This window comes from Nostoc sp. DSM 114161 (assembly GCF_052692665.1).
In genome coordinates, this window is record NZ_CP195141.1 from 2484875 (window position 1) to 2542545 (window position 57671).

The following is a 57671-nucleotide window of genomic DNA, read 5'->3' on the forward strand; positions in this document are numbered from 1 at the left end:
CATAATTTAATGTATTCAACAAAATTAATGCTCTACCATAAAGATATTGGTAAATACCTAGAAAAATTTTGTAACTTTCCGGAATTAGTGAGAGTCGAGTGGTAGTCTCTATCAGATAAGTAATTTATACTGAAACTCTATAACTAAACCTCCGGGGTATATAACCCCATATTAAAAGCTCGGTCTTCATGACCGGGCTTTTAATGTAGCGAAAAGCGACCATAAGGAATATTTTCCGCCATACCGTGAAATAAAAATACATCCAGACTCACCCAACCAATACAACGCCACACTTATTAAAGCTATGCACGCCCAGCTTATGGATTTAGGCTACGCCAAATCCTGTATACTGTCGCACGTAAGGGGCTTGAAACCCTAATACTATATCTTGTTTAGGAATTCCCATTGCAGCTAGTTCTTGGGCAATTTGAAGTTCGGTTGTGTTGTGTTGTATCCAAATTTTGCCATCTTTGATATCCAAATGCAGAACGCAGCCATGTACGCGCCGATCGCCATCCCAGCCTACATTCATAATCTGATAGCGATCTTGAGGCACATCAAAAACCGTCTGCGATTCGATATCACCGTTGGCGATCGGTATCGCAGTATAATTTCTGAGCAGTGTTTGAATGCACTGACGGTAATAGTTTATATCCATTGCACAATTACCTCTTGGACGGGTACTTAAAGCTTTTCAGGATGAATAAGGGCAATTGAGAGCATAGCACAAGTGGGTCAGTCCTCTCGGCTGACCCACTTATACTTAATAGTACAGACTTCTTAAGCCTCAATAATAAAGTTAGTTGCTGCCAACAGAGGATTGTTCGTCAACGTGGCAAATTCAGCCCCTGTTCCGAAACCAGCGGAAGATCCATTCTGGTTATAGAATAGATTTCCTGTTCCCTGGCTGTAGACAACGAAAGCTTTACTGGTAGCAGCAGCAGCGTCATTAGCAACAACAGCAAACTCACTCGACTTACTAAAGCCAATACCTGCATTACTAGTTAGGGCAGTGAAAGTTTTCTTACTTAAGACTATTTTGTCATTTCCTGCTTGAAAGTCAGTGATTGTATCCAGACCAACTGTGGCATTGCTAAAGGCAGCACCTGTGGCATACTTAAAACTATCGTTGCCTCCTCCTCCTGTCAGTACGTCATTTCCCGATCCCCCAATTAGGGTATCATTGCCGGACAAACCACTGAGTGTATCGTTGCCACCGCTACCATTGAGGACATTATTGGCATTATTGCCTGTAATTTTATTACTTCCAGCATTCCCCGTGCCGTTGATTGCATTACTTCCTGTGAGGATTAGGTTATCTAAGCGATCGCCCAGCGTATAGCTAACAGAAGACCTAACTGTATCGTTGCCTCCATTGGCCAATTCTATAATCGTATCAGTAGTACTATCGATAATGTAAGTATCATTTCCGGAGCCACCAATTAGCGTGTCTTTGCCTGCACCACCATTGAGAGTATCATTGCCATCTCCACCAGACAGACCGTTGTTACCACTATTACCGATAATATTATTGTTAAGACTGTTACCTGTACCGCTAATTGATGCTGTGCCTGTTAAGGTAAGATTTTCTAGGAAACTACCTAGTGTCCAGCTTACAGAAGATTGAACTGTATCTGTGCCATCTTCAGCACTGTACTCAGTGATGCTGTCACCAATACTATCAACTACATAAAGGTCATTACCAAAGTTACCAATCAAAAAGTCATTTCCTGTGCCACCGATAAGGGTGTCATCCCCGCCGCCACCATCCATATAATCAGTTCCGGCACCACCGAGTAGTGAGTCATTGTCAGCCCCTCCTTGCATATAATCATTTCCTGCACCGCCATTAATGGTGTCATTGCCACTTCCCCCTTCCAGGTCGTCGTCACCATCAAACCCATTTATTACATCGTTCTCTGGAAAGAAATTTATATCGCCAAACAAAACATCGTTGCCAGAAGTGCCATTGATAGTTGCCATAAGAGTTATTTCCGGTGAATAGGTAAAGAAATAAAGGATAAAGTTAAGCTCAGTCAATCTCGCTGTTGAGCTTATGTACGATGGGTTTTATTTTTTATGCACCCCAAGCAGAAAATTTTTTTAAAAGAGCAGGGGAGGCAGGGGGAGCAGGGGGAGAAGAAAGAGGAGTTATAAAACAATACAGTTGAGATAATACCAAAACACTTGTAGAGACAGCGATTTATCGCGTCTGGTAAAACCCACAATTTTGTAGAATTAGCCTTTAACCCAAGCGTATTGGATTATTGTTAAAAAAAATTAAAAATCGGGGTAACTCTGGAATTTTTCAGAGTTACGCCGATTTTTTAAAGTTAGAAGTCAGGAATTATGTTAACTCCTAACTTCTATTTGATAGTTCTAGTTTTTGCTTAATTAAGCAAACGCAGCAGTTTTGACATCGTTATTTGCGAGAATTTCTTGCAATTCTTCGGCGTCTACTGTTTCTTTATCAACCAGCATTTGCGCTAATTGATCTAGAATGTGGCGGTTGCCGACTAATACTTCTTTAGCGCGGGTATAAGCGACATCCACAAGTTTGCGGACTTCTTCATCAATGGCAGCGGCGGTTTCTTCAGAGAAATCACGTTCTGACATGATATCTCGTCCCAGGAACATGTTACCTTGCTGACGACCGAGGGCGACTGGGCCGAGTTTATCGCTCATGCCAAATCGGGTAATCATCTGACGGGCAACGCGGGCTACTTGTTGCAAGTCGTTGGAAGCGCCGGTGGTAACTTCTTCTTCACCAAAGATTAATTCTTCAGCGATGCGTCCGCCCAATGCCACAGCCATCTGATTTTCCAGATAAGCGCGGCTGTATAAACCAGTGTCCATACGGTCTTCGCTGGGAGTAAACCAAGTTAAACCACCTGCACGACCGCGAGGAATGATGCTAATCTTTTGTACTGGGTCATAGTCAGGCATCAAAGCACCAACTAAAGCGTGACCAGCTTCGTGATATGCTACCAAGGTCTTGCGCTTTTCGCTCATTACCCGGTCTTTCTTCTCTGGCCCGGCTAGTACGCGGTCGATCGCATCGTTGATTTCATCCATCGAAATCTCAGTTAAATTCCGCCGTGCTGCTAAAATTGCGGCTTCATTTAACAAGTTGGATAAATCTGCGCCGGTAAATCCAGGGGTACGACGAGCGATTTTATCCAAGTCCACGTCTTTGGCTAAGGTTTTGCCACGAGCGTGTACCTTGAGGATTTCGCTGCGTCCAGAATAGTCGGGACGGTCTACTACTACTTGACGGTCAAAACGACCGGGACGCAACAAGGCTGCATCGAGAACGTCGGGACGGTTAGTAGCAGCAATAATGATGATGCCGGTGTTACCTTCAAAGCCGTCCATTTCTGTGAGCAGCTGGTTGAGGGTTTGTTCGCGTTCGTCGTTACCACCACCTAAACCCGCACCCCGCTGACGACCTACGGCGTCAATTTCATCGATGAAGACGATACAGGGAGCGTTAGATTTGGCTTGTTCAAATAAGTCGCGGACGCGGGACGCACCGACACCCACGAACATTTCCACGAATTCCGAACCAGAAATTGAGAAGAAAGGCACGCCCGCTTCACCAGCTACGGCACGAGCCAGGAGGGTTTTACCTGTACCAGGAGGGCCAACTAACAGCACGCCTTTAGGAATTTTTGCACCAACGGCGGTAAAGCGATCGGCGTTTTTCAAAAAGTCTACGACTTCGTTTAATTCCAACTTGGCTTGGTCGATACCAGCTACATCACCAAATGTCACCTGTGTTTGGGGTTCCATTTGTACTCTGGCTTTGGATTTGCCAAAGTTCATGGCTTGGCTGCCCGGGCCACTTTGAGCGCGACGTAGCAAGAAGAATAAGCCAACCAAAAGCAATACAGGGAAAAATAAGCTGCTCAGTGCCTTAAACCAAAATCCTTCATCGGTTTGGGGCAATACTGAAATATCAACGCCTTTTGATGTCAAAGTATTGATTAAATCTGGGTCGTTGACCAAGGTTACTAAGCGTTTATTTCCATCGTATTTGGGTGTAACCAATGCTGTAGAACGGTCTGCACTCAGGCTGACTTTTTCTACTCTGCCTTGTTCAACTTCTTGAATAAAGCGGCTATATCGCCATGTCTCTCTGCTTTGGGGTTGTTTGTCAAAAAATGCTGTTCCCAGGGCAATGACAACAATAAATAGCAGCGCATACAGCCCTGCGTTTCTCCATCTTTTATTCACTAAGGTCTATCCTCCTGTATTTTTCGCGCCATCGCGTAGCGAGTGCTGTCTGTGAGCGGAGAGGTCATTATTAAGAATTATGTTAACTTATCTTAAGATATAACAGAATGGCGTGGCTGTCATGCTAAAAAAAGCCCCCTTATTTGCTGAAAACTGGGATGGTGTGGATTATATTGTAACGATCCTGTTGACTGATGAACGGTATGAACGGGGATAATCTCGACCACACTATTAGTGTAGGCGATCGCTTCAAATTTCTTGACTAGCTCTACACTCCAAGGTTCTTGCTGTATGGGCTGCTGCTGGTTTTGCAAGTAGTTTATCAGTTGCGATCGCATGATTCCCGGCAAAATTCCGGCTTTGATTGGCGGCGTCCACCAACTACCGTCAAACCATCCCCAAAGGTTACCCGTACTAGTTTCTAGCCAATTTCCTTGGGCATCTACTAATATTGCTTCTTGAGCATCTGAGCTAGTTTTTGCTAACCAAGCACTCAGGTAATTTCCAGTTTTATGAGAAGGCAGAGAACGAGAAAATTCTGAACTAGCGACGCAACACGCAACACCATTTTTTTGTTTTTCTGTCAAATCTGGTGGGAGGAATCTGCCAATTATCCACTCTCGTCCATCGGGGAACAGGGTAATTCTGAGAACGGGGAAGTGTGGGAGAAGAAGTTGGGCACCTTGGCGGATACGCTTCCAGTCGGGTTGTTGCCAGCCAAAAGATTGTAGTGAGAAAAGCAGGCGATCGCAATGTGCTTGCCAATTAGTTAAGTTACTATCCAGGGAGTTCTGATAAACTCGCAAAGTTGTAAAAATCGTCGCTCCATAAAGTAAACCCGGATCGTTAATGTTTAATTCTAGAGTTTGGGAGTGAATTAATTTACCGTCATACCAAAAAATGTCATTTTGTTGGCTCATCTTGCTTATGGCTACAACTCTATTGAAAAGTGATGAGCTGTAATGCTCATACGCTGCGTGAGATAAAATCTATGAGCAGCAAACCGCTGAACGCCAGAATCAAGGCTGAGTTGTTTACAGTCGTTATTTGTTGCATATTCAATTAGCCACTGAAATAACTGTTGACCGTAGTTCTGCGATCGCTTCCATTCATCAACAACTAAATCATCAATATATAAAATTTTCCCCGATGATAAAGACGTATAAATGCGAAATCCAGCAACTGCCACAGTTTGCTTCTCTATTTCCAAGAATGCAATTTGATATCCTTCTTTCATCTGATATCGAACTTGTTCTATAAATTTAGCCTCGTCGAGGTGAGGACGCAACTGAGACATCACAGGAAAACATCCTAATATTTGAATATTAGATTCTGCCAATTTTATTGACACGCTCTTGCTCCTAAAGATATTGCTTATTTTCTTTAGTCATCAGTCAACACTCATCGACTAATTCAATCTTTTGGCGGAAATATAATTTTAGAATTTCCTTCAGGAGTTTTAATTACTTTTCCTCCCAAAGATTCGATTTCGCTAATTGCGCGTTTTTGACTTTTCTCGTCAACTTGATTATTTAAAACCATTGCCCAAGTAGCAATTTGAGCATATTTACTGTTAGGATTTCGCTTAAGAAATTCAGAAGTTTTTTGAGAACTAACAGCTACAAACTGACTTTCTTCATCTGAAAAGTTTCTCGCCCAATTAGCGGCTGTCCCAAAAGATTGTTCCGCAGCTTGAGGATTGCCTAAAAATAATAACTCATCGGTTCCTTTATAACGCCACACGTAATAAGACTTTTCCGGAACTGATGGAGATAGGTATTTTAAGCCTTTCTCTGATAATGCGATCGCTCGTTCTGGCATGGCAGCATACAATGAAGTACTAACGGAAAGACTGCGATAGGCTGCTAAAAATCGCGGGTCGCGTTCTAGAATTACTTCAAAATATTCTGGACTTAAACTATAACCTGTTTTGTCTCGAACTTCATTATCCCCAAAATATTGTAAAAAATTTAGATATACGCAATCGCCAATCAAATTATCATAACCAAAACTAGGCAGTTTTTTGATAAAAGAAAGCCTAGTTTTTTCTGATTTAATATCTTTTTCTAGAGTTTCTAACGAGGCAGATTTTTTACTATTTAGCAGTTTTTCTAGTCGAGGGAATTGAATCAAGCCAACTCCCAAAATACACGCACAGATTATAAAAGGTGTGACAATGCCTTTACGCAATAGCAACATGTTAGACAATCTATATCAAATTGACAGTATTATATTATACTTTTAATCGATTGACATCTTAGGAGCAGGCGCACAGACGGCACACTAGACCTCTTGCAAAAGTAACTTTTGCAAGAGGTGGGAAAAGGGGAAAGGTTAAAGGGGAAAGGTTTTTTATTCCTTTTCCCTTTCCCCCTTACCCTTTTCCCTAGTTCTGCAAGAAGTCTACTACCTACTATGGATGAGAGAAACACTTTCTTTCCCCAGGTACTCCTATGTTTATTGAAAGATAACTTGCACTTAGGTTTTTATGCCATTTAATGCAGCATTTTCTTTTTAAGAATAAAATTAACTCTTGAAGATATTAGCGTTACTTTTGTACATTAATACTTTTTGAAAGTATTAAGTTTTTTTTGATTTGACTTATTTTAGTTAATTAAAGTTGTAGAATATTTAACGTTGCCTAAAAATAGGTTTAATTTTAGTTGAAACCTTTTAATTCTACGAGATTATAGAAAATATTATATGTCTAATGATATTCAAATTAAAGACCGAAATGGGATTCAGGCTAGAAGCCGCGATCGCGCTGAACCCCAAGATATTCAAAACCTAGCTAGAGGAGTGTTAAATAATTTTGTCTCCTCTGTACAGACATTAGTTTCTGACATCACGGCTTTAGAAGTGAATACTATAGTTGTGGATAGAATTAATGGGTCAAAATTTAATGCTTGGGAAGCATATCAAGAAATCTATTCAATACATGACCCAAACTATTTTGACGCAAAAGGAATTCCGAAAGAAGGTTCTCAAGCTCAAGAACTGCGTCAGCGTTATAAAAGTCTATTTGACCAACTTGAAAGAGAATATTTTTATCTTTTGCTGGAACAGGGTTCTGGTTTTTATAATCCTGAGGATGAGAGGATAAAACGATATCGTCAGAATCTTGAAGACGCCAAAAAACGTCAAGAAAATCTAGTTGAAGCTGATGAACATAATATCAAACTAGCCAAACCTATACTACCTGCTCCAACTCCGATTATTGATGGAAAAGATGGGAACGATGGAGAAGATTGGATTGAAAATTATAAAGAAATTCAAAAACTTTTAGGAAATGGGAGATTTGTTCGGACTTTGCGAAAAATAGCTGAACTAAAAGCAGCCCTTGATGGTGGTAACGTTACAAGTACTCAAACTGATATTATTTATGCTCAAACGGTGATGCAGTTAGATGGGGATATTATCACTCGTTACAATAAAGAATTGTTTAATTTACCTGAAGAAGCTAAAAATTCCATCATTAGTACGCATAATGAAGGGCTGGTTGCTGGCGAAAAGCAGTGGCGTGGAACATTTAGCTTTTTAATTAATTTGGTACAAAATATTGCAAAATTATCTTGAGAATGAATGCTAGTTTAGAAAAAACCAATCATAAAATATTACTACAGATTCCTGAAGGCGATCGCTTTGAACTTAAGATTGAAGAAGGAGTGTGTAGTTTTTATTTAAATGAAACAATTATAGAACAGATTCAGCAAGCAAAAGAAAATAGCGTTTCTCTTGAAATTCCCCCAAAGCTGATAATTGAACTGTGGTACTATAGCTGTTTTAGTCGCGAGCTAGTATTTGAAAATCAAAATTCAATAAGTAAAAGTTTATATTTAAGTATTTTACAGATTTTTTTCAGTAAAACTGCACAACAAGAAACAAGCTTACAGTCTGGAATCAATTTTAATTCTTATTACAAACAGTCTCAATCATCTTCAGATGCTTATGAAGATGAAGATATCATTTTGCAAACTACTGTAATTTTTAATGGTGATATATTTCACAAAATTAAACGTAATTCTCTCCAAGATTCTAACTTTGCAAAAATTGTCTCTGCCCACTATTGGCTGACTGAACAATTAATAAGTAGTTTGCAAATTCAACCCAATTTATTAATTTGGGAAGTAGCTTCATCTTTGACTGCTGGGTTTGTAGTCTACAATTTGAATCCAGCAAATGCAATGCTATCAATATTTGCTTGGCTAGGCTTAACTATATTATTTGCGACTACCCGCTATGTGCTTGCTAATCAGTTTCAAAGACTTACTTCTATCAACTCTAAATTTATAAATTGGTTAGCGTGGGCACTAGTTTGTCTAATTCCCAGCATTGCTATTGGCGGTATTAATGGCTTTAGCAATATTAATGTTTTATTATTGCCATTATTGTCAGCTATTGCACCCAAATTGGTGGAGTACATTTTAAGTTTTATCCAGCCACGAGTTGGTAAACTGATTCTGCGTCAGTTATTATCTTAAATCAGCAAAGAGTTAGCGCGAAGAATACTTAGATAGCGGTTCCCAACCATATGTGTTTCGCAAACGCACAAGCCCCACGCCTGACTCGAAAACAGACGTGGGCTGGAACACAAACTGCTTTAGAATACGAGAGCTTGGGCTGTACCAAACAAAGGAGTAACCCTGTATATCTGTCTCTGTCCTTGATTAAATGCCGGAATCGTTGAAAAACGGTTCTCAGTTGTAATACCTTTAGTTTCAATTGGGGCTTCGTTGCTGTTTCCCAAGTTGACAGCAGGTATAAGCAAACTAAAAGTAGTAGAGCCAGTATCTACAGTTTTGGAAAGAGTCACAGTTACTAGCGTTCCAATTTCTGTGTCTGTAGTTCGGATTTCGTCTCCAGTAAATTGCAATATCTGTCGTCCCTTTTGATACTGTAGACGTGGCTCACCAGTAAAGCTAGTTGTTGAATAAGTAACCTTGAGTTGCTGCTGCTTATTTTGCAGCTCGTAAGAGGTTGGGACTTTAAATGTTTCTTCGGCGTGAGATGGCATTACGGGTATAGCCGAAGCCGATAATGTTACGCCTAGTGTAAGTATTGAAGCTAGATATTTTGTTTGCATGTTTCAAAAAGTTGTTTTGGGTTGATAAAAATATGAACTTGGTACTTTAACAGGACTCTAGGTGCAGCACAATTCAGTAGTAAATAGCCAAACAAGTTAATATTTGACTCTGATACCGAAGCTTTGCGCGGCACTCAGCAGGTAACTGTTATATTTAGCATTTGGTGGGATAAATATGCTTTTTTTAGGTGAGTATATACCTGTAGCTCTCAGACACATGATTCATCATGTCTTCAAGCTATTAAGATGAGGTTAAAAATTAACTACAGCTATCTTAAATGATTTCTGCGTAAATACACAGGTATCAACAATAAAAGTAACATTTTGAACAGCTATTGCACCATGTAATATGAATGCAATAGCATCATAACCCATCAAAATATACAAGACAAGTAAAAAATATCCCATTGATGGGATAGGCAGGGAACCATACTTCGACTGCGCTCAGTAACCGGGGAGCAGGGAGCAGGGGAGACAAGGAAGTGTGGGGAGTGTGGGGAGAGAGGGGGGCAGGGGAGACAAGGAAGTGTGGGGAGTGTGGGGAGAGAGGGGGGAAAGATTTCTTCACCATCCTCCCACACCTCCCACACCTCCCACACCTCCCCCCTCCTACCCCCTGCCCCCTGCCTCCTACTTAGTTATCCCAACCACTGAGGATTCTTAGCTGTACCGTCAAATTGGTTACTAGTTTTAAATAATTCATACTGGCCTTTTGCAGCAGCCTGACGAGTTCGATTCAGCAAGGCGCTGACTTGTTCTTGACTCATTGGCTTAAATGTGCGTGCCGCCTCAAACGCTTGATTGAGAATTTGCATACTCTCAATGCCTGTAATTACTGTTGAGGTTGGCAGATTCATTGCGTAATGTAGGCATTCGATGGGTTTGACTGTGTTGCTCTTGAGAATGTTTTGGTCGCCCATTGATTTCATACCTAATACGCCAATTTGATTTTTTACCAAAAGAGGTAGAACTTGCTTCTCAAAACTTCTAAAATGGGCATCCATTACATTTAACGGCATTTGCACCGCATCGAAACGGAAGTTGTTTTGAGCAGCAACTTCCAACATTCGCAAGTGAACTAAAGGATCTTTGTGTCCGGTAAATCCGATGTAGCGAATCTTGCCTGCTTTCTGTGCTGCTACGACAGCTTCCATTGCGCCGCCAGGAGCGAAGATGCGGTCTGGGTCTTCCATACGGATTATTTCATGATGCTGTAACAAATCAATGCGATCGCTCTGCAAACGTCTTAAAGATTCGTCAATTTGCTTAGCAGCGGCCTCTTTTGTGCGACCATCGATTTTGGTCATCAGAAAAACTTTTTCTCGATAACCGTCTTGGAGAGCTTTACCCATGCGAATTTCGCTACCGCCATTATGGTAGTCCCAGCAATTATCCATGAAATTGATGCCGCGATCGATGGCAGTACGAATTAGACGAATACCCTCTTGCTCGTCTTTTGGTCGTCCGATGTGATGACCTCCCAAACCAATTACGGATACTTTTTCTCCTGTACGTCCTAGCGTCCTATAGATCATTTCGCCGCTTTTGATCTGAGTTGAAGTAGGTTGATTTTGGGCTAAACCTTGTCTGGCAATTCCTTGTGAAGCTGCCAACCCCGTTACAACCAAACCTGACGTAGAAGCAAACTTTAACAAATCGCGTCTGCTGATATCCACGAAATATGTCCCTTAGAAAAACTATCAGAATTCATTCTCATAGCTTTGCAATATTGCACAATCAAAGGCATCTAGCTGTTGAAGGAAAGCATACATCTGTGGAGTAATAGATGATTCGATGGCAGCAATAATGGTAAAATCGGCTAACAATTAGGGTATCTGCTTCAAGTCAACAATATGTTGGATAACAGGATTTATACTGCCAGAATAGCCTTAGTTAGCAAAATATTATTAAGTGAGTAAAAAGTCAAAACTCAAAAGATAATCCACCTAAATACAATTTAGAGGTTTGTTTGATTTTCCTTTTTCTTTCTTTTGTCTTTTAACTTTTTACTTTTGCCTTGTTAGCTCAATAATTTTGTCATATGACCTTTACGGCTGTTGTCTGAATTCTTGTTGAGATTGCTGTTGAAGTTGTAATCTCTCCATTTGCTGCCTTTGTTGTTGTCTTAGTCGATCCATTGTAGTAGGTTGCCCGAACGGTTGTTGTCTGAGTTGATTTTGCAAGCGAATTTGTTCAATCCGCTGTTGTTGTTGTAATCTGACTCGATCTTGTTGCTGTCGAAATTGTTGCCATAGTTGTTGAGAAGATTGTTGTTTTAGCTGCTTTTGGTTTTGAGATGTCGTATCTGTAATACTTGCTTGTACAGGAGAATAGTTGACAAATCCTATTGTCAGGATAAAGAGTAATAGCCCTGGTTTAACTATCAATGAATGATTCATACAGTTTTATAAGGTGTGTAGAAGGGTAGTCTTAATCGAAGTAAAATATGAATTGCACTTTTGTACGTAAATAACAGCTTTCAATCTTGATTTGACTTATATCTCTGCTTCTTCCAGTATAACAGTGAGTAATTGTGTGGTTTTGGTATCGACTATCACAATATGCCTCATTGTTTATTAAAACACAATCTTCATCTGAGTGGTACTTCCTAAAGTTCAGTGACCTTTAGACAGACCTATCAAATAACATCGAGTACAGGTACAATGAGCCTGCCATAAAGAACACAAATTTTTATTGCTCCAAGCGCCACTGATGGAGTCTGTTGTAACAAGTAAAGGCGAGAAACAGAAAAAACTGTTTACCTATTCTTACCTTCACCCATTATGTTTGGGTTGACACACTACTAGTTTGTCAATGTTTCTGCTATAGGTATTAATTTTTAAGCCTATTTTTCCAATAAATGTTATTTAAATTACTCTAAATTGAATCAAGCAAGCTGTCATTTATATCGATGAAACTATTTTTGAGTATTTATTCATAAATGTTGACATTGGATATTTTATTGACTATCATCTTCCATGTCATGATTTTATTTTTCTTACCTGAAAATTCTTGTAAGTAAATATAAGACTAAATTTAACAACAATACATGAAACTACGCTGGTTTTCTCTTAGCCTCATCAGTCTTTTTCTGCTTTCGTCGCCAGTAAAAGCCAATCCTAACAGTAATAAAGTTTACTCGTCTAATGACTTGAATGGAAATCAAGCTAATTTACAATTACCGCCACTTAAATTTGTTCCTCCAGTTCCTAGTAATGTTGTTACCCCAACAAATACTCCTCAATTCACTGGTGTAGTTCCTTTAGGACGCGAGATATCAGAACTAAAAACTCCGATTAATAAATTAGTTTCTCGTTATAAATTCTTGACTCCGGGAATCTTTTTCATGGACTTGGAAACAGGAGACTATATTAGTGTCAATGGTACCAAAGCTTTTCCGGCGGCTAGTACAATCAAGTACCCGATTTTGATTGCTTTATTTCAAGAAGTAGACGCCGGAAGAATCAAGCTAGACGAGACTTTAGTAATGCAGCGTAAATATGTCGTTGGTGGTTCGGGTAGTATGCAGTATAAGCGGGTGGGAAGCAAGTATAGTGTCTTAAAAACTGCAACTATGATGATGACCATCAGTGATAATACCGCCACAAATATGATTATTGCTCGCTTAGGCGGAATTCCTAAATTAAATCAGCGGTTTCGCAGTTGGGGATTGCAAAGTACTGCTCTGCGCCGGATGTTAGGGGACTTTAATGGAACTAATAAAACTAGCGCCAAAGACTTAGTAAAACTTTCTGCTTTGATGGTAAATAATCAGCTACTTTCTGATAAAAGTAAGTCTCAAGTTCTAGGTATTATGTATGGTTGTCACAATAGAAAACTGCTTCCATCTGGTTTAGGTTCTGGTGCAAAGATAGCTCACAAAACAGGAACTTTGCGTTTTGTATTGGGTGATGCGGGTATTATTCAAACGCCTTCAGGTAAGCGTTACTTAGCAGGAATTTTTGTGAAAAGACCAAATAACGATCTGAGAGCAAGAGATTTTATTCGTCAAGTCTCTCAAGTGGTGTATGGCTATTTTGAACAAGCAAAAGTTAGCAATTTACCGTAGAGTGGGGAATAGGAAGATGGGGTTTTTTGTTGAGTTTTACTTTTTTAATACAGCAGATTTGAAGTTAATAAAGTACGCCAAGGTTTTAGAGGATGTTTAAAAAATCATGATTGAACAGGGTGTAGGGGGTGGGGTTGCAGGTTTGGGGACTGCTAGGACAAGGGATTCTAACCCCTTCCAATGCAAGCGCCTTAAAAAGGCTGGGCTTTTGACCCGCTGGTTGTTGGGGCTGTATTTTCCCCAAACCTGCAACCCCACACCCCAAACCCCGCCCCAACGGGGCTTGGTAAAATACGCACGGCGACAGACAAAGCTAATACAGTCAGTCGCTGGATACCTGTAATTGACTCTAACTGGGTAGCTTCGAGATGTAGGACATAAACTAATCGAAAAACCCTGACATTAAGAGATTTTCCAGCCTGTTGCCTATTGCCCGTTCCCTACCATATCGAAAATTCCTCAATATTATGTTCAGATATTCTAAATAGTTTGAAAAACACTAAATATTGACCATACCTGCTCTAGCGTATTCTCATATCTAAAACAAATAGAAGATTTTATATCTATCTTGAGAAACAAAAATGCAATTTTCAATTATGTCTCAAGATTTATGAAATCCTGACAAACAATGCCTATAGTTGGGTCTTAGGTGGTGAAACACCTGATTTTGTAAGTGAGGCCAATAATCATGTCATATCAAATAATTGCATCAGAGTTGCTACTCGATTTATCTGATGAGCAACAACAGCTTTTAGCTGGCGGCGACTCAGAGAATAGTCGCAGCATCTACGGTCAAAACCAGGGATTTATACAAGGAACAACTAGTTCCGGCCCCCAAGGCAGCAGTTCTAATTCGCTAGCAAGTAAGAGTAAGTTAACTACTGGAGCACAAGATACTCTAACCTTGGGAGGAGAAGGTTTCCCTCGTCTTTTGAGACGCTTTGCTAAGTAACTTGCAAAAACCATCTATTAAACTAGAGCGCTTCAGATAAAGCTGCTAATTGCGAGTAGTAGATGTCAAAAAGTTAAAAGTATAGAACAAATCAATGTTTTCATCAAACTCATTGTTTGTTTCTCCTTTTCTCTACTACAAAAATCTGCAATTTTAAACGAAATAGTTGATATTGCAGACATTGGTAATAGTGGTAAGCAATATAGGCGCTTAAGTTTTTGAATTCTTAAGCACTGGAATCAGTAACTGATTCCAGAGCTTTCCTGAAATTTTCGCATTTGCATAACCAAACCATCTGGCTAAATTCTTTTGTTAAAACTGCACTAATAGCCTCTAAAATCTTTTATATTGAGAGGTAAGTGGAACAAGTATTTACCACCCATTACGCAAAACTGATACTTTTCCTGTCCACAAAAATAACGTCACTAACACTTCAGAAAATTCTTTAAGCCTGGTTAAATTATTATTACCAGATCGCAACTTTGACTTCTGTATCACTTTTAAACGGTAGAATAAGAATTTCAATCTTTCTAACTCGCTAATTCAGCACTATCAAAAATTCAGGTTAAGTCAGCGCCATTATCAAAACTCGCTGTTACACCAAGATACTTCACATATCTAAAAATTATTTAGGGATAAACTGATGAGTGAAACTTTTCAAACTCTCAAAAGTTAAGGATGAATTTTTGCATCTTTCCCTAACTGAAAATCTTCAATTTCATAGCTGTAACGCTCAAAAATTCCAAAGCTTTTGTGTAATTTTCATTTTTACACTGCTAAAACTTTGGCTGAGTGCTTCTGGTAAAACTGACTCTGCAAATAAGTAAATTTAGGAAATTTTGTTTTGCAGATAAAAGGGGGACAGAAGATTTTGATGACTCGCTCAATGTAAGTGAGGACTTTGAGAGAGTTTGAGCGTTCTTCTTGATTTCATCAACCTGTTGTCGGCGTCAAAAATATGAAAAAGGCGATTCTAGCGCATCGCAGTTGCCTTTTTCTTCCCCCTTTATTGATTATAAACAATTATGGAAAATGATGTTGGCTACTATGAACAATATCTGTAATATTTGGAATCTTTTGTAAAAGTTTTTAGTCACCACTTGAGTGCTTGAAATTGAGGGATAAATCTCTCAATCAGAGCCTTACAAAATTAATCAAACAGACTCTAGTGGTTCGCCAAGGGAATTTGGCCAGGTAATGAGTTGACATTGAAAGTATTCATTAATACAAAAGGTGTAGTGTTGTGAGCTTGTCACGCCTTGAAGAAAACTACTTTGGGAATAGGTTTAATGAACCATTACCAGAGCAACTCCATCTAGTTGAAGCTAACGAGTTTCTCCCCCGTATCAGCAAGTGGACAAGCATCGGTACGGGAGTTTTGCTGGCTACTTTTGTAGTAGGGGTGACTTTAACATCTGTTTTGAATTACAACGTTACGGTCAAAGTTCCTGCAAGTATTCGACCGGTGGGAGAACTCCGGGTTGTTCAGTCTGCTATGAGTGGAAGCATTCAAAACATTAATGTTCAGGAAAATCAAGTGGTGACTCAGGGGCAAGCGATTACGACTATTGATAATTCCCGCCTCCAGACTCAAAAGAGTCAACTAGAAAGTAGTATTAGGCAAACTCAATTGCAACTAATTCAAATTGATGCTCAACTGCGTGAAAATGAGATTCAGATTGCGGCGCAGATAAGTTTAAATAATCGCTCGATTATAGCTGCACAAGCCCAATTAGATGGTACGCAACGCAACTATGAAGATCGGCAAGTTATAGCTACAGCTGAAATGGCACAAGCACAAGCAATCCTAACTTTCGCCAAGGCGCAACAAGAGCGATCGCAACAACAAAAACTCTTCACCGCAGCTTTAGAAGAAGCCTCAGCCGCTTTAACTTTAGCTAAAGTTCAACGCGATCGCTTGCAGCGAGAAAAAGTTTTAACGGCCACCGTACAAGAAGCGGAAGCGGCTTTAACTTTAGCCAAGGTGCAACGCGATCGCTTGCAGCCAATAGTAGCATCAGGGGCTATTTCTCAAAATCTATTTGAGGAAAAAGAACAAGCACTTATATCTGCCGAGGCGAAACTAGAACAAGCTAAAGCTAATGCTAAAAATCTCCAAGAGGAAAAAGAACAAGCGGTTAAAACGGCTCAAGCCAAGCTAGAACAAGTTAAAGACAGCGCCAAAAATATCCTAGAGGAAAAAGAACAAGCCTTGAAGGTCGCCGAAACAAACCTAAAAAAGGCTAAAACCGCCATTAATCCTACTAATGCTGGTGTAACCGTTGCATCCGAACAGATTAAGCAGGAACAAGCCAGAGGTGAGGCTACCTTAGCTGCTTTGAAAAAAGAACGAGAAACTTTACTCCAACAGCACCTCGAACTTCAAAAGGAAATCGATCGCACCACTCAAGAACTGCAAGAAATTAAAACCGACCTCGATCGAAGTATAGTGCGATCGCCAATCACCGGAACGCTGCTGCAATTGAATCTTCGCAACCCAGGACAGGTAGTGCAACCAAGCGAAGCCATTGCTCAAATTGCTCCTCTCAATGCACCTTTATTAATTAAAGCTCGCGTACCTGCTCAAGACATTGACAAGGTAAAACCAGGACAACGAGTTAAAATGCAGGTTTCTGCTTGTCCCTATCCAGACTACGGTACCCTTAACGGCAGCGTCAAAACAATTGCCCCAGACGCCTTACCACTTATCAAAAATAATGCAAATCCAAGTTTAGCCCAAGTAGTTGCTTACGAAGTAACTATTGAACCACAAACTCTATATCTTGGTAGCGAGCGTAAATGTTATCTCAAATCTGGCATGGAAGGTAGATCTGATATTATTTCCCGCCAAGAGACTGTACTTCAATTCATTCTCAGAAAAGCCAGATTTATTACGGAATTTTGAATTTAGGGGTCAGGATTCAGGAGTCAGGAGTCAGAATTCAGAAGGAATAATATTTTTAGACTCAGTGTTAATAAATTGAATAAAAATATTTACTCCTGCCTCCTGCCTTCTTTTGTAATTACGAATCATTAAAGGTTAACATGTTTAATCTATTCAAACTCGGTAAAAATTACGAGTATGTTTTACAGTTGAGTGAAGAGGACTGTGGGGCAGCTTGTCTAGCTGCAATTTGCAAACATTATGGACGTTTTTTAAGCATTAATCGCAGTCGAGATGCAGTTGGAACTGGACAGTTAGGAACAACTTTGTTGGGTTTAAAACGTGGGTCTGAGGCTTTAGGTTTTAATGCTAGAGCAGTTAAAGCTGCACCTGCGATCGTAGATAGAATTAAAGAAATACAACTACCAGCAATTATCCATTGGCAGGGTCACCACTGGGTTATTTTATACGACCAGCAAGGGAAGAATTATGCGATCGCAGATCCAGCAGTAGGTATCCGTTATGTCAGCCGAGAAGAGTTGACAACAGCTTGGAATGGGGTAATGTTATTAGTTGAACCAGATCCAGAGCGATTTTTTCAGCAGCCCCAAGAACAAGCAAAAGGTGGTTTAGTACGCTTTTTTCATCGGATATTACCTTATCGTGGTTTGCTGACTCAGGTTTTAGCGCTCAATATTGTTCTGGGTCTATTAGCATTAGGTACTCCGGTTTTAATCCAACTACTCACAGATGATGTCCTTGTACGCGGCGATACCCAGTTACTTACTGTTGTCGTCTGTGCCGTTGTAGTCATGAGCTTATTCAGCAGTTGTCTGCAACTATTACAAAGTACGATGATTGCTCATTTTGGTCAACGACTGCAATTAGGTTTAGTTTTAGAGTTTGCCCGAAAAATTCTTCAGTTACCCTTAAATTATTACGAAGCCCGCCGCAGTGGTGAAATCACTAGCCGACTGAGAGATATCAATGAAATCAACCAATTGGTATCGCAGATTGTGATTCTTTTACCCAGCCAATTTTTTATTGCAGTTATATCTTTCTGCTTGATGCTGTTTTATAGCTGGAAACTGACACTAGCGGTTATTTTGTTTGCAGCCTTAATGACTTTATCTACCCTACCTTTTTTACCTATACTTCAACAAAAAACGCGCAATTTGTTAGTTTTGGGAGCGGAAAATCAAGGGGTTTTAGTAGAAACTTTTAAGGGAGCGCAGGTAATCAAAACTACAAACGCTGCACCACAATTTTGGGATGAATTCCAAAGCCGTTTTGGTCGCCTTGCAAATTTGACTTTCAGTACCATCCAAATCGGAATTATTAACGGTACAATTGCTAAACTTTTGGCTACTCTCGGCGGTGTGATTTTACTTGGGCTAGGAAGTATTTTAGTAATTCAAGGAGAGTTGAGCATCGGTCAAATGCTGGCTTTTAACGCATTGCAGGTGAATGTTCTCAATTTAATTGACTCTTTAATTCACTTTGTGGATGAATACTTTCGCTCTCAAACAGCAGTCTCTCGGTTGTTGGAAGTTATCGATGCTACCCCGGAAGTAGTTGGAGGCAGTCAAAAGCCAGTTGTTCAAATCGCTGGGGATGCAGATATTCGCTGTTCTCATTTGCAATTTCACCACCCTGGAAGAGTTGATTTATTAGAGGATTTTTCTCTCAAGCTTCCTGGGGGAAAAGTAACTGCTTTAATTGGTAAATCAGGCTGTGGTAAAAGTACTCTAGCGAAAGTGATTGCAGGTTTATATCAGGCAAATGGCAATATTCGCATTGGCTTCTATAACATTCAAGACCTTTCCTTGGATTGTTTGCGACAACAAGTAGTTTATGTACCGCAAGAGCCTCATTTCTGGAGTCGGTCGATTTTGGAAAACTTCCGCTTAGGAACGCCTTACATTTCCTTTGAGGAAATTGTCAAAGCTTGCCAAATTGCAGATGCAGACGAGTTTATCAGTCAACTTCCAAATCAGTATCAAACTGTTTTGGGGGAATTTGGGGCGAATCTCTCTGGCGGACAAAGACAAAGATTAGCGATCGCTAGAGGCATTCTTACTAATCCACCCGTACTCATTTTAGACGAAGCAACCGCCGGACTCGATCCACTCAGCGAATCTCACGTACTAGACCGACTCTTGGAATACCGACAAGGCAAAACCACAATTTTAATCACCCATCGTCCCAGCGTAGTTAATCGAGCTGACTGGATTGTACTGTTAGATAAAGGTCAGGTACAAATACAAGGTACACTTGAAACTTTCCTCTCTCAGCAAGGAGAGCATTTAAAGTTTTTATCACTGTAAAAAATAGCCTCTGAGCAAATAAAACTATGTCTGAAAATATCAAATCCGGCAATTCTCAGTGCTTCAGAGATTTGTCACCAAAAGAACAGGAAACCTTAATTGCTGGGCAGATTACAAATATGCCAAGTGAAGGTAATTTTTTACTCCAGCAAAGTAAAATCGAAACTACAGCAAACAACACATTAATAACTGCAAATGGTGATATTTCTTCACAAAATACTAAATATCTTTCATCACAACTTACTTTAGCGTCTTCTATAAACCTAAACCTGGCAATACCAAATTTTAGCTCGTTGCACAATCTAATCAATAACTCTATTGTAAATATTCTCAACAAAATATTCGCAAACAAGTAAATTATTTATTGAAAAACATTTTTGATTTTATAATTTTATGTGAAATCAAAAATGTTTTCCTTTTTAAACATAGAAATAAAATTGATTTACTTTTGTAGCAATTTTATCGATTATTTTATAATTACAATTTCATTAACCAATGGTGGTAAATTTGTAGCTAAAATTTCTAACTTTAGATTAGTTTTATATCCATATATATAATTAATAATAAAAACATAGACCATTGAGGTCTAAATAAGTAAGTGAGGTAAATAATTTATGTCAACTCAAATAATCTCTGATTTGCTTGTGGATCTATCCACAGAGCAACAACAGCTTCTTGCTGGGGGACAAGATGAACAAGAAGGATTAGATGGCGACCAATCAGAGAATAATGAATCAGATAGTAAAAATTCTTCTTCTGGTTGTCAAGGCTTTTTATCATTTCCTTCTCCTCGGAACCAATACCTTTTCAGAGGTACTGCTAGCCTCAGAAAAATTTGATTTTAATTAGTGGAAGAAGTAGAAGCTCAGAGGATATTTTAAAAGTAGGGGCTGAAATACCCAAAACTTCATATATGCCATTATTCTCCTTAAAAATAAAGACTTTAAGAAGGCTACTTTTCCCTGGGGAAACAGAGCTAGAGGCGATATTGATACAAGGGTAGATTTTAGAAATATCCTCTTACATAACTCGCTCACAATAAATAAAATGAGAGAGTTTGAGCCATGTACTATATTCTCTAAATGCATGAAATAAAAGGACTAGAGTTAATCAAGATAGATGTAAAATCGCATCTATCTTTTTCTTTGCAATTCAATAAATTAAATTAAAAATTAGGTTTCAATGACAACAATGAACCCAAAAAATCTTAATGCGCTTATATTTTGCTTTTCAATATAATTTAGATATTATTAATCTATAACTTTAGGATAATTAATTTTTTAAAAAAGCAATCTATAAAGAAAAGTATGGTGATTGACACTTATGTTTAAAGCACATAGGTGTACGCGCCTACATTTGTAAGGGAGGTCATTAATCATGTTGAATCAAGTTATCCAATCTGATTTACTTGTGGATTTATCCACAGAAGAACAACAGCTTCTAGCTGGGGGACAAAGAAATAGAGACCTAGACATAGACTTGAAAAAAGGTTATTTCTACTTGTTCCCTAGAGGTGAGGACTTCTACTACGAAGGTAGAGCCAGAAGGAGAAGACTAGAAAATAATGACTAACCTGGCTTATAGTCAGTGTCAGTCTATCAAATCTAACTACTAACTAGTCTTGTAGTTTAAATTTTGCAATTAGTAGAGAAGAAGCAAACTCACGCTGAAGATAAATCAGGGTTTGAGAGAGGTTTAGGCGGTCTACTATGCCCTCTAAAGGCATTAAATCAATAGACAAGAGATAACAAAGGTAGAAATTAAGGATAGCACTTACTTTTTTGTTTCTCTTTCTTCATCTATGTGCAAATACTTTTCACTACTTGACTAGCAAGTTTTTGATTGTCTAACTCAATTATGCAGCTTTAACTTAGCACCCATTAAGGTATTTTGCCAGTATGGGTGCTTACTTATTCATAAATTAAAGTGGTTCATTTAAGCAAAAAAATAGGTGCGATCGCTAACACCTATCTTTCTACTCTTTGTGATTAATTTCAGCAGAATAAATATTCTGAAAATTTTGGGAATTGCTGGGCATAAATTATGCTTCTAATTTTGCCGAGTCTATTAACTGCGATCGCTCCCGAATCCAATCTTGTAAAATCGGGTTAACTAACTCTGGTGCTTCATCTTGGGGACAATGCCCCACTCCTTCTAAAGGAATAAATTTTTGTACTTGCTCAAAGTTAGCTAATTCTCTACCTAATTCAATCGGTTCCCAAGGATCGGCTGCTCCCCACAAAATAATTGCCGGACAAGGTAACACCGGTAAAAGGTCTTCTGGTAAAGGCCCTGTGGAATAAGAAGTAAATGCCAGAAACACAGCCACAGCACCAGGATCGCTGGCTGGGGAAGTTAGAATATCTACTAATTCATCTGTAACTACTTCTGCGTTGGCATAGGCTTTGAGTAGAATTTTCCGTACTGTTTTTGGTTTGGCGACTTGATTGAAAAAGAACTCACCAACTGGTTTAATAGATAACACCCGTTGCAGTAAAGGCGCTCCTGCACGACGAATCCAGGGTAAAGTTGCCCGTTTGCGATCGTGCAACAACCGTAGAGAACAGTTGAGCAAAGCAACTCCCAAAGCAATATCTGGCTGACTCACCGCTGCTTGCATGGCTACAATACAGCCAATGGAATTTCCCACTAAAAAAGCTGGTTCGCCCACTACTTCGCGGCAAAAATCTGCTACTTGCTGTCCCCAGGTTTCTAAGGTGTAGGCAATTTTTTCACCGGGTTCGGGTTTGGCTGAACCACCAAAACCAATCAAATCAATAGCATAAACACGGCAATTCTCTGCTAATACAGGAATATTTTTTCGCCAGTGCCACCAAGAAGCCCCAAATCCATGCACCAGAACAACAGCTGGCCCAGTGGTTCCTTGGGTTTGATAGCAGATAGTAAAACCTTGCCAAATCCAGGTTTTTGAACTTGAGGTTGTCATAGGGAATTTGATGAACGCAACGGTATAAGATTTTCAGCTGTAAACTCAAGCAAAATTATTTTGATTTTGAGTAAAATTTATCAGATTTTCAAACTAAATCTTTTGGTTTGGTGATAACTTAGACATATAACACAAAAGCTTCTAGGCATTTAATACTAGCGTTATGCTAATAGTTTTATCTAGCATAGGCAGTGTTCGTATTGTTGATGCTAATTTACTCACAAATTAGATTATGTCAGTATTAGGAGCCAGAGTTTCTGTCATCTGAATTAAATTCTCGCCATGTTGGCACACATTTATACTCTGATGCTATCCTTGAGCTTTGAAAACCATGCTACTTACGATACTTCAAATTCAGTAATATTATTTACTAGCTTAGTTAATATATAACCAAGGTACTAATGATAGATGTGATGAAATTAGCATCAGTGCTAGATTCAGTAGTTTCACAATTTACGATCGCCAACCTGGTTTATAAAATTGTTGGACATGAGGCATCGGCTAAGGGGTGGTTTGCAACTGGAAACTGACGCTGAATTTAACAATATTTTTCTTGTTCCTAGTCCTGCGAGCCAGAAAAGATGAATATACTAGAAACAATTGATACTCCCATCGGAAGCTACGCACCAGATTTTGAACTCCCAGGAATTGATGGTCAAGTTCACCATCTTAGCCGTTATCTTGAGAAGTTCCGTGCAGTCGGTGTTGTTTTTATATGTAACGACTGTCCTTATGTAGAGTTGTATGTAGACAGACTCAAAAACATTCAAGCCGAATTTGGTCTTTCAAGCTTTACCTTGATTGGCATGAATGGTAGCGACTCCGGATCGACCTTTGAAAATATGAAAGTTTTTGCCCAGCGTCACGAGTTGAACTTCCCTTACTTGTGGGACCCAACCCAAGATGTAACCCGCAGTTTTGGCGCTACAAAAACACCAATGGCATTTTTGATAGATAGTACAGGCATAGTACGCTACAAAGGCCAAATTGACGATCGCCCACAAGATCCATCATCTGTGGGACAGAATTATTTGAAAACTGCGATCGCCTGTTTGTTTGCGGGTCAAGAAATAGCCATACCACAAACAGAACCCATAGGTACTACATTGATTTGGCGTAATTAGACATAGATAGTCCCTGTAACTGCTATCTTAAATTGGAGGCAATTGCAACTTTTTTGATAAAGCGTAATTTCATGGGAACGAATTACCGACGGGTTTTACTCAAACTGAGCGGTGAAGCTTTAATGGGCAACATGGGCTACGGGATCGATCCAGAAGTGGTGAAAGAAATAGCCCAGGAAATAGCAGAGGTAGTAGCCACTGGGTCTCAAATCGCCATCGTTGTTGGCGGCGGCAATATTTTTCGTGGCGTCAAAGCGGCATCGGCGGGGATGGATAGGGCAACCGCTGACTATGTAGGAATGATTGCCACGGTAATGAACGCCATGACCCTACAAGATTCGCTGGAGCGAATAGGAGTGCAGACGCGGGTGCAAACTGCGATCGCGATGCAAGAATTAGCGGAACCGTATATTCGTCGTCGTGCCATCCGTCATCTTGAAAAAGGGCGGGTGGTAATTTTTGGCGCTGGTTCTGGAAATCCCTTTTTTACCACAGATACCACTGCGGCATTAAGAGCCGCAGAAATTGAAGCTGAAGTGATTTTTAAAGCCACCAAGGTAGACGGAATATACGATGCCGATCCTCATATTCATCCTAATGCCAAGCGTTATAAGACCCTCACCTACGCCCACGTTTTGGCTCATGATTTGCGAGTAATGGATAGTACTGCGATTGCCTTGTGTAAAGAAAACAATATCCCGATTTTGGTATTTGACTTGACGGTGCGAGGTAACATTCACCGAGCAGTCATGGGAGAAACCATCGGCACCCTTGTGGGAGGTTCTTGTGAAATTAGCTGAAGCTGAGAGTACAATGCAAAAAACCGTTGAGGCGACTCAACGAGCTTTTAACACAATTCGCACTGGTCGCGCCAATGCGAGTTTACTAGATAAAGTCTTGGTGGACTACTACGGTTCGCCTACGCCCCTAAAGTCAGTGGCAAATATTAGCACGCCAGATTCTTCAACAATTCAAATTCAACCTTACGAGCGCAACACTTTAAACATCATTGAGAAAGCAATTTCTCTTTCGGATGTAGGTTTAACACCCAGTAACGATGGTACTGTTATTCGGCTGAATATTCCGCCTTTGACAAGCGATCGGCGGAAAGAATTTGTCAAAATGGCTGCTAAGTATGCTGAAGAGGGTCGCGTTGCCATTCGCAACATCCGTCGCGATGCCTTAGACTCAATTCGCAAACAGGAGAAGGCGTCTGAAATCTCCAAAGATGAATCAAAAGACAACCAAGACAAGTTGCAAAAACTGACCAATGAGTATATTGCCAAAATAGATGCATCCTTGGCAGAAAAAGAAAAAGATATCACGACTGTTTAAAGTCTGAGTTCCATAGCATAAAGGCTGAAGAATTTAACCCATTCTTCAGCCTTTGTTTTACAGCTACGAATTACTACTAATCTCCTTGCACCACTTCTAAGGTCAAAATCCCTTTTGGTTTATTCACAACCAACTGCATAATATCCAACCACAGTGAACCGAGCAAAATATCAGGTAGTTGTTCTCCTACATGAACGGGAATGATAAATTCTTTGCCAGCAAAAACGACTTTTCCTTCATATAAATCAAAATACTCTAATCCTCTGGCAGTTTGCATCTCAATCTGAGGTATAACTATCGGCCATTCAATACCTTCCAAGTCTTGAGAATTAATCGCCAGCCACCCGGATGTAAAACCTGTATCAAGTATTGCTTCAACTTCAAATTGCTCGCCATTAGCTACAATTAATTGTATTTCAAAGAACAATTCTCCATTGTTACCAAACCTGCCCGCAATCATATCGTGCCGCAGGCTCCAATTTCGTTAAGGCGAAAGATAGTAAGTTTCGCATCTGCATTAATATATCGCGTGCGAATTTGCTCTAGCAAACCTTCTAGTTTCGCATCAATTAGATAGTTTTCGCTTTCTGCATCAATAGCGATAAACCAGTTGTAATGGTTGTCGATGAGTTGGGGACGAAGGCACTCAAAAATAGTACGACACCGCGCACCCAGTTCTTGACGTTGTGCTTGACGGAGATTTATTTCTTCAGGCGTAACGTTAGATTTCCTCCATTCCTGACTTCGGCTTGTTTTTGATAATTGAGTCATATTGAATAAAAGTAGATTAGAAGCAATATTTTAATTATTGCGTGCTATTGTTGATTGTCTATAAAATATTGGAATCGCTTTGGCTAAATCCAGCTAAATTTTGTAGGTTGGGTTGAATGAAGTGAAACCCAAGCATCTAGTAGATGTACTACTAAATTATCATCTGATTGAGTCGGACAAGTCTTCGGTTTTGCAACCTACCAAGCTATCCGACTCGGTTTTATATTCGGAGGTCGTCGCCTTCCCCACTGGTTCAGGTCTCTGGACTCCTTGGTGTACGCTCGATAAATTCCCATTTACCGACTCTGACTTTGAGGAGTACTCACGCCACAGCCACCGCAACCACACGAAAACCCACATTGTTGTTCCGATTCTCGCGCGCGTTGGAGTTACGGTTGGCAGACCGACAGAACTGGCCATTGTTGTTCCAGGAACCGCCACGCAGCAGCTAAATTAACCTGCACCATCCTCAAATTCTCAAAAAGTGAGAAATTTGATTAAATGTAGTGTATAATGGTTTTGATATCAAGATACCAGATTTTAAAAAAGTTTTCGATACGCCGTCAGGCGTAATAAGGGAAAAGAATTAAGAAGTGAAAGAGTGCAAAGAGTAAGGAGTACTCACGCCAAAGCTGCCGCAACCAGCCGAAAACCCACGATGTAATTGCGATTCTCGCGCGAGTAGCCGCTACGGACGGCAGAGCGACAGGACTGGGCAAGGTAGTACCACGAACTGCCACGCAGCAACTTTACGTTATTATCTTTACCAGATAACCACGGACTACCATCTGTCGGTGCGCCTTGGTAATTACTGTTGTATATATCTTGACACCATTCATCTACATTACCACACATATCATATAAACCGAAAGAGTTTGGCGGAAATTTCCCAACATCTGTTGTTTGCTGTCGATATTCACCTTTGGGTGCAGCACCGTAGGGAAAGTTACCGTTATAGTTGACTAAATCTGTGGTAATTGTTTCGCCAAAATAAAACGGCGTAGTCGTCCCAGCACGACAAGCATATTCCCATTCGGCTTCGCTCGGTAGGCGATAAGTGCGTCCTGTCTTCTGACTCAACTTTTGACAAAACTCTACTGCATCATCCCAACTCACTTTTTCTACAGGTCGTTTCTCACCTTTGAAATTGGAAGGATTTGTCCCCATAATTGCTTGATACTGTTCCTGGGTGACTTCATATTTACCCATGAAAAAACCAGCTACTTTTACCTCACGCTGGGGACTTTCATCTGAATCTCGTTGCGCTTCTCCTTCCGGTGAACCCATCGTAAAAGTTCCGCCTGGTATCTGCACCATTTCCAAGGTGACACCATTCCCCAAGTCTTCAACAAAATATTTCGCTTCCCTATTGCTGCGGTTGTTGATTTTTCCCTGTGCGTCTACCGTCACCGTTTCAAATTGAAAAGTTTGTAAGCTATTGGAGGAGGTAGGAGTTGTATTGCGGTTTCCAGATTTAAACAAAGATAACAAACGCTCTCCAATAACAGCTAAACTAATCCCTGCAACTGTCCACCCCGCAATTTGAATTACCCGACGACGTGACAAGTTTAGTATGGGTTGCGGTTGGGGTTTCGATGCAGGCGGTGGCGGTGGTCGTCGTTGCGGTTGTTGTGGTGTCAGTGCTTGCAACGCCTCCACTGCTGAGGGATACCTGTCTCGAAAGTGATAACTCACCATCTTATTCAACACGCCTGCAAATTTCTCGCTAACATTTGCCCAATTGCGCCAAATTATTTCACCATTGGTGGGATCTTTTGGTAGTTCGTGGGGTTGTAAACCTGTCAAGGCATAAATTCCCAACATTCCCACCGCGTAAACATCGCTGCATAATTTTGGTTGTCCGGCTGCTTGTTCGCTTGGCATATAACCATGCGTACCAATGGCAACGCTAACACTGGTTTGACCTTGGGCGTTCACCATCATGGTGTTAACTTCTTTAACTGCGCCAAAATCAATCAGCACTATTTTGCTATCTTGATGGCGACGCATGATGTTCTGGGTTTTAATGTCGCGGTGGATGATGTTCTTTTTGTGAACTACTGCTAAGATTTCGAGAATTTCTTGTAATAGTTTTATGACTTCTTTTTCAGTTAACCGCTTACCAGGACTGATTTCTTGGCTTAAGTCTTCGCCATCTACAAATTCTTGGACTAAATAAAATTGACCCTGTTCTTCAAAGTGGGCAAATAATCGCGGTATCTGGTCGCTATCATTTCCTAAGCGGTATAAAACTTGGGCTTCGCTATCAAATAATCTTCTAACGATTTGTAATACTGTTGGGTCGGAGTTGGGTTTGAGGTGTTTGACTACACACTTGGGATGGTTGGGTAAGTCTAAGTCTTCAGCAAGGTAAGTGTCGCCAAATCCGCCGCTACCTAAGAGTTTGATAATTTTGTAGCGATTTCGCAGAATTTCGCCTGTTAGCATCAGCTTTATCCGACAGGAAGATGAATTATGTTAATTCTGCCAAATTTTACACCTGTAGGACAATATTTGGTGTTTTAGACGCGAGGATCGTTAGACCGATGAATCATTAGACGCGATGATCGTTAGACGCGATGAATCGCGTCTCTACAATACAATACCTGCGCTGTAGGTTGGGTTTCGTTCCTCAACCCAACCTACAAAAAAATCGCTCAGGTATTGGTAGGCGCGTTAGCTTAAACTAATTGAGAAGCAAAATTTCAGCAATATGTACGATTGCATCATTGTCGGTGCTGGGCCAGCTGGTGGAACGGCTGCATATCATTTAGCTAAGCAGGGACGCTCAGTATTAGTTTTAGAAAAAGAATCCCTGCCAAGATATAAACCTTGTGGTGGTGGTGTATCTCCAGCGATCGCTCAATGGTTTGACTTTGATTTTAGCCCAGCGATTTCTTTAAAAGCAGACTCGCTGCGCTTTACCTGGAAACTAGGCGATCCCGTGGAAGCGAAAATCGCTACAAAAGAACCAGTTTGGATGGTGCGGCGGGATGTTTTCGATCATTTTTTAGTCCAGCAAGCCCAGAAACAAGGGGCAAAACTCCAAGATAATACTGAAGTAACTGGTATCGAATTTCAAAAAGATTGCTGGCAAGTTAACACAGCCAACGAGCCAGTTACAGGACGCTACTTAATCGCGGCTGATGGTGCAAAAGGCCCGATGGCGAAATGGCTGGGTTTCAAAGAACGCAAACGTCTCTTTACAGGAGCTTTGGAAGCAGAAGTTCCTGGTATTGCAGATAACAACCCGACAATTTATTTTGATTTTGGCTTGGCTAAAAACGGCTATCTGTGGAACTTTCCGAAAGCTGATGGCTATTCCATAGGTGTCGGGACGTTTATCGGGCGTCAACCCCAGAACTTCAAAAAGATTTTGGATGAGTACGCCAAATCGTTAAACGTAGACCTCACAACCACCAAGCAATACGGTCATCCCCTTTGTATTTGGGATGGTAATCAAAAGCTGCATACCCAAAATGCCCTTTTAGCTGGTGAAGCTGCTTGTATAGTCGATCCGATGACAGCAGAAGGCATTCGCCCTTCAATTTTTAGCGGTTTGCTTGCGGCCGCAACCATCAATGAAGCACTTGCTGGTGACATCAACGCCCTAGAAAAATACAGCGAAGCCATTAACGAAGAATGGGGTACTGAAATGGCTTGGGCACAAAAATTAGCCAAAGCATTCTATTTGTTTGCCAACATTGGCTACAAAGTTGGTATTAAACACCCCTCAGCTCCCCAAGTCATGGGTAAAATTATGTGCGGCGAACTCCGCTATGGCGATGTTGCTACTCGTGCGCTGAAGCATTTAATTCCTGGGTTTAGTAATTGAGAGTTAGGAGTGAGGAGTGAGGAGTTTGGAGTTTGGAGTTAGGAATTAGGAGTTTGGAGTTAAGAGTTGGGAGTTTGGAGTTAGGAATTAGGAGTTGGGAGTTGGGAGTTTCGAGTTATTATTCTCCTCTGCTCCCCTGCTCCCCATCTCCCCATCTCCCCATCTCCCCAGTCCCTAATCTCCCAAATAAATACCCATACCACGGGCGGTTTTAACTAAGGTACCGTTGGGATCGACGGCGCTGTATTGAGCGATCGCTTCTGTAATTGGTATGCTTAATACTTTGCGATTTTGCCAGGTGACCATGCGATCGTATTTACCCTCTGCAATCAGATTAACTGCGGCTACGCCAAAGGCTGTGGCAACTAATCTATCCAGTGGCGAAGCAGTTCCACCGCGTTGAATGTGTCCTAAAACGGTAACTCGCGTTTCTACACCAATGTGCTGAATAATTCGATCCGCGAGATATTCACCAATTCCACCGTAGCGAGATTGACCTAAGCGATTTGTAATTGTGACGTTTTCCCCATCTTGGGTACGAACAGCTTCGGAAACAATAATCAAACAATAATTTTTGCCTTTTTCTTGGCGTTCTTTGATTTTGTAGCAAATGTGTTCTACAGTGTAGGGAATTTCGGGAATTAAAATGACATTTGCTCCGCCTGCAATTCCCGCAGCTATGGCTATGTGTCCTGCATCGCGCCCCATGACTTCCAAAATCATGACTCGGCTATGACTTGCAGCGGTAAAATGTAACCGATCTAATGCTTCCGTGGCAATATTTACTGCTGTATCAAAACCAATGGCGTGTTCGGTAACGCCAATATCATTATCAATAGTTTTAGGAATTCCAACTAAGTTAATACCGCCTTGTTGTGCGAGGCGGCGGAGAATTGCCAAACTACCATCGCCGCCAATACCAATCAAAGCATCTAATCCTAGTTCATGGTAACCTGCAATGATTTCTTCGGAGCGATCGCATAGACTTCCATCCGCCATTGGAAAAGCAAAAGGATCGCCTTTATTAGTTGTTCCCAACATTGTGCCACCCGCAGTTAACAGCGAATCAACTTTATCTATTTCCAAGTTCGTGAATTGTGGCGGACGCGCCATTAATCCGAGAGTGGCTTGATGAATTCCTAGAACCTCCCAGCCGTAAGTACTCACCGCACAATTTACTACGGCCCTGATGGCAGCATTCAACCCAGAACAATCTCCTCCACTAGTAAGAATTCCAATGCGTTTGGGTTCTCCCATATCTTTTCTTGACATTTCGATCCAAATATATCTATTAGCTGATTAGACTTAAGCCTGAGTAAGTAATAGATTAAACCTAAACAAACCTCTCTCTGTAAATGCAAAGGTAATTTTATGTTGCTTTTGTGTTTAAAAACAAAACTATGTTTAATAATTCATAACTCAAAAGCTAGGAGTCAGAATTCAGGAGTAAAGCTGAAGACTTTCGAGTCAGGCGTCAGAATGCCTCGAAAATCAAGGCTACTATGGGTACTTGACTTTGTTCAAATTTATCAAGTTGGGCTTTCCAAGTCCGAGCAAAAATTCACCTATTCTCGATTCTGACTCCTGAATTGTGGATTCTGAATTCTGACAACTAACTGACCCCAGCTGTAAAATATGAGTGTGGAGGTAGTAGTAGATTAAACCTCAAAAGTAATCGCCGAAAATGCTAGGGTGATTCTATGTCTGTTTTCAAAACAAGAAAAAACCAAGTTATTTCAACTCTAAAATATGAAGGTGGAGCAAAAGGTGACTAGTATTGATAATTACACCTTCTCTTTTTCAGGAGAAGTAACAATCCCTGAGGCTCCTCCTGGTTTTAAATCAGGTTTTATCGGCATTATTGGTCGGCCAAATGTCGGTAAATCTACTTTGATGAATGAATTGGTAGGGCAAAAAATCGCTATCACATCACCAGTAGCGCAAACCACACGTAACCGTTTGCGCGGCATTTTAACTACATCAGAAGCGCAGTTAATATTTGTAGATACACCAGGAATTCATAAGCCCCACCATCAATTAGGGGAAGTATTGGTGCAAAATGCCAAAATAGCCATTGAATCGGTAGATGTAGTCCTTTTTGTGGTAGATGGAGCAGTGGCTTGTGGAGCAGGCGATCGCTACATTGCCGATTTGCTCAGTCGCACCCAAACACCAGTAGTTATGGGTTTGAACAAAATCGACCAACAACCCGCCGATTCGCAGTTTTTAGATGATAGTTACGCCCAAATGGCCAAGTCCCACGAATGGGAAATGGTGAAATTTTCTGCCAAAACGACCGCAGGATTACCACAACTGCAACAATTATTAATCGAACATTTAGAAATCGGCCCGTTATATTATCCGCCCGACTTGGTAACCGACCAACCAGAACGCTTTATTATGGGCGAATTGATCCGAGAACAAATTATACTTTTGACTCGTGAAGAAGTACCCCATTCAGTAGCGATCGCCATTGACCAAGTAGAAGAAACTCCTAACATTACCCGCGTACTCGCTACCATCAACGTCGAACGCGATTCCCAAAAAGGCATACTCATTGGTAAAGGCGGATCGATGCTCAAAGCAATTGGTAGCGCAGCCCGCGAACAAATTCAAAAATTAATTGCCGGCAAAGTCTACCTAGAACTATTCGTGAAAGTCGAGCCAAAATGGCGACAATCGCGGGTGAGTTTAGCCGAGTTAGGCTATCGCGTGGAAGAATAAAAAATTGTCATTGGTCATTGGTCATTGGTCATTGGTCATTGGTCATTGGTCATTGGTCAAAGAACGAAGAACAAATGACAAAGCGCAAAGTCTGAGCGCCGGCTTCCGGCGATGCCTCCGGCAAAGCGAAGCGCGAACGGAACTTTGTAAGAGAGGACAACGGACAAATGACTAATGACTAATGACTAATGACTAATAACTAACTTATGTTAAAAGTATTAATTGTTGAAGACGATCCAATGATGCAACTGGGATTAGAGCAATCTTTAATGGCTCATCCCGATTTGGAAATTGTTGGACAAGCCGAAGATGGGTATTTGGGGGTGCAAGCTGCACTGCAACTAAAACCAGACGTGGTGGTTATGGACATTGGGTTGCCGCGATTAGATGGCATTGCAGCAACGCAACAAATTAAGGCAGCGCTACCAGCAACTCATGTAGTGATGTTGACATCCCATCAAACGGAGACAGAAATTATTGCTGCACTGTCTAGCGGTGCCGATGCGTATTGTATTAAAGGTGCAAGTGTGGAACGATTGTTAAATGCGATCGCTGCCGCAGTTGATGGTGCAGCTTATCTCGATCCGCAAATTGCCCGACAAGTTATTGACAATCTTAAACCACCCTCACCCACCAACAACACTGCTAACTTATCTGCGCGTGAATTAGAAGTATTGAAACTCATGGTAGACGGATTGAGCAACCCAGAAATTGCACAAAAACTCTATCTCAGTCCCAATACGGTCAAAACTCACGTCCGAGGGATTATGAATAAATTAGCAGTGGACGATCGCGTACAAGCAGCGGTAGTTGCATTGCGATCGGGTTTGGTTTGATTAATAAACTTTGTGCTTTGTAGATTACTAATGACTACTTAAAATTTGATTTTTTGATGTCAGAACAAATCCAAGCCTTCAGTACCGAATATTTAGATCGGTGCGCCTATTTATATGTTGAAGTGTTTAATAGTGAACCTTGGAACGAGGAATGGAGTTTTAATACTGCAAGAACCCGCTTGTTTGAAATTATAAATACACCAGGTTTTGTGGGATTTGTATTTGAACAAGATGAATTGCTAGGGTTCCTGGCAGGTTATTGTAAGCAAGGGCAAAAAAGTAAAAGCTTTTATCTAGAAGAAATCTGTGTCAGACTTGATAAGCAGCGTCAAGGAATTGGCACAAAGCTACTCAACAAATTAATGGATACTCTAATTTATATTGAAGTTAACAGAGTTTATTTATTGACCAATAAGGATGGACAAGCAGAGACTTTTTACACGAAACATGGTTATCAAAGAAATCAGCAAATGATTTTTATGAGAAAACAGTTTTAGAAATGAGCAAAAACGATGGCATTCAGAAGTAAAACAGCGTTTATAGCTGGCATGAATCGTTGTGTATTTCACCAAACTTTAAATCTGTATGGGTTAACTAACAATTTTAGACGTAGCTTGCTTCTTGCAGAACGAGTATAAATTAACTTCCTCTCACACCTTTTGAAATTTTGGATTTTGAAGTTTTAATCCAAAATCCAAAATTTCAAATCTAAAGTTTGGTGATTTATTTGGTTATTCATCTATCGATTTAGTTTTGATGTCCGCGTTCAATGTCTTGTGATATCAAAACTTGGGGTAGATGCTCAGTATTTACCTGTTCTTTTTGCGACAGTTCCTCTGCTTTTCCTTCCCATGAGTAGTTGCAAATTTTAGTACTAAGTACTAAACCCAGCGTTTTGTTAATCATAAACGCGAAGCTATCGATGAAAATGAAGTCCAAAGTTCGACTAATCATAAATTCCTTTTCAGCTTTGTAGCATCAACTAACATTTATCTACACATGAGACAATGTAGTTTCCAGAAATTTACTGTTTCAAAATTTGTTAATTTATAATTCCTATAAATAAAAACTGCTGTGGTATACGTATATCTAAAGATATAGATATTAGGGGGTGTAACCCTACACCCCTACTCCAGATTATGAATTAATTAGTAGTAGACGATCGCGTGGAATCCTGCATGGTATTGTTAACACTAGATTTAATCGATTCTTTGTTAGAAGTCGCTAGATAAATACCTCCTAAAATTAAAGCCAGCCCTAGCAAGTTAAAAATACTCAAATTTTCTGAAAAAAGTATCCAAGCAACAATCGCAACAATCACTGGATTGAGTAACAAGAGTAATGAGATGAATCCCGAAGAAAAAGTTTTCAGGCTGTATACAATCAGCCCATGACCTAAGGCTTCACAAATAGCACCTAAGGCAAATACTACTAGCCATCCCGATAAGGTAACTGGGAAAACTTGTTTTTCAAAGATTAGCACTACTGGTATCATCAATGAAGTTGCGATCGCACAACGCCACACGAGTATGGTAAGAATTGAAAATTTATTGCGAATCTGCTCGATAAATAAAAAGTTTGCTGCATAAAAAACCGATGAAATGACGGCAACAACATCACCTGTAATATTATTATTAGAGTGTAATAAATCTTCAAATCCAACAGCGATCGCACCCACTACAGCCAAAATCAAACCGATGATAAATTTGCGCCCAAAAATTTGACCAAAAAATAGCCATCCTCCTAATGTAGTAAATATCGGATTGAGACTACCTAAGGCATTAGCATTAGCAGCACCAGTTTGAGTTAGCGCCCAAGTCCAAGATAATCGCCCTAATACATGAACTAAACCCACTGCTATTAAAAACGCTATCTCTTTAATTCGATAAGGCTGCTCTGGTAAAATCGGTTTATCGTCTTGAATTTGAATACGTGCTTGATTAATTCCAGTCCATAATCCAAAGATAATAGTTGCTATCCACAAGCGATTAAATAACGTAGTAACAGCACTCATCTGGCTAACAGCAATTTTAATAAATATTGCTGTTGAAGATAAAGCTAATAATGCAATTATGACTACTATTATCGGCAGAATTTTTGAAGCTTTATCAGATTTTTCTTGTGTTAGGCTTAATTGATTTTCTACCATTTGATTATTATGAATTAAACAAACTGCCAATTTTCAATTGGTCATTAGTCATTAGTGATTGGTCATTTAGCGATAATAAAGGGTAAAAGACTGTCTTTTCCTATGGGAGATGCTGGGCTGCGCCAATACGTAGAAAATGTACAATTTAGAGGCGTATCAAGTTATTACTATTGGCATTATTGAGGTAGTAGTGCCAGAGAAGTCTTGCAGCGATCGCTCGCCACGGTCGCCAGTGTTGGGTCATTGCTTCGAGTTGTGCTGGTGTTGGACGTGTTCCCAAATTTTTGAGCTTTTGTAAAGCGATCGCTAACCCTAAATCGCCTTTGGGAAAGACATCAGGACGTTGCAGTGCCATGAGTAAATAAATATCAACTGTCCAATCTCCAATTCCTTTGAGACGCTTTAATTGAGTCCTGATAGTGGTTTCGTCCATTTTTGAGAGGTTATTTAGGTCAAGCTGACCACTGGCGATCGCATCCGCCAACCCACGACAGTATAAAATTTTTTGGCGACTGAATCCAACCCCTTTTAATTGAGCATCATCCAATGTGAGAAAATTTTCTGGCGTCAGCGTTACAACAACCCCAGATAAACGTGTAAATATAGCCTTTGCAGCTGCTAAGGAAACTTGTTGTTCCAGAATTATCCACACAAGCGTTGCAAAACCCGGTTCTCTTGACCAAATTGGTGGAGGCCCCAGTGTTTCTAAAATCTGAGCCAAATCATTGTCAACATTGGCAAGTGCCATTAAACCACGGCTAAAACTTTCTTCGGTCAGCGGTTCTAGTTCAGGTATTAGAGTCATTTTTGCAATAATTTTAATATCTCACAACTACTAAGGTATCAAATTTAACGCAAAGCAAATGTCGCAAAATTCAGAGATAAACCCAATCAAAACTGAGAATATCGATCTATCGAAACTGAATAAAGAATTCCCCACTTTTTGCCCCAATAGCCGCGAAGAATGGCGAAAATGGTTAGAAATAAACCATCTCACTTCTTCTGGTGTGTGGCTAATCTACTACAAAGTCAAAAGTGGTAAACCAAGTGTTCGATATACCGAAGCAGTAAAAGAAGCCTTATGTTTTGGTTGGATTGATAGTAAAGTCAAATCATTAGATGAAGAACGTTATATGCAAATTTTTACACCTCGAAAAGCAAAAAGTGTGTGGTCAAAATTAAATAAACAATATATTGAAGAACTTATCGAACAAGGTTTAATTACTAAAGCAGGCCTTGAAAAAATTGCAATTGCAAAAGAAAATGGAGCGTGGAATTCTTTAGATGCGATCAAAGCATTAACTATTCCCTTAGATTTAAAGCAGGCATTAGAAGCAAACAAAACTGCTAAAGATTATTTTGAGGCATTTAGCAACTCATCCAAAAAGAATATTCTTTTTTGGATTGAAAGTGCTAAACGTCCAGAAACAAGGTTGAAGAGAATCGAACAAACTGTTAATTCCGCAGTGCAGAACAAAAGCCCATTGGGACGCTAAAAGTTTTTGAATTTGTACACTATGTGTGAATTTAAATCTTGTGCGATCGCTTGGGCTAAACTATAGAACAAGGAGTCTTTAAATTTATAATGTTACTTCTAAGTAGAAGGACTAAATTAAACCTAACTCGATCTCGCCGGGTTTCGACTGCGCTCAACCCTCTTGGAATAAGCTTACCGAGCATTGAGCGTACCCTTAGGGATCTTGCTTGGCGTAGCGTCTCCCCTTGGGAGAAGTCGAAATGCGTCTTCTAAATAATTGTGTCCACCTACTTATAAGAAGTTCCGTCCCAGAAACTTTTAGAGGCGCATTTTTGCAAATTCTGAACTTTACACCTGTTGGCAGAGGAATATAAATTATAAATAAAGGCATACCTGTGTACGCCTTGATAGTCAATTCATTGATTAAAAATTATTTAAAAAAATGGCTGAACTCAATGGATTTTAATTAAAAGAGTTTGAGAACTGATTAGGGTCTAAATCAGGAGGAAATATTAAAATTTCCATACCTTCTAGTTTTGCTTTGTGGCACAATAAAATTGCCTTTTCTAAAGAACAATATTTAATTGGAACCCACCCGTCGTTATAAAAGTAGACAGTCACTCGGCTCATTGCATACTCTTTCAACGGTAGTGGAAGATGCCAGGACGAGTCCACAATTTGAACCTTACCTGTTGAGTCCATGCTTTGAACCTCTATTACTAAGTATATTTACCTCACCGATTTCTTCCACTACTTTCGCTCATTCAGGTGAGTATTAGTAACTATCATAGGTAATAAACAAATTTGTCTTAAAGTCGCAACTTTAAGACTTTAATACCGTTTCTTTGTGAAGCTGCATATATTTACCCCCGGCTACGCCGTCCCCCCGATCCTTTAGGGGGACTACAGGGAGTCTTGATTATGTGCATTAATGGAGTTCAAAGCCTCATTAATGAAGTTCAAAATTAGGAATTACGAACTACTTAAAGCGGTGCTAGTGTTGGTGGACTCGCTCCAGCAACCATAAAGAGGCGACAGTACCTACATAGTGAGCAGCAATCCCGGTGATGTCTGCCACAGCAACAAAAACATCCATCGGTCGAATAATCCTGTAGGGGTCAGTGATTGCTACTCCTGGAGGTTGAGATATGGATTTTGCCACTAGCACGAATATGGTTGAACCAGTACCGAAGAGAGTTAATAATATTCCTACTAAACTCAGAATTATCCCTAGACGGAGGATTTTAGTTGTATCTGGTTTACTGGGATGCAAAGCTGGATTGCGATTTTCTAGAGCTTCGCCTATGCGAGTGTAACGAAAATCCAAATAGAGACTAAATAACAATAGTATAATTCCGCATACAGCCCAAAATACGCCAATTCCAAGACCGGTATTTGGTTGTTGAACGAAGCCACGACCAGTCAAAGCGAACAATAGCGCTAAGACAGAAACCGCTCCAATTGCCAATTGCAACCATAAAGTAATCCAGCCTGTCAGGCGAATAGTATTACCAATTCCTCGCGTTTCTGGTGCTAGCGAACGCATTTCCGATTCAGTTTGCATATCAATCACCATTAAGTTTAATAACCTTATCCTCCTATTGCTCAGAATATTTCCCCGCTTTACCTTATACCCCCACCTTGAGACAGAATCGGGTTGTCATCTTGGGGAATAAATGGGAAGTGGGGCATGGGGCATAGGAAGGGGACAAGGGGAAAGATTAAATTTATTCCTTTTCCCTTTTCCCTTTAACCTTTTCCCATGCCCAATGCCCAATAATTTAAAATCCTGCCAAACGATGAAAAGTTATCAAACTCAAGGATGATGAGTCATTAACAGGTAAATTGACAAAATAACACTATAAAGAGTGATATTTCAGCGATAGATAGCGCTTGTAAAGGATAAGGGGCATGATTAAATCTTGGATGGTAATTGGCGGTGTGGCTTTCTTAGTTGCCCTGGCGGCTAACGCGATTACACCTGGCGATCGCCAATGGTTCAAGCGCTTACAACGGCCGAGATGGCTAACTTTTGAAGGCGCGATTCCAATTATTTGGACTGTAATATTTATTTGTGGTGCTTGGTCGGCTTATATTGTTTGGGAAAAAGATCCAGGGAGTACTTCAACCTGGTTAATCATGGGTTTATATTTGCTATTAGAAATTGTGACTATTGCCTATACGCCCGTAATGTTTAGGCTTCGTAGCTTAAAAGTAGGTACAATTCTCGGTGGCACAGGTTTTCTCATTGGTGCTTTGTTGATGCTTGCAGTCTTAAGTATTTCTGGTTGGGCAGCACTGTTACTAATTCCTTATTTGCTCTGGAGTCCCATCGGAACTTATACCACTTGGCAGATGATTAACCTCAATCCCCAAGATGCGTAGTACTATTTTAAATTTTTGATTTTTCTATTAAGATTAGCACCAGCGAATGATTTAACCTATCTTCTAAATTGTCAAACTTGCAGTGTATGGCTAGACAAAATACACAAGCAGGAGTGCAGTATGATTTCATCTTGGATAGTAATTGGGGCAATAACTTTTTTCGTCGCCCTTGGTAGTTTCTTTATCACGCCCCGCGATGTTAAATGGTTTGCAAAGTTAAGCCGCCCTCGATGGCTAGTTTTTGAGCCGCTGATTCCATTCATCTGGACTGCGATCTTTATTTCTGGTGCAGTTTCAGCCAATATTGTCTGGCAAAAAAATCCAGGAGGCGTAATTACTTGGCTATTAATGGCTTTGTACCTTTTAGTGGAAATTATCACAGTTGCCTACATACCTTTAATGCTGAGGTTTCGCAGTCTTAAAGTAGGAGAAAGACTCGGACTAGTTGGTTTAATTTCTGCCGTTGTCCTCGCTATCTGCGTTTTGCCGATTTCTCCGCTAGCAGCGTTTTTACTCCTTCCTTACTTGATTTGGACTCCCATAGGAACTTATACCACAGAGGAGTTAAGAGAGTTAAATCCCCAAGATGCTTGAAGAAGAATTCAGAATTCAGAATTCAGGAGTCAGAATAACAAAGTCATGTTTCACCATTTTTTCATCTGCTAATCGAACTCAAATTTACAGCATTTTTTAGGTAAATGAAGTACAGGGGTAGGGGCACAACAATGTTGTGCCCTTACGACGATCTGTACCTTACTCCTTTGCAATATGCTGTAATTCTGAATGCTAACTCCTGACTCCTGAATTCTTTCTACATAAGACGTCCATAACGGGCGTTAAAAGTATTAGCTGGATTACATTGATTATTCAGCCAAGCCCACATTTGATCGCCAAAAGAAAAATGCCACCATTCTTTAGGGTTGCGTTGAAAATCTGCTTTTAACATTACATCTTGCAATAGCTGACGGCGAGTATGATATTTTTCTGCTTGTGGCTCGTCACTATTGGCATAATAATCGGGATGCGATCGCCCTGACATTTCATCAATGGGCGAACCCATATTCACTATTTCCCCAGTATCGTCTACTAGCGTCACATCCACCGCAGCCCCGGTGCTGTGAGGTGGGGGAGTTTTTTCATCTAAACTCGGTACAGCCCAAATTTCATAAACCGCCTGCCAAATTTCTTGGCGTTGGTTTGCTGATAAGTCTGCCTCAATCAGTCCCCTTTCTCGTACTGCTTGCGCGAAGCTGTAATCTACCATAAATTGCTGGACTGCTACTGGGCGATAGGCATCAAATATTTGAATCCGCCATTTCGGACGCAACAATTCAAGGTAATTTTGCGCTCGAATCAAATTTTCAATGACGCTTTGACGGAGATAATAAGGAGAGTGTCTGCCATAAGGCGCACCTAACTTTTCATAAGGATGGGGAGATTCCACCGCAAACAATTCCAAAGGAATCTCCACCAAAGACTCGCCACACTCAAAAATCGGGATTTGATGATAAGGTCTCATCTAGTTAGCTACACAGGACTTACGGATTTTAACGCAAGCATAACATTCTGTGTAACTATCCTCTTCTTCCTCTGCGTCCTTTGCGCCTCTGCGTGCAATACAAATTTTCTCAAATTAATCGCGATCGAAAAATGTAACAATACCATATATCTTCTTCCCATTATTTAGGAAGATCCTTGCACGAAAGATTAACAGCAAAAAATCAACTATGGCAGATAGAACCAAAATTATTTCCTTTGAACTTTCTGACGGCAGAATAATTAAAGTAGAGGTTACGCCTATAGGCGAACAACCTGTTTCTGATGAAACCAGAGTTTTTAAACAAGCCACAGAAATTATTAAATCCATTGCTGAAGATGTCGCAGGTACATTAAAAGATATTAGCGAGACAGTCAAGCCAGATAAATTTAGTGTCAAACTAGGTTTACAAATTGGAGTTGAGTCAGGACAATTAACCGCTTTAATTGTCAAAGGAACAGGCACAGCTAACCTGGAAATTACGATGGAATGGGGTAAATAACAATTGATTGTCTTACACTTGTGGTAATCTTTTTACAAAGATGCTACGTGAGAGCAATTAATGGGTAACGAAGACGATTTACAACGCTGTACAGTGCGTTTAAATGTTGCCAGTAGTCAGGGAACAGGTTTTTTTGTTGCACCGAATTGGATTCTCACCTGCGCCCATGTGGTCGAATCTGCGAAAGATAACCCTGTGCAAGTATTCTGGAAAGCAGAAAACCAGAATTACACAGCTAAAGTTACGCAATTATGTAAATATCCTCTTGATTTAGCCCTTTTACGACTGGACGAGGATTGTTTGGATCATCCCTGTGTTGAATTGGATGACACAGAACCGAAAACCAACGATGATTTATATATTTTCGGTTATCCCAAGAATAGCGAAGTTGATTATTCGCTGGGAGATTCAGCAAGTTTTAAATATGAAGGAATAAGTTTTAAACAGGATATTATTCTCTATAAGTTAAAGCAAGGGCAAATTATCTCAGGGTTTAGTGGTTCGCCTTTACTAAATTTACTAACAGGTAAAGTTTGTGGAATTGTGCATCTTTCCCGTGATGAGGGTAACGATTTAGGTGGACGGGCAGTTTCGGTTCAAGTTATTGTGAAGCAATTTCCCGAAATTGCGTTACTTAATAAACAATTTCATCAGCAAAAGCCCAAAGGTGATAATCCATTTGAATATGGTCTTCCTGTTCCTCCAGAACGTTTTTACGGACGGAGAAAAGAGATTTTAGAAATTAAAAACCGCATTGGCGCGATTAGTCCTCAATGTGTCAATTTGGTAGGCCTGCGGCGCAATGGAAAAACCTCTCTATTGCGATATATCAAAGAAAAAATCAGCGAATTTTGTTCGCCAGAACAAAAGCCTTTGGTTGTTTTCTTAGATTTAACGAGTAAGAATTTTCACACTCCAGAAGGGATTATTGAAGGGTTAAGGCGAGGGATTCAGAAACTAACAGGGAATTATCCTTGGTCAAAGGAAGATAATGAAGATGGCTTTGCAGTAGAAGACGGCTTACAGGTGTTAGTAGATGAAGGGTATCGTTTAATTATTTTATTGGATGAATTTGAAGCGATTGCTAGTAAAAAAGATAGATTGGAATTGTTTCAGGATTGGGGAGAAGATTGGCGTTCTAAGGCTTCTGCGGGTTTATTAACAATGGTAATTGCCAGCAAACGCCCTCTTAATGAAGTTTACGAAACTTTGAGTCTGGGTTCTCCCTTTGCCAATATTTTCAGTACGACTATTTTAGGGGCATTAGACGAGGAAGCTTGGCAAAGAATCATCCAGAAAGGATTTCTGCCTAATTCTGCGGTATTACAATCGGTGGATGAGTTAGCAGGAGGGTTGCCCTATTATGTGCAGATGGCGGGGGCGATGTTGTGGCAATATGGGAATCAAGAAATAGCTAAAAATGAGTTTAATTTTCAAGCAAAGCCTCGTTTTGAAGAACTTTGGAAAGATTTAACCGAAGTTGAACGTTTAGCATTGCGTTATGAGTTGGGAGGGGGTAATTTACCTATTAGCGATCGGGCAATTGTAGATAGGCTTCAGCGTCATGGGTTATTACGGAAAGATGGGGGTTTATTTAGCAGTGTGTTTGCAGAGTTTGTGAAAGGTCAAAGATAAAGCAATAAGCCAAAAATTCAAACATTAAATATAAAAAATGTTGCTGTTTTTGCGAGAAACTTGGGAACTATTTTGGTGGGCAATGTATTGTCCTTCAAGGCTTCAGCAACGAATGAATGAATGGTTTACTCAAAAAGAAAAAGATGGACGCAGACCAGACACAAGTTTTTTGGATATTTTGGGTTTTGGAAATTTACGATTTATTAGTCAGTATCTATTACTATTATTGATTTATAATATCCCTCTTAGTTTTAGACTGATTGAGCGTAATCAATTATTAGATTGGTTGCAGTTACCTTGTGTAATGTTAGTTGCTTATACGACAGGAATTTTATTTTTACCTTTAGGACTGGTTATCTCCTTATTGTGGTTGATAGTTGTATTAGATCAAGCTGATAGCTGGTTAAAAGGCTTAATAAAAGCTATTAAAGTTTTACCTCCTTTACCTGAAATGGGGATAGGTCTTGCAGTTTTTGGAGTATCCATATCATTAACTGTTTGGTTAATATTGCAACTGTTAAAAAAAGAACATCTTTCCCTTGCTCGTAATTTCATGGTGGTGGGAGGAACAATCAGTGGGATGTTAGGAGTGTGCTTAGCAACTCAAAACTTGTTGTTTCTGTTGTTAGTAAGTGGAATGACAGGCTTTCTCCTATTTGTAATAAAAGAAAATATAAAAAATAGTGATGACGTGTACTTAGTGACGGCAGTTGTGACGGCAGTCGTGGCGGGATTCGTGGCGGGATTCGTGGCGGCAGTCGTGGCGGGATTCGTGGCGGGATTCGTGGCGGCAGTCGTGGCGTTCTACGTGGCGTTCTACGTGGCGTTCTACGTAGCGGGATTCTTGGCGATTGGAGTAGCAGCAGTTGTAGCGTTCTACGTGGCGTTCTACGCAGCGGCAGTCGTGGCGGCAGTCGTGGCGGGATTCGTAGCGGTTGGAGTGGTGGCATTCATGGCGGGAGTTGCTACTTTACCGCTTACTTGGTTTTCGGTTGTTGCAAGTTTAATCGCTTTTTCTCTTGCACCAGCAAAAGACAATAGAGTTTTTATCACCACTACAGTGATTTTAATAGCTCTTTCTGTCCAAAATTTAGGATGGCGTTCAGCATTAATTATTCCTGTAACCTTAGTCAGCTATTACAGAATATTTCCTGATTATTGTTTTATCTCTTTAATTAGTTATTATATATTTCCTCATGATTTACTAAAATTTTTCAGATTTTCAGATTCAACAATTAGGCGGTTACGTACTCAAACAGCAAAAATACTTTTTCAATTACCTCCTTACACTAGCGAACTCCTGTGGATACCTTTACCTAATCATGCTCAACTTCTTGTTTCTGAATTTCGTGAAAGACCTCAACAAGCCTTAAAAATATTTCAATATACCCAAGCTTTTTCCTTACCAGGATTTCAAATAACCCTGCAAAATGCCTTACCACAAATTGTTGTTGACCAACTCAAGCAAATTCAAAGTATTCCAGAACTAATCTTTACTGCCAACTCAGACCATCCTATATTACCCTTCCTGATTTCTCCCTTCTATCACCTCGATTCTGACAGCGATACCCCGACTCCAGAAACACCTTTACCAAAGGTTAAACCCGAACTTTCTATCCTTCTTCCTCGCTTGCAAACTATTATTCAAGATATTCAATCTGCACTTGAAAATAAAAATATACACCTGCGAGAACGAGGATTAGAACGAATTAATAACAAGCTTGTTCGATTACAACTCCAATTACCCTCTCTGGGACTTAAAGGCGAAGCCATCAAACGCTGGACACCTGTACTGGAACATTGGCAAAAAGCTATTGAACTGGAACAAAATGAACAACGCAAACTCTCTCAAGGCGAACTAATCAACCCGTTCCAATTTGGAAATCCGGTGCGACTTGACCAAAAAGATTTGTTTAAAGGGCGTCAGAAATTTGCCGATGAAGTTGTTCGTCGAGTTTTAAACCGCGATCGACCTATCCTTGTGCTGCATGGCCCCCGGCGCTGTGGTAAAACTTCCTTTTTGTATAACTTTCCTCGCCTGCTTCCCAGTGATATCCTCCCCGTATTTGTGGATATGCAAAGTTCCGCCATTACCACCAGCGAATCTGACTTTTGCTTTGGCTTAGTCCGTGCAATTCATAAAGACTGCAAAAGTCAAGGCGTTCAATTACCAAACATTCCTAAACGCACCGATTTTCAACCTAGTCCCTATACAACCTTAGAAGATTGGTTCGATGAAGCATTTGACCAAATCGGAGAACGGCGCATTCTTCTCAACCTTGATGAATTTGAAAAAATCGGTACCGCCATCCAAAAGGGACAGCTAACTTTCGGTTTATTTGACGAACTGCGCCACTTAATTCAACATTACGAACAACTCGGTTTTCTCTTTTCTGGGGTGCAAACTTTAGAGGAATTAGGCCCAAATTGGAGTAGCTATTTTATCAGCGTTGTCCCGATAGAAATGCTTTATCTTGAACCTAACGAAGCCGAGGAATTACTGCTTAATCCAGATCCAGATTTTGCACTGCGTTACGATTCAGGGATTGTAGAAGAAGTATTAAAGCTTACCAATTGTCACCCTTACTGCCTACAATTATTGGGCGCATCAATGGTCAATCAAGCTAACTTTAATCATACTGATTTTATTACTACCGAACTCTTGCAAGCTTCTATTAATGACGCTTTTATTTCCGGTCAGCCTTATTTTACAAATATTTGGACAGAGTTTACAGGAACTACACCAGAAGAAATTGTAATTGGTCAAGAATTATTATTACAAGTTGCTAAGACAGATATTTTATTACCTATAAGTACTGAAATTGCTGAAAAGGTATTAACCCGGTTGTTGCGTTATCATATTTTACACGAAATTAATGGAGGATATGATTTTGAAATTCCTCTGTTAAAACAATGGGTGAGAGAGCGTGCAGTAAAAAGCTAATTATTTAAACTTAGGATGGTGCGTTAGCCTCCGGCATAACACACCCTACTAGCTGTATTGATTTTATTATGATAAATAATTGTTAATTAGGTGGATAATAGATGCGATCGCACCTTAATTCACATATAAACCCTAAAGTAAAAACTTAAGCAATTGCTAAATCATAATGTAAAACTAAGATTTCATCTGCTCTCAAAGTCGCCATTGCATATTCACAGCCTTGGGTATCAGCAAACTCGACTAAATAATGATATTCCTCTTCTTGCTCATATACTTCTACAATTGTTCCAACTTGCCCACTTGGTAAGCTTTCGATAGAAGTATAATCTTCTTCTACTAGTTCTAATCTCTCAATAGGAATCGGTTTGAGTGTAGCAATAGTATCCAAAAGTTTAATTTTTTTCATTTAACTTCACAAATGCAGTAATCAAACGTGGATAGGGATTATTAGCGGTAGTTTCCCAGATTGTCCGCAGCCTGATTCCGTCTGTATCAGGTACTATCCAATCTACCTTAAACTGTTGACCAAATTGTGTAGTACTTTGCTGAACAACTTCACCTGTAACTGCTGCTGTTTGAATAAGTTCGCGCAAAACATCGGCATTTTCTAGCGTGATTCCTAGAATTGATGCAAAAACTCTGGCTTTATGTTTCCCAGTCGGATGTTCTGGGTTTAGACAATAACCTATAAGCTTTTGCATAGAAATTTCTGCTTGCTCGCTGTTGGGTAATTTCATCGTCTATGAATATGCCCTAACAGACTTGAGATTTTATCATTAACGGTTCTTTCTCTCCAAATGCTCGATCAAAGCCAAACACCCCTATTAGATGCTTTAAAAGCTAATGCAACACGCCCCCATGCTTCTTTTTACATGCCAGGACATAAGCAAGGCAAGGGTATCTCTCAACCTCTAGCCGATTTACTTGGTAAAGCCGTCTTTCGCGCTGATTTAACGGAATTAGGTGATTTAGATAATCTTTTTGCACCCCAAGGGGTAATTCAAGAAGCGCAACAATTAGCAGCCGAAGCATTTGGCGCTTCGCAAACATGGTTTCTGGTTAACGGTTCTACCTGTGGAATTGAGGCGGCAATTCTCGCTACTTGTGGTGCAGGCGATAAAATCATTTTGCCTCGAAATGTGCATTCTTCTACGATCGCCGCCTTAATTCTCTCCGGCGCCATCCCAGTTTTTCTCAATCCTGAATACGATTCAGTTTTAGATATTGCCCATAGCATCACACCGACTGCTGTAGAATCTGCACTCCAACAACATCCCGACGCTAAAGCAGTGTTGACAGTCTACCCAACATATTACGGTGTTTGCGGAGATTTAAGGGCGATCGCCAATATTACCCATCAATATAATATTCCTCTACTGGTAGATGAAGCACACGGCGCACACTTTAGCTTTCATCCCGAATTGCCTACTCCAGCTTTAGCCGCAGGTGCAGATTTAACTGTACAATCCATCCACAAAGTACTCGGTGCCATGACACAGGCATCAATGCTGCACGTTCAAGGTAATAGAATAGATGGCGATCGCATTAGTAAAGCCTTGCAACTCCTACAGTCTACCAGTCCCAGTTATATACTTTTAGCTTCCCTAGATGCAGCGCGTCAGCAAATGGCACTCCACGGAAAAATGCTGATGTCTCAAACTTTGGAACTTGCCCAAGAAGCTAGAACCAAAATCAGCGAACTTCCTGGCTTATCTGTCTTAAGCCCCCCTTTTCAAGGGGGGTTGGGGGGATCTCCTGGTTTTGTGGCTTTAGATAAAACACGATTAACTGTAACTGTTTCTAATTTAGGTTTAACCGGATTTACCGCAGATGAAATTCTAGATGAAAAATTTGCCGTTACTGCTGAATTTCCCTCCCAGCAGCACGTTACTTTTATTATTAGTTTGGGCAATACCGCAGCTGATATCGAACAATTAGTACAAGGTTTTACTACTCTTGCCAAAGAATATCGCCGAACCGACGCTACTGTTAAAAACTATATTTTGCAGAATTTTTTCACAACATTCGGTACTAATTTATATTTGTCTCCCCGTGAAGCTTTTTTTGCTGCTAGTGAAACATTACCTTTAGCAAAGACTTGCGATCGCATTTGTGCCGAAATCGTCTGTCCCTATCCTCCAGGAATTCCCGCATTAATGCCAGGGGAACTTATCACCAAACCTGTTCTCGATTACTTGCAACAAATCCAAGCGATGGGAGGATTTATCAGCGGTTGCAATGATACTACCCTCAAAACGTTGAAAGTCCTTAAATAGCGTTCTAATTTCCTAGTTTTAGGACTTATATAGTACAAAACTAATCACAAAAGCTGCTATTCATGTCGCAAAAGCTGCTATTCATGTCGCAAAAGCTGCTATTCATGTCGCAAAAGCTGCTATTTATGTCACAAAAGCTACTATTCATGTCACAAAAGCTGCTATTTATGTCACAAAAGTTAGTTTACGAGTTCAAAAGCTGCTTTTAGAGTCGCAAAGTTATAGTATTTGGTATATTTCGCCACAAACGTTATCAAACAACTTGCTTAAAATAATCCCAAATTTTTGGCAGCATAGCGCATGAAGCGAACTTATTTACATATTTTCGCTCATGCGCTATTTCCTTGTCCCCACCTTCTACAATAAAAATAGATTTATTGAGATTTGTATAGTTGGGGAAAAGCTGTCATGGCTCCCGCCGTTTTAATTCAAAATTTGCAAAAATCCTACGGCACGGTGGTTGCCGTTAAGGATGTTTCTTTTCAGGTAGAGTCAGGAGAAATCTTTGGTTTACTTGGCCCCAACGGTGCTGGCAAAACTACCACCTTGCGTGCCTTGTGTACCCTCACCACGCCTGATGCTGGCAAAATCGAAGTATCTGGGATCTCTGTCTTAGATAATCCGAGAGTTGCAAGACAAAAACTAGGCTATGTAGCTCAGGAAGTCGCTATAGATAAAGTGTTGACTGGACGAGAACTGCTGCAATTGCAAGCAGCACTTTATCACATCCCCGGTGCAGTAGCCAAACAGCGTATTGAGACAGTATTGGATTTACTCGGTTTACAAGAATACGCCAATAAAAAAACCGGAACCTACTCTGGCGGTTTGCGTAAGCGCCTTGATTTAGCTGCTGGCTTACTCCATGCACCGGATGTTTTAGTCTTAGACGAGCCAACTGTAGGACTTGACATAGAAAGCCGTTTCGTGGTATGGGAATTTTTGAGAAAATTACGCGCCTCTGGGACGACGGTAGTAATTACCAGCCATTATTTAGAAGAGATTGACGCCCTAGCCGATCGCGTGGCAATTATCGATCGCGGCGTTGTAATTGCGGCTGGCACACCTTCCCAATTGAAAGATAAAGTAGGTGGCGATCGCATCACTTTGCGAATTCAAGAGTTTTCCCCCATTGAAGAAGCAGAAAAAGCCAAAAACCTCCTTCAATCTTTGCCCTTCGTCCAAGAAGTCATCATCAACAACGCTCAAGGTAATTCTCTCAACTTGGTGGTGACGTCCCAAAATGACGTTCTCATCAACATCCAGCAAACCCTAAATACCGCTGGCTTGCCCATATTTGGCATCGCCCAATCTCGCCCCAGTCTCGATGACGTTTACCTCGCAGCCACAGGACGCACCCTGATGGATGCCGAACTAGCAGCGATCGCTACCCGCGATCCCAAAGCTGAGAAAAAGCAGAATATGAGGTAGGGAATGGGGAGCTAGGGGAAAAGGTTAAAGGGTAAAGGGTAAAGGGATAAATTTAACCTTTCCCCCTTACCCCTTTCCCTTTCCCCCTTCCTAATGTCCAATCCAAAATCAAAAATCCAAAATCCAAAATTCTTATGAGTGTTACTCCTAAATCCGATCTCAATTGGCAGACACTAGCATCGCCGCAAGCAGATGCTAATGCTGCTCCTAATTTTTTCGGCGAACTGGTACAAGAGACGTTGGCTTTAACTCGTCGCTTGTTTATTCAATTGCAACGTCGCCCTTCGACATTAATTGCGGGAATTATTCAGCCGGTTATGTGGTTGGTGCTGTTTGGCGCATTATTCCAAAATGCACCCAAAGGCTTATTTGGCAGTACGACAAATTACGGGCAATTTTTGGCTGCTGGAGTAATTGTGTTTACAGCATTTGCTGGAGCGCTGAATGCTGGTTTGCCCGTGATGTTTGACCGCGAGTTCGGCTTTTTGAATCGTTTGCTAGTAGCACCCTTAGCTTCACGGTTTTCCATTGTCTTTGCTTCGGCAATCTTCATCATCAGCCAAAGTTTACTGCAAGCAGCGGTAATTGTGGGAGCAGCGGCGTTTTTAGGTGCGGGAATACCTGATGCAGCTGGTTTAGGTGCGATCGCTTTAATCGTTTTTCTGCTAGCTTTGGGTGTGACAGCCATTTCTCTGGGGTTAGCTTTTGCCTTACCCGGTCATATTGAACTAATTGCGGTAATTTTCGTCACTAACTTACCACTATTATTTGCTAGTACAGCTTTAGCTCCTCTCTCGTTTATGCCCCAGTGGTTGCAGGTTGTGGCTACCTTAAATCCCCTCAGCTATGCGATCGAACCCATTCGCTACCTCTATCTCCATAGCAGTTGGGCATTGGATAGTGTAGTTATGCAGGCTCCTTGGGGTAATGTTACCTTTGGAGGAGCATTGTTGGTGTTGTTCGGCTTTGCCCTTGTCGCTTTAATTAGCATTCAGCCCCAACTACGACGGACTCTTGCTTAAGATAATAGAGAGCAATTTTCGAGTCAAAATCCATGAAAAAACCATTTTTACAAATTACTAGACTCTTCTTAGCTACCGCAGCCGGAATTAGCTTTGTTCCGTTACTGATGGCTCAACCTAGTTTGGCTCAAATCAGTAGCCCAACGGATGCTTTTCCTAGTACTAGTACAACAGACCAAAATACCGATCCGTTTTCCCGCTCGAATTCAGATAATTTCAACATGTTCGATCTAATTCACCGGGCAAATTTCGGAACTCTCAACTGGGATTCTCAACAACAGAACGAACAACTCAACTCAACCGCAGAAGCTTTTAAACTTAGACAACAACAATTACTCCAATGTCGTCAACAAGCGCAACTAACAACCCCAGGATCGCCAACGGTTGCATCAGCGTCGCCGACATCATCAATTCAACCAGCAACAGCACCTCCTTTAAAAGCAAATCAACAGCAAACACTCCAGTGCCAGCAAGCACAACAAGCGAACCCACAGTTACCATCGTTTAAATTACCATCAGGTAACTGAATTCAAATGAATAATCCCAACCCCAAAAGCTTGGGGTTGGGGTCAGACTTTTCAAAACTTCTTAGTTCTCAGGCAAAAAACTACAACCCAAGTGCAGCTAAAACATCCTCAGCATGGGTGCTAGTATTTACACTAGCGTCAACATGGGTAATTTTGCCGTCAGGGCCAATTACGTAGGTGACGCGCTTGGCGTAACCGCCGCCATCCACATCGAAAGCTTTGATGAGGGATTTGTCGGTGTCAGCCAGTAGAGGAAAATTCAAATTATATTTTTGGGTGAATGCCTGATGAGAAACTTCATCATCTGCGCTGACTCCCAGAACTACAACATCTTGACTTTGATATTTAGATTGGGCATCTCGAAAACTACAAGCTTGTTTGGTGCAGCCTGGAGTGTCATCTTTGGGGTAAAAATACAAAACAACTGTCTTCCCTTTAAAATCAGATAAAGACACTGTGTTGCCGTTTGTATCTTTGGCGGTAAATGCAGGTGCATCCGTACCAACTGCTAGAGGCATAATTAACCTTTCCTGTTTCAGATTGTTGATGCACTTGAGATTTTACAATAATTTATAATGATTAAATATATTTACTAAAAAATAATATAACTATATTATTCTGCTGTTAATGAGCTAACTGGTGCAAAAAAATATATTCTGAAATTAATTTTTATTCAAAGAAAAATTTCTAATTACACGCAATGCCTCCTGTTGATTTCCAAAACCCAAAAGCTTTTGTCTATCCTCCTAGAACAATTGAAAGAGCCGATCGCTCCCTAAGATGTTCGCCCTTTAATCCATCTTTATTTAAACTCATGCGACACCAAAGTGTATCGTTGAGTGCGATCGCTCTAGAAAATGGATTTGATCGGGGTTATACTCAGCGTCCTTTATCAGAATTAGCATGTGACGACGCCTTGGGTTGGCTGATTCAAGTGGGTGTATTGCGCCGAGAAGTCGATGGTCAGGGAATTACAGATAGTTTTCGCCTCACTCCCTTGGGACGCCAGTTGATAGAACAACATCAAGGGGAAAATTGGCGTACTCCTTCATGGCGCGATCGTTTATACAATGCAGTGATTCGTTGGTTGCGGTTACCTTTTTAGAATAGAAAACTAAAGAGTTAGGATTAACGAATCAAAGGGAACAATTAATATACGGAAACATGACACCCATTCATGAAGTCTTTACAATGTGGTGAGGTATTGCGTATAGGGCATTGGGCATTGGGCATTGAGCATTGGAAATGGGGAAGTGTTAAATTTATACCTCTTCCCCTCTGCTCCTCCGCTCCTCTGCTTCTCATCTCTCCATACGCTATGCCCCATGCCCTATGCCCGATGCCCGTAAAATTTCACCTTATATATTAAAAACCTGAATAGTGACTATGAAATCAATTATGGTGGTGGGGACAACATCCCACGCAGGGAAATCACTCTTAACTACAGCTATTTGTCGAATTTTATCGCGGCGTGGTTGGCGAGTGGCTCCCTTTAAAGGTCAAAATATGGCTTTAAATGCTTATGTCACTGCCAGTGGTGGAGAAATTGGTTACGCGCAAGCAGTACAAGCTTGGGCTGCGGGAGTTGTACCTTGGGTAGAAATGAACCCAATTTTACTTAAGCCCCAAGGGGATATGACTTCGCAAGTAATTATAAAGGGTAGACCTGTGGGCAAAGTGGGTGCCGCAGATTACTACGAGCAATATTTTGAACTTGGCTGGCGGACAATTGAAGAATCGCTACAGCATTTAGGGACAGAATTTGACTTGTTGGTTTGTGAAGGTGCGGGTAGTCCAGCGGAGATTAACCTCAAGCACCGTGACTTAACGAATATGCGCGTAGCAAAATATTTGAATGCGCCAACTCTACTAGTAGTTGATATTGACCGGGGTGGCGCTTTTGCCCATGTAGTAGGCACTTTAGAGTTATTGGAACCAGACGAACGCGCTTTAATTAAAGGTGTAGTAATTAACAAGTTCCGGGGACAGCGATCGCTCCTAGAACCAGGAATAAAATGGTTGGAAGAACGCACTGGTATTCCTGTCGTTGGCGTTATACCCTACTTACAAGAAGTATTTCCGGCAGAAGACTCCCTTGATTTACTAGAACGTCAATCAAACAAAGCCCAAAGTGACCTCAATATTGCCGTTATTCGTTTACCCAGAATTGCCAACTTCACTGATTTTGATCCTCTAGAATCTGAAAGCTCAGTTTCAGTAAAATTCATCAGCCCTAAGCAAGATTTAGGACATCCAGACGCAGTAATTATCCCAGGGACAAAGACCACAATTGCTGATTTGCTACTGCTACAAAAAAGCGGTATGGCAGAAGCTATTCAACATTATGCAGCCTCAGGGGGAACAGTTTTAGGCATCTGCGGCGGGTATCAAATGCTGGGACAAATCATAGCCGACCCAGAAGGAATAGAAGGACAAGCTGGTAGATATCAAGGGTTAAATCTTTTACCAATCAGAACTGTAATTACAGGACAGAAAATTGCCCGCCAGCGGCAAGTCAGCTCGAATTATCCGCAATTAGGCTTGCCAGTTAATGGCTTTGAGATCCACCAAGGGCGATCGCGCATCGAACAGCAAGGAATAGATAGTCAATCTTACCATGCCCTATTTGATGATATTAATTTAGGGTTAGTGGATAGTTGTCAATCAGTCTGGGGTACTTACCTCCACGGAATTTTTGACAACGGCCCTTGGCGTCGGGCTTGGTTAAATCGCCTCCGCCAACAACGGGGTTTAAAATCTTTGCCCACAGGTGTCGCTAACTATCGGGAACACCGAGAACAGATTTTAGATTCTCTAGCCGCTGAAGTTGAAAACCATTTAGACTTAACGCCGTTTTTGTCTTAAGCTAAAATGCTTTGAAATGTCATTAGTCATTAGTCATTGGTCAAAGAACGAAGGACAAATGACAAATGACAAATGACAATACTAAATCAAAAACGTAAGATTGATGATTGTTCGTGTGCGTTTTTTACCAGATGATGTCACAGTAGAAGCCGAAGTGGGAGAAGCCCTTCTGGATGTAGCAGACCGGGCTGGAGTATTTATTCCCACCGGTTGTCTGATGGGGTCTTGTTACGCTTGCACCGTGGAATTAGAAGATGGAGAAAATATCCGCGCCTGTATCACAGCAGTACCACCACGCGAAGAATTAACTATTAATTTGTTTAGCGACCCAACTTGGTAATGTCGCCCCTCTAAACGTGAGTTAGACGAATAAAAAAGCGCAAAAAGCTAACTATGTATCAATTTGCTCCACTGGACATTTAGTTGGCGATCGCCTTGTTGAGTTGCTTTTTTATTTACAACTGTATCGGAAACCGCCGCATTATCGAGACGACAGCCTCTTCATCCGGCGTATAAACAATTCTGTCTGACATTGCCAGCAAAATCCTCTGCCATCGCGCCCATTTAAATCAAGTGCTGACATTGGTTGTCACACTATTCTTTCTCTTGACCCCACTCTTGCAAGTTATTGATAGTTATATTTAATACTTGCAAACTAGTATTTTTTATTTATTAGCAAAAATTAAAAAAAACAAAATTGATAAAAAGAACACGAAAAATTGCAGTATGTTTTATATCAAGCAGCTAGCAATTAAATAACCATTTGACAAAGTAAAGCAGAAATATAAGTTACTGATTTGATTTTAAAAATATACGTATGGAAGCCATTGTTGTGGATGGGTTTCTTCAAATTCAGGCTTAATTGTACGTATTTTTTTCCGAAATCAAATTGGATTGCTATAGATTCGCTTTGACTAAACAATTAAAACTTCGGAGTAAAACATGACAACTACAACAACTAAGACCAATAATCTATATCATGTACAAAATCAGTGGGGTGGTAGTACGGCACCCTGGAATCCTGGTGGAGCATGGATAATTGGAGCTAGAGCAGACCAGCGCATTGTCGAACTCAAAGTTACATCTAGTGATAACGGTAAGACACTTACTGGAACTACGACCTATGCGGGTGAAGGCCCCATCGGTTTTAAGGCTACCTTAACTGGAAGCAACACCTACAACGTAGAAAACCAGTGGGGAGGCTCATCTGCTGCGTGGAATCCTGGTGGAACCTGGGTACTCGGCTCACGGGGAAATCAAAATGTTGTGGCGATCGATATAACATCAAGCGATGGTGGTAATACCCTAAATGGAACTATTACCTATGCAGGTGAAGGCCCCATCGGCTTTAAGAGCGCTGCTGCTGATGGCGGTGCCTATACTGTGGAAAACCAATGGGGAGGCTCATCAGCTCCGTGGAATCCTGGTGGGACTTGGGTACTCGGCTCACGGGGAAATCAAAATGTTGTGGCGATCGATATAACATCCAGCGACGGCGGTAATACCCTAAATGGGACTATTACTTATGCAGGTGAAGGCCCCATCGGCTTTAAAGGTAACATTTTCGGCAGCAACAACTACACAGTAGAAAACCAGTGGGGTGGTAGTACAGCACCTTGGAATCCTGGTGGGATTTGGCTAATCGGTGGTCGTGTGGAACAGAATGTAGTCGCACTCAACATTACATCTAGTGATGGCGGGAACACCCTAATTGGAACCACGACCTATGCAGGTGAAGGCCCTATCGGTTTCCGAGCAACCCAAATCTAAAAAGGCGCTCGCGCCAATAACTATATAGTTTGTCAGCGTTGACTTTTCATTAGTGGTAAATACTTGCGGTTCGCCTATTGACTGAATAGTAATAACAAAGGCGAAAAAGCTCAGCTCCAAAAAGTGAGTTAACCGCAAGTATTTATTTTCATCAAAATTTCTATCTATATCAATTAGCTTTAACATTCAAGGCGTATTGTTTAAACCTTTCCAAATCAGCTTTGATTGTTGATTCAACTATCCGCCCCAAAAATAAGTTATCCATAATTTTGCCAATAATACCGGGAATAGCGTAGGAAATAGTCATTTTGACGATAGTACTACTGTGGCGATCGTAAAAGCGAATCGCTCCCTGATTTGGCAAACCATCAATGGATTCCCATTGAATAATTTGGTTGGGAATTACTTTGAGAATTCGGGATTTCCAAGTAAATTCCAGACCGTTACTACTCAATTTCCAAAGAGATATATCTGGATTATCTGGTGGAACCTTGACTGAATCAATCCACTTCATCCATCGGGGCATTTGTTCTAAATCAGACCAGAGGCTCCATACTAAATCTATGGGAGCTTCTACTTCTATTTGCACAGTATGTTCTAACCAATCTGACATTATTTTTTCTTCCTTGGCGTTTACTCTTTGACAAAAGCCACTAGGTGTCTATGTCAATTTTTTAAACTCTCCAAAATCACTTTTGCTGCACGCCGTCCAGAAATGGTAGCCCCTTCCATACTGTCTATGTAGTCTTGCTGTGTATAACTCCCTGCAAGGAAGAAATTATGCACTGGTGTTTTTTGGTTGGGACGATACACATCCATTCCTGGTGCTTCTCGGTAGAGAGACTGAGCAAGTTTTACCACGCTGTACCAAGTCATATTTAACTCGCGCGATGAGGGAAACAGTTCGTGGACTTGCTTAAGGACATGTTGAGCGATCGCTTCATTACTTTGTGCAATAAAGGGATCTCCGGGCGTCAACACTAGCTGTAATAAAGATCCCTGTCCTGGGCGATAATAATCAGCAGGGCTAGTCAACGCTAAATCGGCAAAACAAGAAAAGTCTGCATCGGCTGTGTAAAGTAAATTATCTATTCCAACTGCTCGATTTAGCTGCTTACGCTGTTGGGCATCGTTGAGTTCTGTCACCCAACCATCGAAGCGTAATTGCACTGTTGCCACTGGCACTGCATCGAGTTTATAAATGTTGTCAAATTCTGACCACTTACGCCATTCTTGGGGTAAGATTCGCTGAATACCTGGAACATCACAGGCAAAGACATAAGCATCAGCAGTGATAGTTTCTACTGTATCACCTTGGGCAACTGTTATGCCTGTGACGCGGGTTTGTTCCTCAGATTCTGTAAACTGAATTTCCCGGACTTGCCGACGGGTGTAGACTTTAGTGCCTCTAGCTTCCAGATATTCCAGAATTGGCTTGTGCAAATACTCAGCTGGAGAACCTTGGAGCATTCGCAGGATTGAAGCTTCAGTTCTGACTGCAAAGAACTGGAATATTGTTAACATACACCGGGCAGAAATATTTTCGCAATCAATAAATCCCAGCGCGTAGGCGATGGGATTCCACATGCGTTTGATGCTGCCATTACTGCCACCGTGACTGCGGAACCAATCGGCAAAGCTAATTTTATCTAAATTGCGGATGGTTTTCATCGCCCCGTTAAAGTCCACTAAGCCGCGAACTATGGGACTAGTACCCAAGGCGATCGCATTTTGCAATTTATCCTGCAATGATAATTGAGAAGTAGTAAAAAATGCTTTTAATCCATTAAAAGGCGCACCTGTAATAAAGCGAAAATCTAAAGCACCAGTTCTGCCTCCTTTGTTAATAAAAGTGTGGGTATGTTCTTTGAGGCGTAAGTTTTCTAACACCCCCACTTTCTTCATCAAGTCAAATAATTGGTAGTAGCACCCAAAAAATACATGCAACCCCATTTCTAGATGGTTGCCATCTCCATCAACCCAGCTGCCAACTTTACCACCCACAAACGGACGAGACTCAAAAATCTGTAC

The 57671-nt window shown here is 40.7% G+C and carries 55 protein-coding genes (1 of these 55 cut by a window edge); 30 read left to right on the forward strand and 25 right to left on the reverse strand.

Annotated elements, in window-relative coordinates; translation table 11 throughout:
- Window positions 1-325 precede the first annotated feature (325 nt).
- The 6 genes from NSTC745_RS10740 to NSTC745_RS10765 all read right to left on the reverse strand — a co-directional run bounded on the left by NSTC745_RS10740 (window position 326) and on the right by NSTC745_RS10765 (window position 6435).
- A complete protein-coding gene (locus NSTC745_RS10740; RefSeq protein ID WP_445637119.1) occupies window positions 326-658 on the reverse strand; it encodes a XisI protein in 333 nt (110 codons plus the stop codon).
- 122 nt (window positions 659-780) lie between these two features.
- The gene (locus tag NSTC745_RS10745) at window positions 781-1983 is read right to left on the reverse strand and encodes a calcium-binding protein (protein WP_445637120.1); all 1203 of its coding nucleotides are present in this window, start codon (window positions 1981-1983) and stop codon (window positions 781-783) included.
- A gap of 411 nt (window positions 1984-2394) precedes the next feature.
- Window positions 2395-4236: an ATP-dependent zinc metalloprotease FtsH3 gene (ftsH3, locus tag NSTC745_RS10750; RefSeq protein WP_096535515.1), complete on the reverse strand. Its 1842-nt coding sequence runs from the start codon at window positions 4234-4236 to the stop codon at window positions 2395-2397.
- A gap of 119 nt (window positions 4237-4355) precedes the next feature.
- Window positions 4356-5156: an aminotransferase class IV gene (locus NSTC745_RS10755; RefSeq protein ID WP_445637121.1), complete on the reverse strand. Its 801-nt coding sequence runs from the start codon at window positions 5154-5156 to the stop codon at window positions 4356-4358.
- An 11-nt stretch (window positions 5157-5167) separates the two neighbouring features.
- On the reverse strand, window positions 5168-5587 hold the full coding sequence (locus NSTC745_RS10760) for a GNAT family N-acetyltransferase (RefSeq protein ID WP_445637122.1): 420 nt from the start codon (window positions 5585-5587) through the stop codon (window positions 5168-5170).
- A 62-nt stretch (window positions 5588-5649) separates the two neighbouring features.
- Window positions 5650-6435: a hypothetical protein gene (locus tag NSTC745_RS10765; protein ID WP_445637123.1), complete on the reverse strand. Its 786-nt coding sequence runs from the start codon at window positions 6433-6435 to the stop codon at window positions 5650-5652.
- Between the two features lie 504 nt (window positions 6436-6939).
- Between NSTC745_RS10765 and NSTC745_RS10770 the strand changes: the two genes are divergently transcribed.
- Together NSTC745_RS10770 and NSTC745_RS10775 are read left to right on the forward strand one after the other, a co-directional pair.
- The gene (locus NSTC745_RS10770) at window positions 6940-7812 is read left to right on the forward strand and encodes a hypothetical protein (protein WP_445637124.1); all 873 of its coding nucleotides are present in this window, start codon (window positions 6940-6942) and stop codon (window positions 7810-7812) included.
- 2 nt (window positions 7813-7814) lie between these two features.
- Window positions 7815-8717 (forward strand): hypothetical protein, encoded by a 903-nt coding sequence (locus tag NSTC745_RS10775; protein ID WP_445637125.1) that lies wholly within the window; start codon window positions 7815-7817, stop codon window positions 8715-8717.
- A gap of 119 nt (window positions 8718-8836) precedes the next feature.
- Here the strand turns inward: NSTC745_RS10775 and NSTC745_RS10780 are convergent, their stop codons facing one another.
- The 3 genes from NSTC745_RS10780 to NSTC745_RS10790 all read right to left on the reverse strand — a co-directional run bounded on the left by NSTC745_RS10780 (window position 8837) and on the right by NSTC745_RS10790 (window position 11718).
- Window positions 8837-9319 (reverse strand): hypothetical protein, encoded by a 483-nt coding sequence (locus NSTC745_RS10780; protein ID WP_445637126.1) that lies wholly within the window; start codon window positions 9317-9319, stop codon window positions 8837-8839.
- Between the two features lie 638 nt (window positions 9320-9957).
- Window positions 9958-10995, reverse strand: coding sequence for an aldo/keto reductase (locus NSTC745_RS10785; RefSeq protein ID WP_445637127.1), 1038 nt, complete (start codon window positions 10993-10995; stop codon window positions 9958-9960).
- Between the two features lie 372 nt (window positions 10996-11367).
- Window positions 11368-11718: a hypothetical protein gene (locus NSTC745_RS10790; protein WP_445637128.1), complete on the reverse strand. Its 351-nt coding sequence runs from the start codon at window positions 11716-11718 to the stop codon at window positions 11368-11370.
- Window positions 11719-12368: 650 nt separating this feature from the next.
- Here NSTC745_RS10790 and NSTC745_RS10795 point away from each other — a divergent pair.
- The 7 genes from NSTC745_RS10795 (at window position 12369) to NSTC745_RS10825 (ending at window position 21123) form a co-directional block, all read left to right on the forward strand.
- Window positions 12369-13388 (forward strand): serine hydrolase, encoded by a 1020-nt coding sequence (locus tag NSTC745_RS10795; RefSeq protein WP_445637129.1) that lies wholly within the window; start codon window positions 12369-12371, stop codon window positions 13386-13388.
- A gap of 688 nt (window positions 13389-14076) precedes the next feature.
- Window positions 14077-14340: a CTB family bacteriocin gene (locus NSTC745_RS10800; protein ID WP_445637130.1), complete on the forward strand. Its 264-nt coding sequence runs from the start codon at window positions 14077-14079 to the stop codon at window positions 14338-14340.
- Window positions 14341-15583: 1243 nt separating this feature from the next.
- Window positions 15584-17245: an HlyD family efflux transporter periplasmic adaptor subunit gene (locus NSTC745_RS10805; RefSeq protein ID WP_445637131.1), complete on the forward strand. Its 1662-nt coding sequence runs from the start codon at window positions 15584-15586 to the stop codon at window positions 17243-17245.
- A 140-nt stretch (window positions 17246-17385) separates the two neighbouring features.
- Window positions 17386-19551 (forward strand): peptidase domain-containing ABC transporter, encoded by a 2166-nt coding sequence (locus NSTC745_RS10810; RefSeq protein ID WP_445637132.1) that lies wholly within the window; start codon window positions 17386-17388, stop codon window positions 19549-19551.
- A 26-nt stretch (window positions 19552-19577) separates the two neighbouring features.
- Entirely contained in the window at window positions 19578-19907 is a 330-nt protein-coding gene (locus NSTC745_RS10815; protein ID WP_445637133.1) for a hypothetical protein, read from the forward strand.
- 258 nt (window positions 19908-20165) lie between these two features.
- Entirely contained in the window at window positions 20166-20390 is a 225-nt protein-coding gene (locus NSTC745_RS10820) for a hypothetical protein (RefSeq protein WP_445637134.1), read from the forward strand.
- Window positions 20391-20928: 538 nt separating this feature from the next.
- Window positions 20929-21123, forward strand: a complete 195-nt coding sequence (locus tag NSTC745_RS10825) for a hypothetical protein (protein ID WP_445637135.1) — start codon at window positions 20929-20931, stop codon at window positions 21121-21123.
- 469 nt (window positions 21124-21592) lie between these two features.
- On the opposite strand, the gene NSTC745_RS10830 is transcribed toward NSTC745_RS10825, so the two are convergent.
- Window positions 21593-22498 (reverse strand): alpha/beta fold hydrolase, encoded by a 906-nt coding sequence (locus tag NSTC745_RS10830; protein WP_445637136.1) that lies wholly within the window; start codon window positions 22496-22498, stop codon window positions 21593-21595.
- Window positions 22499-23079: 581 nt separating this feature from the next.
- On the opposite strand from NSTC745_RS10830, the gene NSTC745_RS10835 reads away from it, so the two are divergent.
- The 3 genes from NSTC745_RS10835 (at window position 23080) to frr (ending at window position 24957) form a co-directional block, all read left to right on the forward strand.
- The gene (locus NSTC745_RS10835) at window positions 23080-23622 is read left to right on the forward strand and encodes a thioredoxin family protein (RefSeq protein WP_445637137.1); all 543 of its coding nucleotides are present in this window, start codon (window positions 23080-23082) and stop codon (window positions 23620-23622) included.
- A gap of 71 nt (window positions 23623-23693) precedes the next feature.
- On the forward strand, window positions 23694-24422 hold the full coding sequence (gene pyrH, locus NSTC745_RS10840; RefSeq protein WP_445637138.1) for a uridine monophosphate kinase: 729 nt from the start codon (window positions 23694-23696) through the stop codon (window positions 24420-24422).
- Window positions 24409-24957 carry a ribosome recycling factor gene (gene frr / locus NSTC745_RS10845; protein ID WP_445637139.1) on the forward strand — a complete coding sequence of 183 codons (549 nt, stop codon included), beginning with the start codon at window positions 24409-24411 and terminating at the stop codon, window positions 24955-24957. The genes pyrH and frr overlap by 14 nt, the downstream gene beginning before the upstream one ends.
- 76 nt (window positions 24958-25033) lie before the next feature.
- Here frr and NSTC745_RS10850 read toward each other — a convergent pair whose 3' ends face one another.
- The 4 genes from NSTC745_RS10850 to NSTC745_RS10865 all read right to left on the reverse strand — a co-directional run bounded on the left by NSTC745_RS10850 (window position 25034) and on the right by NSTC745_RS10865 (window position 28176).
- The gene (locus tag NSTC745_RS10850; RefSeq protein WP_445637140.1) at window positions 25034-25417 is read right to left on the reverse strand and encodes an aspartyl protease; all 384 of its coding nucleotides are present in this window, start codon (window positions 25415-25417) and stop codon (window positions 25034-25036) included.
- A complete protein-coding gene (locus tag NSTC745_RS10855; RefSeq protein WP_445637141.1) occupies window positions 25414-25728 on the reverse strand; it encodes a hypothetical protein in 315 nt (104 codons plus the stop codon). Before NSTC745_RS10855 ends, NSTC745_RS10850 begins: the two co-directional genes overlap by 4 nt.
- 322 nt (window positions 25729-26050) lie before the next feature.
- The gene (locus tag NSTC745_RS10860) at window positions 26051-26176 is read right to left on the reverse strand and encodes an SUMF1/EgtB/PvdO family nonheme iron enzyme (RefSeq protein WP_445638575.1); all 126 of its coding nucleotides are present in this window, start codon (window positions 26174-26176) and stop codon (window positions 26051-26053) included.
- 173 nt (window positions 26177-26349) lie between these two features.
- Window positions 26350-28176: an SUMF1/EgtB/PvdO family nonheme iron enzyme gene (locus NSTC745_RS10865; RefSeq protein WP_445637142.1), complete on the reverse strand. Its 1827-nt coding sequence runs from the start codon at window positions 28174-28176 to the stop codon at window positions 26350-26352.
- A 265-nt stretch (window positions 28177-28441) separates the two neighbouring features.
- On the opposite strand from NSTC745_RS10865, the gene NSTC745_RS10870 reads away from it, so the two are divergent.
- Window positions 28442-29563: a geranylgeranyl reductase family protein gene (locus NSTC745_RS10870; RefSeq protein ID WP_445637143.1), complete on the forward strand. Its 1122-nt coding sequence runs from the start codon at window positions 28442-28444 to the stop codon at window positions 29561-29563.
- A 174-nt stretch (window positions 29564-29737) separates the two neighbouring features.
- On the opposite strand, the gene NSTC745_RS10875 is transcribed toward NSTC745_RS10870, so the two are convergent.
- Window positions 29738-30820 (reverse strand): ATP-dependent 6-phosphofructokinase, encoded by a 1083-nt coding sequence (locus tag NSTC745_RS10875; RefSeq protein ID WP_445637144.1) that lies wholly within the window; start codon window positions 30818-30820, stop codon window positions 29738-29740.
- Between the two features lie 492 nt (window positions 30821-31312).
- Here NSTC745_RS10875 and era point away from each other — a divergent pair, with 492 nt between their 5' ends.
- From era to NSTC745_RS10890, 3 genes are all read left to right on the forward strand, one after another.
- The gene (era, locus tag NSTC745_RS10880; RefSeq protein ID WP_445637145.1) at window positions 31313-32287 is read left to right on the forward strand and encodes a GTPase Era; all 975 of its coding nucleotides are present in this window, start codon (window positions 31313-31315) and stop codon (window positions 32285-32287) included.
- 206 nt (window positions 32288-32493) lie between these two features.
- The gene (locus NSTC745_RS10885; RefSeq protein WP_445637146.1) at window positions 32494-33123 is read left to right on the forward strand and encodes a response regulator transcription factor; all 630 of its coding nucleotides are present in this window, start codon (window positions 32494-32496) and stop codon (window positions 33121-33123) included.
- Window positions 33124-33179: 56 nt separating this feature from the next.
- Window positions 33180-33620, forward strand: a complete 441-nt coding sequence (locus tag NSTC745_RS10890; RefSeq protein WP_445637147.1) for a GNAT family N-acetyltransferase — start codon at window positions 33180-33182, stop codon at window positions 33618-33620.
- 250 nt (window positions 33621-33870) lie between these two features.
- Here the strand turns inward: NSTC745_RS10890 and NSTC745_RS10895 are convergent, their stop codons facing one another.
- From NSTC745_RS10895 to NSTC745_RS10905, 3 genes are all read right to left on the reverse strand, one after another.
- Window positions 33871-34077 (reverse strand): hypothetical protein, encoded by a 207-nt coding sequence (locus NSTC745_RS10895; RefSeq protein WP_445637148.1) that lies wholly within the window; start codon window positions 34075-34077, stop codon window positions 33871-33873.
- A 190-nt stretch (window positions 34078-34267) separates the two neighbouring features.
- On the reverse strand, window positions 34268-35272 hold the full coding sequence (locus tag NSTC745_RS10900) for a DMT family transporter (RefSeq protein WP_445637149.1): 1005 nt from the start codon (window positions 35270-35272) through the stop codon (window positions 34268-34270).
- 145 nt (window positions 35273-35417) lie between these two features.
- Window positions 35418-36077 carry a DNA-3-methyladenine glycosylase family protein gene (locus tag NSTC745_RS10905; RefSeq protein WP_445637150.1) on the reverse strand — a complete coding sequence of 220 codons (660 nt, stop codon included), beginning with the start codon at window positions 36075-36077 and terminating at the stop codon, window positions 35418-35420.
- A gap of 58 nt (window positions 36078-36135) precedes the next feature.
- Here NSTC745_RS10905 and NSTC745_RS10910 point away from each other — a divergent pair, with 58 nt between their 5' ends.
- Window positions 36136-36768, forward strand: coding sequence for a YdeI/OmpD-associated family protein (locus NSTC745_RS10910; RefSeq protein WP_445637151.1), 633 nt, complete (start codon window positions 36136-36138; stop codon window positions 36766-36768).
- Window positions 36769-37743: 975 nt separating this feature from the next.
- On the opposite strand, the gene NSTC745_RS10915 is transcribed toward NSTC745_RS10910, so the two are convergent.
- On the reverse strand, window positions 37744-38313 hold the full coding sequence (locus NSTC745_RS10915; RefSeq protein WP_445637152.1) for a DUF3611 family protein: 570 nt from the start codon (window positions 38311-38313) through the stop codon (window positions 37744-37746).
- A 347-nt stretch (window positions 38314-38660) separates the two neighbouring features.
- On the opposite strand from NSTC745_RS10915, the gene NSTC745_RS10920 reads away from it, so the two are divergent.
- Entirely contained in the window at window positions 38661-39134 is a 474-nt protein-coding gene (locus NSTC745_RS10920) for a TspO/MBR family protein (protein WP_190955309.1), read from the forward strand.
- Between the two features lie 120 nt (window positions 39135-39254).
- Window positions 39255-39728, forward strand: a complete 474-nt coding sequence (locus NSTC745_RS10925) for a TspO/MBR family protein (RefSeq protein WP_445637153.1) — start codon at window positions 39255-39257, stop codon at window positions 39726-39728.
- Between the two features lie 217 nt (window positions 39729-39945).
- Here the strand turns inward: NSTC745_RS10925 and NSTC745_RS10930 are convergent, their stop codons facing one another.
- Window positions 39946-40653: a M15 family metallopeptidase gene (locus tag NSTC745_RS10930; protein ID WP_445637154.1), complete on the reverse strand. Its 708-nt coding sequence runs from the start codon at window positions 40651-40653 to the stop codon at window positions 39946-39948.
- A gap of 208 nt (window positions 40654-40861) precedes the next feature.
- On the opposite strand from NSTC745_RS10930, the gene NSTC745_RS10935 reads away from it, so the two are divergent.
- The 3 genes from NSTC745_RS10935 to NSTC745_RS10945 are packed head-to-tail and all read left to right on the forward strand — an operon-like array spanning window position 40862 to window position 45752.
- The gene (locus NSTC745_RS10935) at window positions 40862-41173 is read left to right on the forward strand and encodes a CU044_2847 family protein (protein WP_096534430.1); all 312 of its coding nucleotides are present in this window, start codon (window positions 40862-40864) and stop codon (window positions 41171-41173) included.
- A 60-nt stretch (window positions 41174-41233) separates the two neighbouring features.
- The gene (locus tag NSTC745_RS10940; protein ID WP_445637155.1) at window positions 41234-42808 is read left to right on the forward strand and encodes a trypsin-like peptidase domain-containing protein; all 1575 of its coding nucleotides are present in this window, start codon (window positions 41234-41236) and stop codon (window positions 42806-42808) included.
- Between the two features lie 37 nt (window positions 42809-42845).
- Window positions 42846-45752, forward strand: coding sequence for an AAA family ATPase (locus tag NSTC745_RS10945; RefSeq protein WP_445637156.1), 2907 nt, complete (start codon window positions 42846-42848; stop codon window positions 45750-45752).
- Window positions 45753-45897: 145 nt separating this feature from the next.
- Here NSTC745_RS10945 and NSTC745_RS10950 read toward each other — a convergent pair whose 3' ends face one another.
- Window positions 45898-46158 carry a DUF4926 domain-containing protein gene (locus tag NSTC745_RS10950; RefSeq protein ID WP_190955306.1) on the reverse strand — a complete coding sequence of 87 codons (261 nt, stop codon included), beginning with the start codon at window positions 46156-46158 and terminating at the stop codon, window positions 45898-45900.
- Window positions 46145-46489, reverse strand: coding sequence for a DUF6883 domain-containing protein (locus tag NSTC745_RS10955; RefSeq protein ID WP_445637157.1), 345 nt, complete (start codon window positions 46487-46489; stop codon window positions 46145-46147). Before NSTC745_RS10955 ends, NSTC745_RS10950 begins: the two co-directional genes overlap by 14 nt.
- A 60-nt stretch (window positions 46490-46549) precedes the next feature.
- On the opposite strand from NSTC745_RS10955, the gene NSTC745_RS10960 reads away from it, so the two are divergent.
- From NSTC745_RS10960 to NSTC745_RS10975, 4 genes are all read left to right on the forward strand, one after another.
- On the forward strand, window positions 46550-48028 hold the full coding sequence (locus NSTC745_RS10960) for an aminotransferase class I/II-fold pyridoxal phosphate-dependent enzyme (RefSeq protein WP_445637158.1): 1479 nt from the start codon (window positions 46550-46552) through the stop codon (window positions 48026-48028).
- A gap of 408 nt (window positions 48029-48436) precedes the next feature.
- The gene (locus tag NSTC745_RS10965; protein WP_445637159.1) at window positions 48437-49456 is read left to right on the forward strand and encodes an ATP-binding cassette domain-containing protein; all 1020 of its coding nucleotides are present in this window, start codon (window positions 48437-48439) and stop codon (window positions 49454-49456) included.
- A 134-nt stretch (window positions 49457-49590) separates the two neighbouring features.
- The gene (locus NSTC745_RS10970; RefSeq protein WP_445637160.1) at window positions 49591-50478 is read left to right on the forward strand and encodes an ABC transporter permease; all 888 of its coding nucleotides are present in this window, start codon (window positions 49591-49593) and stop codon (window positions 50476-50478) included.
- 32 nt (window positions 50479-50510) lie between these two features.
- Window positions 50511-51005, forward strand: coding sequence for a hypothetical protein (locus NSTC745_RS10975; RefSeq protein WP_445637161.1), 495 nt, complete (start codon window positions 50511-50513; stop codon window positions 51003-51005).
- An 80-nt stretch (window positions 51006-51085) separates the two neighbouring features.
- Here the strand turns inward: NSTC745_RS10975 and NSTC745_RS10980 are convergent, their stop codons facing one another.
- Window positions 51086-51523, reverse strand: coding sequence for a peroxiredoxin (locus NSTC745_RS10980; protein WP_445637162.1), 438 nt, complete (start codon window positions 51521-51523; stop codon window positions 51086-51088).
- Between the two features lie 182 nt (window positions 51524-51705).
- Here NSTC745_RS10980 and NSTC745_RS10985 point away from each other — a divergent pair, with 182 nt between their 5' ends.
- The 4 genes from NSTC745_RS10985 (at window position 51706) to NSTC745_RS11000 (ending at window position 55640) form a co-directional block, all read left to right on the forward strand.
- Window positions 51706-52110 (forward strand): Npun_F0494 family protein, encoded by a 405-nt coding sequence (locus NSTC745_RS10985; RefSeq protein ID WP_445637163.1) that lies wholly within the window; start codon window positions 51706-51708, stop codon window positions 52108-52110.
- A gap of 281 nt (window positions 52111-52391) precedes the next feature.
- Window positions 52392-53870 (forward strand): cobyric acid synthase CobQ, encoded by a 1479-nt coding sequence (gene cobQ / locus NSTC745_RS10990; protein WP_445637164.1) that lies wholly within the window; start codon window positions 52392-52394, stop codon window positions 53868-53870.
- 103 nt (window positions 53871-53973) lie between these two features.
- Window positions 53974-54210: a 2Fe-2S iron-sulfur cluster-binding protein gene (locus tag NSTC745_RS10995; RefSeq protein WP_096534440.1), complete on the forward strand. Its 237-nt coding sequence runs from the start codon at window positions 53974-53976 to the stop codon at window positions 54208-54210.
- A gap of 602 nt (window positions 54211-54812) precedes the next feature.
- Window positions 54813-55640 carry a lectin OAA family protein gene (locus NSTC745_RS11000; protein WP_445637165.1) on the forward strand — a complete coding sequence of 276 codons (828 nt, stop codon included), beginning with the start codon at window positions 54813-54815 and terminating at the stop codon, window positions 55638-55640.
- Between the two features lie 169 nt (window positions 55641-55809).
- On the opposite strand, the gene NSTC745_RS11005 is transcribed toward NSTC745_RS11000, so the two are convergent.
- Both NSTC745_RS11005 and zds read right to left on the reverse strand, forming a co-directional pair.
- Window positions 55810-56253: an SRPBCC family protein gene (locus NSTC745_RS11005; protein WP_445637166.1), complete on the reverse strand. Its 444-nt coding sequence runs from the start codon at window positions 56251-56253 to the stop codon at window positions 55810-55812.
- A gap of 53 nt (window positions 56254-56306) precedes the next feature.
- Window positions 56307-57671, reverse strand: the 3' portion of a protein-coding gene (gene zds, locus NSTC745_RS11010; RefSeq protein ID WP_445637167.1) for a 9,9'-di-cis-zeta-carotene desaturase. The gene runs 75 nt beyond the window's last position; 1365 of the gene's 1440 nt are visible here — the last part of the coding sequence; its start codon lies off the right edge, out of view — the gene reads right to left on this strand; the stop codon is at window positions 56307-56309.

What these genes read in the sequence shown, in the direction of transcription:
- NSTC745_RS10910 (WP_445637151.1), top strand. Translation starts at nt 36,136, where the DNA reads ATGTCGCAAAATTCAGAGATAAACCCAATCAAAACTGAGAATATCGAT.
- NSTC745_RS10865 (WP_445637142.1), bottom strand. Translation starts at nt 28,176, where the DNA reads ATGCTAACAGGCGAAATTCTGCGAAATCGCTACAAAATTATCAAACTC.
- NSTC745_RS10795 (WP_445637129.1), top strand. Translation starts at nt 12,369, where the DNA reads ATGAAACTACGCTGGTTTTCTCTTAGCCTCATCAGTCTTTTTCTGCTT.
- NSTC745_RS10940 (WP_445637155.1), top strand. Translation starts at nt 41,234, where the DNA reads ATGGGTAACGAAGACGATTTACAACGCTGTACAGTGCGTTTAAATGTT.
- NSTC745_RS10825 (WP_445637135.1), top strand. Translation starts at nt 20,929, where the DNA reads ATGTTGAATCAAGTTATCCAATCTGATTTACTTGTGGATTTATCCACA.
- NSTC745_RS10755 (WP_445637121.1), bottom strand. Translation starts at nt 5,156, where the DNA reads ATGAGCCAACAAAATGACATTTTTTGGTATGACGGTAAATTAATTCAC.
- NSTC745_RS10985 (WP_445637163.1), top strand. Translation starts at nt 51,706, where the DNA reads ATGCCTCCTGTTGATTTCCAAAACCCAAAAGCTTTTGTCTATCCTCCT.
- NSTC745_RS10935 (WP_096534430.1), top strand. Translation starts at nt 40,862, where the DNA reads ATGGCAGATAGAACCAAAATTATTTCCTTTGAACTTTCTGACGGCAGA.
- NSTC745_RS10875 (WP_445637144.1), bottom strand. Translation starts at nt 30,820, where the DNA reads ATGGGAGAACCCAAACGCATTGGAATTCTTACTAGTGGAGGAGATTGT.
- NSTC745_RS10810 (WP_445637132.1), top strand. Translation starts at nt 17,386, where the DNA reads ATGTTTAATCTATTCAAACTCGGTAAAAATTACGAGTATGTTTTACAG.
- NSTC745_RS10815 (WP_445637133.1), top strand. Translation starts at nt 19,578, where the DNA reads ATGTCTGAAAATATCAAATCCGGCAATTCTCAGTGCTTCAGAGATTTG.
- NSTC745_RS11000 (WP_445637165.1), top strand. Translation starts at nt 54,813, where the DNA reads ATGACAACTACAACAACTAAGACCAATAATCTATATCATGTACAAAAT.
- NSTC745_RS10915 (WP_445637152.1), bottom strand. Translation starts at nt 38,313, where the DNA reads ATGCAAACTGAATCGGAAATGCGTTCGCTAGCACCAGAAACGCGAGGA.
- NSTC745_RS10850 (WP_445637140.1), bottom strand. Translation starts at nt 25,417, where the DNA reads ATGATTGCGGGCAGGTTTGGTAACAATGGAGAATTGTTCTTTGAAATA.
- NSTC745_RS10775 (WP_445637125.1), top strand. Translation starts at nt 7,815, where the DNA reads ATGAATGCTAGTTTAGAAAAAACCAATCATAAAATATTACTACAGATT.
- NSTC745_RS10945 (WP_445637156.1), top strand. Translation starts at nt 42,846, where the DNA reads ATGTTGCTGTTTTTGCGAGAAACTTGGGAACTATTTTGGTGGGCAATG.
- NSTC745_RS10925 (WP_445637153.1), top strand. Translation starts at nt 39,255, where the DNA reads ATGATTTCATCTTGGATAGTAATTGGGGCAATAACTTTTTTCGTCGCC.
- era (WP_445637145.1), top strand. Translation starts at nt 31,313, where the DNA reads ATGAAGGTGGAGCAAAAGGTGACTAGTATTGATAATTACACCTTCTCT.
- NSTC745_RS10870 (WP_445637143.1), top strand. Translation starts at nt 28,442, where the DNA reads ATGTACGATTGCATCATTGTCGGTGCTGGGCCAGCTGGTGGAACGGCT.
- cobQ (WP_445637164.1), top strand. Translation starts at nt 52,392, where the DNA reads ATGAAATCAATTATGGTGGTGGGGACAACATCCCACGCAGGGAAATCA.
- NSTC745_RS10890 (WP_445637147.1), top strand. Translation starts at nt 33,180, where the DNA reads ATGTCAGAACAAATCCAAGCCTTCAGTACCGAATATTTAGATCGGTGC.
- NSTC745_RS10965 (WP_445637159.1), top strand. Translation starts at nt 48,437, where the DNA reads ATGGCTCCCGCCGTTTTAATTCAAAATTTGCAAAAATCCTACGGCACG.
- NSTC745_RS10800 (WP_445637130.1), top strand. Translation starts at nt 14,077, where the DNA reads ATGTCATATCAAATAATTGCATCAGAGTTGCTACTCGATTTATCTGAT.
- NSTC745_RS10975 (WP_445637161.1), top strand. Translation starts at nt 50,511, where the DNA reads ATGAAAAAACCATTTTTACAAATTACTAGACTCTTCTTAGCTACCGCA.
- NSTC745_RS10970 (WP_445637160.1), top strand. Translation starts at nt 49,591, where the DNA reads ATGAGTGTTACTCCTAAATCCGATCTCAATTGGCAGACACTAGCATCG.
- NSTC745_RS10920 (WP_190955309.1), top strand. Translation starts at nt 38,661, where the DNA reads ATGATTAAATCTTGGATGGTAATTGGCGGTGTGGCTTTCTTAGTTGCC.
- NSTC745_RS10885 (WP_445637146.1), top strand. Translation starts at nt 32,494, where the DNA reads ATGTTAAAAGTATTAATTGTTGAAGACGATCCAATGATGCAACTGGGA.
- NSTC745_RS10780 (WP_445637126.1), bottom strand. Translation starts at nt 9,319, where the DNA reads ATGCAAACAAAATATCTAGCTTCAATACTTACACTAGGCGTAACATTA.
- NSTC745_RS10765 (WP_445637123.1), bottom strand. Translation starts at nt 6,435, where the DNA reads ATGTTGCTATTGCGTAAAGGCATTGTCACACCTTTTATAATCTGTGCG.
- NSTC745_RS10740 (WP_445637119.1), bottom strand. Translation starts at nt 658, where the DNA reads ATGGATATAAACTATTACCGTCAGTGCATTCAAACACTGCTCAGAAAT.
- pyrH (WP_445637138.1), top strand. Translation starts at nt 23,694, where the DNA reads ATGGGAACGAATTACCGACGGGTTTTACTCAAACTGAGCGGTGAAGCT.
- NSTC745_RS10790 (WP_445637128.1), bottom strand. Translation starts at nt 11,718, where the DNA reads ATGAATCATTCATTGATAGTTAAACCAGGGCTATTACTCTTTATCCTG.
- NSTC745_RS10995 (WP_096534440.1), top strand. Translation starts at nt 53,974, where the DNA reads ATGATTGTTCGTGTGCGTTTTTTACCAGATGATGTCACAGTAGAAGCC.
- NSTC745_RS10830 (WP_445637136.1), bottom strand. Translation starts at nt 22,498, where the DNA reads ATGACAACCTCAAGTTCAAAAACCTGGATTTGGCAAGGTTTTACTATC.
- NSTC745_RS10745 (WP_445637120.1), bottom strand. Translation starts at nt 1,983, where the DNA reads ATGGCAACTATCAATGGCACTTCTGGCAACGATGTTTTGTTTGGCGAT.
- NSTC745_RS10960 (WP_445637158.1), top strand. Translation starts at nt 46,550, where the DNA reads ATGCTCGATCAAAGCCAAACACCCCTATTAGATGCTTTAAAAGCTAAT.
- NSTC745_RS10955 (WP_445637157.1), bottom strand. Translation starts at nt 46,489, where the DNA reads ATGAAATTACCCAACAGCGAGCAAGCAGAAATTTCTATGCAAAAGCTT.
- NSTC745_RS10855 (WP_445637141.1), bottom strand. Translation starts at nt 25,728, where the DNA reads ATGACTCAATTATCAAAAACAAGCCGAAGTCAGGAATGGAGGAAATCT.
- NSTC745_RS10900 (WP_445637149.1), bottom strand. Translation starts at nt 35,272, where the DNA reads ATGGTAGAAAATCAATTAAGCCTAACACAAGAAAAATCTGATAAAGCT.
- NSTC745_RS10950 (WP_190955306.1), bottom strand. Translation starts at nt 46,158, where the DNA reads ATGAAAAAAATTAAACTTTTGGATACTATTGCTACACTCAAACCGATT.
- NSTC745_RS10905 (WP_445637150.1), bottom strand. Translation starts at nt 36,077, where the DNA reads ATGACTCTAATACCTGAACTAGAACCGCTGACCGAAGAAAGTTTTAGC.
- NSTC745_RS10820 (WP_445637134.1), top strand. Translation starts at nt 20,166, where the DNA reads ATGTCAACTCAAATAATCTCTGATTTGCTTGTGGATCTATCCACAGAG.
- NSTC745_RS10770 (WP_445637124.1), top strand. Translation starts at nt 6,940, where the DNA reads ATGTCTAATGATATTCAAATTAAAGACCGAAATGGGATTCAGGCTAGA.
- NSTC745_RS10980 (WP_445637162.1), bottom strand. Translation starts at nt 51,523, where the DNA reads ATGCCTCTAGCAGTTGGTACGGATGCACCTGCATTTACCGCCAAAGAT.
- NSTC745_RS10895 (WP_445637148.1), bottom strand. Translation starts at nt 34,077, where the DNA reads ATGATTAGTCGAACTTTGGACTTCATTTTCATCGATAGCTTCGCGTTT.
- NSTC745_RS10835 (WP_445637137.1), top strand. Translation starts at nt 23,080, where the DNA reads ATGAATATACTAGAAACAATTGATACTCCCATCGGAAGCTACGCACCA.
- NSTC745_RS11005 (WP_445637166.1), bottom strand. Translation starts at nt 56,253, where the DNA reads ATGTCAGATTGGTTAGAACATACTGTGCAAATAGAAGTAGAAGCTCCC.
- NSTC745_RS10930 (WP_445637154.1), bottom strand. Translation starts at nt 40,653, where the DNA reads ATGAGACCTTATCATCAAATCCCGATTTTTGAGTGTGGCGAGTCTTTG.